Below are 57,671 nucleotides of genomic sequence, written 5' to 3' on the forward strand. Positions count from 1 at the left end.
CAAACACTTCCTCAAATCCCCCAAAACCCACGCCAGACATGGGCCACACCCGATTCCTCTCCCCCCACACAACCCAATCCAAACCAAAAAAGTCCAAAAAAAACGAAAAAACTCACACCACAGGAAACGCAGGGCTCAAATGACCCCCAACGCGAACCGCCTCAACCCTCACCGCCAACCCCGTCCTGTCATCCGTCTCGACGAAAACCCCACACACGGTCGCCTCCCCCTCGGCCGGTTGCAGGCGCTCACCCGGCAGCTTGCGCACGAAGCGATAAAGCGAGGCTTCCTTGCCCATGCCAATCACACTGTCATAGTCGCCGCACATGCCTGCATCGGTCTGATAAGCCGTCCCCTTCGAGAGGATACGATAATCAGCCGTCGGCACATGGGTATGCGTACCCACCACCAGCGAGACCTTGCCATCGAGGTAATGACCAAACGCCATTTTCTCGCTCCCTGTCTCGGCATGCAGATCCACGATGATGGCATGCGCGGTCATGCCAAGCTTGTGACGCGACAGGCACTCCGTGACGGCCCGGAAGGGATCATCGAGCGGGTCCATGAAAAGACGCCCCATGACATTGATCACGAGCACCTTGCGCCCGTTGGGGAGCACGATCACGAAGGACCCTTGCCCCGGCGTGCCCGGCGGAAAATTCAGCGGCCGAATGATACGCGGCTCCGCGTCGATCTCGCGCAGCAGCTCCTTCTTGTCCCAGGCATGGTTTCCCAGCGTGATCACATCGACCCCGGCCTTGAACAGATCGGTGGCTATGGCAGAGGAGAGCCCAAAGCCATGTGAGGCGTTTTCGCCATTCACCACCACGACATCAAGCTTCAGGGTTTCACGCCACGCTGGCAGACACGCCATAACCGCCTCACGGCCCGAACGCCCCACAATATCTCCAAGAAAAAGTAGTTTCACCCTGCTTTGCCTTCCCCGGCCTGTTGTCTGATAATTTCCCGCTCCGTCACGATCCGGTCGAGGGGCTCGTCATGCGCGCCCACGGGCACCGAAGCCACTTCCTGCCATGACTGCGCAAAGCCGAACGCCCTGCATTTCAAGGCGTCGAGAGTACGGTCGTAATATCCGCCCCCATAACCAAGGCGATTGAATGTCCGATCAAATGCCAGCAGTGGAACCAGCACGAGATCAGGACGATCGTAATCGCCATCGGGATGGTGCGTTCCAAAGCGACCCGCCATCATCTCGCAATCCGGCCTCCACCGTCGAAACAGCAGAGGCTCTCCCTTGGGCGTTGTCTCAGGCAGCAGCACATGCCGCCCGGCGTTGAAGAGCAGATGGCACAAGGCGCGCAGGTCCGCCTCACCAGGGAGGGGCCAGACGCAACCGATCTGGCCCAGATCTGGCTCAGCCAGAATCTGCATGGCGAGATTATTGTTGAGGGTCGTGTTTTCAGCGGGGGGGATGGGGCGTTCGATCCGACGCTGTCGCATGATGCGGCGCAGAGCCTGCTTTTCTTGATCGATATTCATGTGTGGAACCACCATGGCCGTCGGTCTTTCAGCCCTCCCGGACCTGCTCACGCAGGTGGGCGCCAGATATCATGACCACGATCACGACAGAGCCAGCTCCCTAAGGAAGTGCTTATCGGCCCAGGGGTTGAGTTGCCTGACGTACCGGGCAGTCCCACCCGACACTAACTAGGCACTCTCCAGCTCGGCTGCAATGCCTTCGGCCCGCTCCGCCAGCAAATTAAGCTTCTGCTCGCGCGATTCATTCTCGGCGATGATGCGCTCGGCACGCTGGACGCGCTCATTCGTGGTGGTTGGCAGAATTTCCTTGGCCAGATCATGCAATTCATCCGCCATCAACAGCGCCGCCATGACGAGCGTCCATGATTCGCCACCCTGCGTGCCAAGCCCGCGCACACGATCGATACGCCGCTCAACCTGCCGGGCCAGATCCTGAAGATAGCGCTCCTCGCCATCCTTGCAGCCAATCGTATAAGAATAGCCGTTAAGTCGAATGGAAACCTGTGCCATGATCAGACAGCCTCCTCATCAGCCAGATACTCGATCATGTCCCGCACCCGCAGCCGAAGCGCTTCAATATTGGCCGCTAGAGGCTGCCAGTCCATGGGTTCGGGCGCGTTCACCTGTGGATGATGCAGAGCATAGGCGATGCGATCGAGCGCCTGCTCGATCCGATCCTCGGGTCTTGCCTGTCCTGTGGCGCTATCGGTCTGATCCGTCAAAATGGCCTCATCATCCACACCGGGTTTCCGCTTGTGCTAGAGAAGCTCTCATAATGTCACAAGGTCAAGCATGAAGCCGGTGCAACACCTTCCTCGTAAAATTGTTGCTCTCTCGGATAACGCGCTTCTCCCGCTCCTCAGCCAGCCGGGTTCCAGCGCCCCCTACGCAGTCATATCCGGTGAGGGCCTTGGGCCCATCATGGGGTTTCCATGGTGGCGCGCCCTGACCGAAGACCTTGCTGTGCCCACGATCTTCGATGCTGGCTATGCCGCCTCGCTTGCTGCCTGCGCCCTGCGGGAGGGACAGAAATGGGTGGTATGCACGGCGGATGCCCCCGCCATAAGAACCGTGGGCGATATTGCGCGGCAGTGCGGTGGTCATATTCTGACAACGCGCCCCGCTGCACTCACTCTTGGCAGGCCGCCTTATAACGCTTACCGGATTGGACAGCTTCACCACTATCTCGCGCCAGAGTCCTGAGCGCCCTATCGGACGGATTGCCATCATGCTGCCTTGCGAACTCTATCTGGTCACAATGCCGGATTTCGACCCGTCACGTGAGCTGGCCGATCTGGCGAAAGTGCTTGAACGCTGGACCCCCGCCGCCCTGCGTCTGTCCACAACCGATGAGACCCGCGCCAGAAGCTGTGTGCATGCCATTCGCGAGACCGTGCAGGCCAGCGGCACGGCCCTGATCCTAACAGACCTCCCAGCTCTGGCGCACGAACTGGGTTGCGACGGCGTGCACCTCACCAGCAGCCCGGCCCAATGCCTGACCGCCCGTGAAGAACTGGGGCGCGACCTGCAACTTGGCGTCTATTGTGGCACAAGCCGTGACGAGGCCATGAGTGCAGGCGAACTGGGCGCTGACTATATCGCCATAGCCCCCAATGCGCCTGATCTGGCCGCATGGTGGTCACAGATGATGGAGTTGCCGGTCATCGCCGAGGACATTGAGACAAAGGAACAGGCAATCGCCATGTTCAAGGCCAATGTCGATTTTCTCGCCGTCCCCCTCAGCTTCGTCGATGCCGACGAAGCCGGGGCAAGGCTGAGCGATATCGTCAGCCGCGCGGCGGAAGAATATCCTGGGTGATATAAAGCGTCCCGTTGGACTGCGGGGCGCCATTAAGCCAGATTCTGGCGACACGACCGGTCATATTCACCAGCGTGAATTGCCCGCTCGACGCGTCGCGCTGCACGGTGAGTGCATCTCCGCCAAGTGTCTTCAGCGCAATGCGGTCGCTCTTCAGACGTTTCATCGTGGCATTCAATCTGGCTGGTGACCAGTTGCCCCGTACGATCGTATAGCCAAGTATCTGTCGCAGGGTCGCCGCATTTTGCGGGTTCATCAACCCACCCTGCACCTGCGCTGCATAGCGTTCAAAGGGCTCGTTGGGGATGGCGAACACCGTAAAGGGACCGTTCCGGCCCAATCTGGCGAACATGGCCGACTGACGCAGGGCCTTGCGGTAATCGGCCAGTTCCAGAGACGCCGATATGTTATCCAGCAGCGGCCTGTCGCTAAAGGACAAGGTTGGCGGCTCTTCATAGGCAACCGGGCTCGATGTCTCGCTCTTGGTCGAGGCATGGTACATGTGGCTACTGCTGATCGCGGGCATCTGCACAGCCGCAAGAGAGCCTTTTGTATAGATAGGGTCCTGAACGGTTCTGCTCTGACACCCGGCCAGAGCAAAAGCCATCATAACCCCGCCCATTACTCGTGTTCTTATTGTTCTTGTCTTGGTGGGCGACATAAGTTTCAGCATCCATCTCCACGCATGGTCCAACCGACCACACGGCTATTGGTCAGCTCGAAGGTCGTCTGACAGGTCGTATTATAGTAGCTGGGTGGGAAACCGCCGAAGCCACCGCCCCAGCCGCCATAACCACCCCAGCCGCCGCCCCAGCCACCATAGCCGCCATACCCGCCCCAAGGGCCGCCACCCCAGCCCCAGCCCCAACCGCCAGTCCCCGGTGAGTAGTTGGTCTCGTTGTCGATATAGGCCAGGAAGTCATGACCGCTGGCCTGATAGGTGCGCGTGGGCACACCGAAAGTCCGCAACACATCCACATCGCTCTTGCCGATCATGGAATCCAGCACCTTACGCTGCTGGACGGTCGGAACATCGCATGCCGACAGGGTCAGCAGCGCAGCAAACGACAGAAAAACTGTTTTCTTCATCATCCTGATACCCTTTCCGAAGCTGAAGCCGCCTGCCGGATCAGTTCGAAGCTGGCGCCACTGTAGGCCATGAGAACGATTTTGCCCCCTGAAAAGGTTCATGGCTATCATAAGGTTTAAGAAAACCACACAATGTCACACAAGCGCGGTGCGCCGGTTGCCAGCATCACAAGCCGGTCAAACCCCAACGCAATCCCGCTGCACGGCGGAAGATCAGCCAGATCAGCCAGAAAAGCCTCGTCGAGTGGCCAGTCCTGATCCGGCGTCAGAGCGATCCGCCGCTCCCTGTCCGCCACAAAGCGCGCGCGCTGTTCCACCGGATCGGTCAACTCCTCGAAGGCGTTGGCCAACTCGATTCCTGCGGCATAGAGCTCGAAACGCAGCGCCACACGCGGATCTTCCGGGTCACGTCGCGAAAGCGCTGCCTGCGCCGCAGGCCAATGCGTCAGGAACGTCGGTCGATCACGCCCGATATGCGGCTCGATACGCTCCAGCAGCAGCCGGAAGAAAAGATCCTCCCATGTCTCGCCGACGCGCAAGACCGTGCTGGCCTCCTGCGCCAGACGGGCGGCGTCGTTGCCAATACCCAGCAGATCGACCCCGACATAGCGCCTGAACGCCTCGGCCATCGTCAGTCGCTCGAAAGGCGCGTCAATTCTGAGCGTGGTATCGCCACAGGTCAGGGTAGGCGGCAACAAATGCTGCAATAGCGCCTCGGTCTCATCCATCAGGGCGCTGAGCCCCGCCCCAGGCCTGTACCATTCCAGCATGGTGAATTCAGGCGCATGCAGGGCACTTTGCTCGCCATTGCGCCAGACACGCGCGAGCTGAAAAACCGCGAGCCCGGTAGCCGCCACAATGCGCTTCATCGCAAATTCGGGGCTGGTGTGCAGGTAGCGCGGCTCTCTCGTGCCATCGGGTCGCTCGAGCTCGGTCCGAAAGCAGCGCAGATGCACCTCCTCACCCGGCACAGGCACCGCGCACGGTGTCTCCACCTCCAGATAATCCCGGGCGTCGAAAAAGGCACGCACGCCACGTTGCAGGAGGGCGCGACGCTGCAAAAGCGGCAGCCTGTCTGAAATTGCGTTTCGTCCCGCCATGATATGCGCTCTCCGGTTGCGAAAACAGTTGTGCCTGAAGTACAGCCCCCTGATGCCAGAAAAGGTCAATCCCCCCGCCGAACCGCGCCACGCCGGGCCACGCCCTGTCGTGCGCACACCATCGCAGCTGATTGCGCTTGGACTTGTTCCGCCGGATCAGGCGCAGGCGCTTGAGGCTCTCTCCAGCCAGTTCGCCACAGCCATCCCGCCGGCCTTTCTGGATCTGATCAACCATCCGGACGATCCGATCGGGCGGCAGGTTGTCCCGACCCCTGCCGAACTTCAGACCGCCCCATGGGAATTGCATGACCCGATTGGCGATGACGCCCTTTCTCCCGTGCCGGGTATCGTTCATCGCTATGCCGATCGCGCGCTGCTCAAGCCGTTGCTGGTCTGCCCGCTTTATTGCCGGTTCTGCTTCAGGCGCGAGCATGTGGGGCCGGACGGCGGACTCCTCTCGGACGAGGCCCTGAACACGGCACTGGGCTGGATTGCCGATCACCCCGCCATCAGCGAGATCATCCTGACGGGTGGGGACCCGCTCATGCTGAGCCCGCGCCGACTGCGCCATATCATCGAGGCGCTGTCGGCCATGCCCCATATCCAGACCATCCGCATTCATAGCCGTGTGCCTGTGGCCGACCCCGCACGGATTACATCGGCCATGCTGGACGCCCTTGAAACCGATCGCGCTCTTTGGATCGTGCTCCATGCCAACCATGCAAGCGAGATGACCCGTGAGGCTCGCGCCGCCATACGGCAGATACAGAGTCGCGCGATACCGGTGCTCAGCCAGTCGGTCCTGCTGCGCGGTGTCAATGACACCGAAGAAGCGCTGGAGGCCCTGCTTCGTGCGTTCGTTACCGCCCGCATCAAGCCCTATTACCTGCATCAGCTCGACCCTGCCCCCGGCACCTCTCATTTCCATGTGCCAATCGATGAGGGACGTGCGCTGCTGGCCCGCCTGCGTGGCCGCGTGACAGGCCTTGCCTGGCCAACCTACGTGCTCGATATCCCAGGTGGTGCGGGCAAGGTGCCGCTCGGGCCGGATTACTACCACCCCGAGACGCAGCCCGGCGCCGTGCAGGACCCGGCGGGCAACACACACACGCTCCCCGCCATCCCGTCAGAGCGGGGATGAGCCAGAGAACATCTCGCCTATCAGCCCCTTCAGCACCCGCATTGTCAGACAACGAAGTGCAGGAGAAACACGATAGGGCTGCGTCTCGGGATCGGCCATGCGGGTGATCGTCTCACGCATCGAGGCTGGCAGGGTCGGAAACGGGTCGACCCCTGTCACCCTGATCAGCGTCGCAACAGGAACCTGCGTGCAGGATGGCGAGAGAGTGTTCTTGCACACATATACCGTCACCGCTTGGCGGGACGGCAGATAGACCGCCTTCCATGTCGAGGTCGGAACGGGCAGTTCACCGGGTCCGATATGGGCAGGGGCCTGCGTACGATAGGCTGGCCCCGTCACGACATAGGCCTCGCCCTCTGAAAGCACGAGCTCGCGCACCCGCTTCTCGACCCCGGCCCAGAGGCCGCGATTGAGGTCAGGTGTCTGCGGCACCATATTCGAAAGCGAGAATGTCTCCTGCTGTGACGCCCGACTGGGGGCATCACCGCTCGGCATCATGTGCCCGCGGTCGAACCCGGACCGCTGGTAATCGACCAGACGGGCCCTGTCCGCCTCTGGCTGGCGTGTTTCCTCGTGAAATTTACCCTCGCGCAATTGATGCTGGGCATGGCGTATCTCGTCACGCGTCAGATGCTCTGCCACCCAGACAGGCTCATGCGTGACCCCGGACACGAGAACAGCGAAATCCATGTTGCACAGAAACGTATTGCGCGTTGTGGGGGCGGGTGCCGTCAGGGTCGGCGCAATTCCACCGGAGAAATCTGCCGCGCACGCAACCGTGCCTGGCGTCTGTCCAGCCGAAACCGGAGCCTCGGCATAGGCGCGCGACAGGCCCGCAAAGCCCGAGGCGCCGGAACTACCCCAGAAAACAAGACCCAGCCCGGAGAGGGCAAACACGTAAGAAGATCGAAACCGCATGGCTGCGCTCTAGCTGCCACTTTGCAAATGCACAACCAGATCACCGCCATCCTCTTCAGAGTGGCATCCCGGAGGGCAGACCATGCATCTTGCTTGCTCTTGAGCGCCCGCTTCGTTAGAACCCCGCCTTTCACGGCGGCACAGACCCGTCGTATCCACATCACGATTCCCGGGATCTTTCTTCCATGAAGCAGCAGGCAAACCTGATTCGCGCCGGACAGGTTATTGAGCATGACGGTCGTCGCTGGACGGTTCTCAAGCAGCAGATCATCACGCCGGGCAAGGGTGGCGCCTTCATCCAGGTCGAAATGCGCGATCTGAACACAGGCAACAAGACCAATGAGCGCTGGCGCACCGCCGACACCGTCGAGCGCTTGATGACGGAAGACAAGGACTACACCTATTCCTACACGGATGGTGACAACATTGTCCTGATGGACCCGGAAACCTTCGAGCAGGTGATGCTGCACAAGGACATCTTCGGCGACCAGCTGCCCTTCCTGCAGGACAACATGGAACTGAACGTGAAGCTGGTCGAAGGCGACCCGGTTGGCGTTTCCCTGCCGCCGCATGTCACGCTCGAAATCACCGAGGCCGATCCTGTGGTCAAGGGCCAGACGGCCAGCTCGTCCTACAAGCCCGCCATGCTGTCCAATGGCGTCAAGACCATGGTGCCGCCCTTCATCGAAGCCGGCGAGCGCGTGGTTGTCCGCACGGATGACGCGTCCTACGTCGAACGCGCCAAGGCCTGATCACCCTCTGAAACGGGGGCGCAGCCATGCTGTACCCCCGCAAGGCAAGGCCCGGCTGCGGGCTTTGCCCTGATACGACTACCCTGCTCTTTCACAGTTTCTCATCAGGATTATTGCCATGCGTCTCTCGCCGCATATGACCGTCATGCAGAATGCTGCGCAAAAAGCAGCCAAGCGTCTCCTTCGTGATTTCGCCGAAGTCGAGCAGCTTCAGGTCAGCATCAAGGGCCCCGGTGACTTCGTTTCGCAGGCCGATCTGCGTGCCGAGCAGACAATCCGTGAGGAACTCGCCCGCGCTCGCCCCGGCTACGCCTTCCTGATGGAAGAGAGCGGCAATTCGGGTGGCGAGAACTGGACATGGCGCTGGATCGTCGATCCGCTCGATGGCACTTCGAACTTCCTGCATGGCATTCCGCAATGGGCCATTTCCATCGCCCTGCAGCGTCGCCACCCCGATGGCTCGACCGAAATTACCGCTGCCATGGTCTATAATCCTGCCGCCAATGAGATGTTCTGGGCCGAGAAGGGCGTTGGCGCCTTTCTGAACGAGCGTCGTATTCGCGTCTCGGCACGTCGTGACCTATCCGAATCGCTCATCGCCACCGGCATCCCCTTCGCAAAGACACCGGCCGATCGCCGTCTGCCTTTCGGTCGCACACTGGCGGCACTCATGCCGCATGTCGCAGGTTTCCGTCGCTTCGGTGCCGCAGCGCTCGACCTCGCCTGGGTCGCTGCCGGTCGTTACGAAGCCTTCTGGGAAATTGGCCTCAAGCCCTGGGATTGCGCAGCCGGTTTGCTGATCGTGCGTGAGGCTGGCGGATACGTGACCGATCCGGAAGGTCTGGAGATCACCGATCTTGACAATGACGTGACGCTGGTCGCCGGTAACGGCCACCTGCATGGACCGATCCGCAAGATCGTGCTCGACGCCCTGACCCGCAAGGCCTGAGCCCCCAGCCTGCCCGCGCTCCGGCGTGGGCAGGCTACGAAAACCGGTTATTCCGCAAATAAAACCGGATAGCGTGGGAACCATCGGGATAACGAGATCTCATTCCCCATTGCTAGCGCGGGGGGAGCGCGATTAGGATCACCCCGTCATGAAACGGCCGATCCTCCTCTCCCTCCTGTTTTCGGCCGGTCTTCCGGCTGCCCTGCTGACCGCGATGCCTGTACAGGCGCAGGTCACCTCCAATGATGATGCCATCCCCGCAGCCAAGCCTGCGGCGAAATCAGCTACTCAGAAAAGCTCTTCCAGTCCTGCTAAAAGCAGAGTCGACAAGGCAGGCCACAAGGCGGATACGACTGCCGCCACCAAGGACAAATCTGCCCCGTCCCATCCGGCCACGTCCTCTGCCACCAGCCCGGCACCCAACAGCAATCTGCCCGGTAAAAGCGCGCCGTCCTCAACACCCCGCGCTCCTGCTGCACAGCGCGTCGGTGCACCGCCGGATGTTCCCGCCCAGCCCCCGCGTCCCGTCGTCATTCCGCCGCCGGGCGTGGCCGTACCGACCCACCCCCCTGTCCCGCCAGAGGAGGTCAAGCCCGACCCGGCATCGAAGGGCAAGGTCGAGAAGCAGGCAAACGGCCTGCGTGTACTGTTCGATGCCAATAGCAGCGGCATGAGCCAGGCCATGATTGATGCCGTGCGCGACGAAGCCAAGGTGCTGGCAGGCAAGCCCACCCTGCGTGTCACGCTCTGGGCCTCGGCCAGCGGTACAAATGAGGATCTTTCCACCCCCCGTCGTATCGCGCTTGCTCGCGCACTGGTTGTGCGCTCCATCCTGATACGCGAGGGCGTCGCGACCACGCGCATCTATCCGCGTGCCACCGGTCTGGCCCTGCCCGGAACCGCGCCGGCAGACCGTCTCGACATCATCGCCGAGGGTGCCGTACCGGCCCCGATTTCTGAAGCCCAGTTCGGAACCGCATCGAGGACCCCCACGCCATGACCCGCCCGACCCTTTATCTCCTGCGCATGGGGATCTTTCTCATCCTCGTCGCAGCCGTGGCCGCCCTGCTCAGCAAGACGCTCTATGCCGCCTTCTTTGCTAATCCGGCGCTGGACGGGCTGATTCTCGGCGTGCTGGTCATTGGCATCCTGTGGAATCTGCGCACGGTGCTGCGTCTGATGCCCGAGGTGAAATGGGTCGATCAGTTGCGCGTCAACCGCACCGGCCTTGCCCAGCCCCAGCCTCCTCGCCTGCTTGGCGCGCTTGCGCGCAATCTCGCGGCCCGCACGGCGACGGGTCGGCTGAGCCTGTCGCACCAGTCGGCTCAGGCCACGCTCGACAGTCTCTCAGGCCGCCTTGACGAATCCCGCGATATCTCGCGCTACATGACGAGCCTCCTCATCTATCTGGGCCTGCTTGGCACGTTTTACGGCCTGCTGCTCACGGTCAGTTCCATTGCCGGGGTGATTGGCAGCATGAGCGTGGGCGATGGCAATCTCGACGCCATGTTCGGCCAGCTCAAAACCGGCCTCGCCGAGCCGCTCAAGGGCATGTCCACCGCCTTCTCAGGCTCGATGTTCGGTCTCGCCGGAGCGCTCATCCTTGGCTTCCTCGATCTCAACGCAGGTCAGGCCCAGAACCGGTTCTTCAATGAAGTCGAGGAATGGCTTGTCGGGATCACCAAGCAGGGCGGCACCCTGATCGAAGGGGGCGATGCCTCCGTGCCCGCCTATGTGCAGGCCCTGCTGGAACAGACAGCCGAGAATCTCGAAACCCTGCAGAATGTTGTCTCACGCAGCGAGGAAAGCCGCATGCAGCAGCTTCAGGTCATGGACGGGCTGCAGGAGCGCCTCAAGGCCATGACCGACCTGCTCCAGTCGAACCAGAAGATGATGAACCGTGTCGCGGAAGGGCAGGCTCTCCTTGGTCCGTTCCTCAAGCATGTCGGCGAGGCCGCAACACCCGGCACGGCAGCCTTCAACGATGCGAAGGACAGTCGCGAGCAGTTCAGCCGAATCGAGGGCCATATGGTACGGCTGATCGACGAGCTTCACAGCGGCCGTGCCCAGATGGCTGGCGAGATCCGCAATGATCTGCGCGTTCTGGCGCGCACCATCGCTGCCACCAGCCCCGGCGGATCAACGGTCGTTCCCCCTTCGGCGCAATAAGGCGAGGCGGATCTCATGGCACGACGCTCAAGACGCAGCTCCCACGGTGGAGAACTCAATGCCTGGCCCGGCTATGTGGACGCCCTCTCCACGCTGCTCATGGTGGTCACCTTCGTTTTGCTGGTCTTTGTGCTGGGCCAGCAATTCCTGTCCGTGGCCCTGAGCAAACGCACCCACTCGCTCGATGCCCTGCGCCAGCAACTTGCTGCCCTGCAACAGACATTGTCGATGACAGAGGCCAAGAACACGCAGCTTAGCTCGATGGTAGCGAGCCTCACGACCGATCGCGACAGTGCCAAGCGTCAGGCTGATGTGCTCACACAGCAGCTTGCCACGCTGAATGGCACCATTGCCGAAAAGGAGCAGGCGCTCGCCGCTGCCGGTCAGGCCACGCAATCCGATCAGGCCACCATTGCCGAACTCAAATCACAGCTCGAACAGCTCAACCAGCAATTGCTCGCAATCGGCCAGGCGCTTGATATTGCCAAGAAAGATGTTACGGCACGCGACCAGCAGATCACGGATCTGGGCAACAAGCTCAACGTGGCGCTGGCCGACAAGGTCAATCAGCTCAAGCGCTACCGCTCGGAGTTTTTCGGTCGCCTTCGGGACGTCCTGAAAAACCAGAAAGGTGTCGAGATCGTTGGCGACCGCTTTGTTTTCCAGAGCTCCATTCTCTTCCCTCAGGGCAGCGCCGATCTGACGCCAGAGGGCGAAAAGGAAATCGCGGCGCTGGCCCATACCTTCAAGCAGGTCTCAAGCCAGATCCCCACCGATATTCCCTGGATTCTGCGCGTGGATGGCCATGCCGACAAGCAGCCCATTCATACTGCCTTCCCCAGCAACTGGGAGCTGTCGAGCGCACGTGCGATTACCGTGGTCAAGGTGCTCATCCGCGAGGGCGTGGACCCGCATCATCTCGCAGCGACCGGCTTTTCGGATTACCAGCCGCTCGATCAGGGCAATACGGCAGCCGCCTATACCCGTAACCGCCGCATCGAATTCCGCCTGACGGATCGCTGAAGCCCTCAAAGCAGCCCTGAACAGGCAATGAAACGTCAGGGAGAAATCGTATGGCGGCGGTTTCTCCCCAATGACAAGAACGGCGCAATCGCTTATGTATCGCGCCATGACCGGCACGCCCCTCTCCCAGATCCGCAATTTCTCGATCATCGCCCATATCGATCACGGCAAGTCCACGCTGGCTGACCGTCTGATCCAGGCCTGCGGTGCGCTTACGGCACGAGAAATGAAGGAGCAGGTGCTCGACAATATGGAGCTCGAGCAGGAGCGCGGCATCACCATCAAGGCGCAGACCGTGCGCCTGACCTACCCGGCCAAGGATGGCAAGACCTACATCCTGAACCTCATGGACACGCCGGGCCATGTCGATTTTGCCTATGAGGTCAGCCGCTCCCTTGCCGCCTGCGAAGGCTCCATTCTGGTCGTCGATGCCTCGCAGGGCGTCGAGGCCCAGACACTGGCCAATGTCTATCAGGCGATCGACGCCAATCACGAGATCGTCCCTGTTCTGAACAAGGTCGATCTGCCTGCCGCCGATGTCGAGCGCGTGCGCGCCCAGATCGAGGAAGTGGTCGGCATCCCGGCCGATGACGCTGTCGAGGTTTCCGCCAAGACCGGACTGAACATCGAAGGTGTGCTCGAAGCCCTCGTCAAACGCCTGCCCCCACCGAAGGGCGATGCCAGCAAGCCGCTGCAGGCCCTGCTGGTCGATAGCTGGTATGACCCGTATCTCGGCGTCATCATTCTTGTGCGTATCATGGAAGGCACGCTCAAGCGTGGGGACAAGATCCGCATGATGCAGGCTGGCTCGACCTATCACGTCGATCAGGTTGGCGTGTTCCTGCCCAAGATGACCGCGGTCGAAACCCTCGGCCCGGGCGAAATGGGCTACATCAATGCCGCCATCAAGACCGTGGCCGATGTGGCGGTGGGCGATACCGTCACCCTTGATCGCACCCCTGCCGACAAGCCTCTGGCCGGGTTCAAGCCCTCGATTCCTGTGGTGTGGTGCGGTCTCTTCCCCATCGATGCCGATGATTTCGAGAAGCTGCGCGATTCGCTCGCCAAGCTACGCCTGAACGACGCCTCGTTCCATTTCGAGGCAGAAACCTCGGCAGCCCTTGGCTTCGGCTTCCGCTGCGGCTTCCTCGGTCTGCTGCATCTGGAAATCATCCAGGAGCGTCTCTCGCGCGAGTTCAATCTCGACCTGATCGCAACCGCGCCGTCCGTGGTCTACAAGATGTATCTGACCAACGGGACGCAGGAAGATCTGCACAACCCGGCAGACATGCCCGACCCCGGCAAGATTGAGAAGATCGAGGAGCCGTGGATCAAGGCGACCATTCTGGTGCAGGACGAATATCTCGGCAGCGTGCTCACGCTCTGCAGCGAGCGTCGCGGCATCCAGATTGATCTGACCTATGTCGGCAACCGCGCCATGGCTGTCTATCGGCTGCCGCTCAACGAAGTGGTGTTCGATTTCTATGACCGCCTCAAGTCACTGACGCGCGGCTATGCCAGCTTCGACTATCAGATCGATGGCTATGAGGAGAGCGACCTCGTGCGCATCTCCATTCTGGTCAATCAGGAACCTGTCGATGCCCTCGCCTTCGTTGCTCATCGCAGCGTTGCTGAGACGCGTGGCCGTGCCATTTGCGGCAAGCTCAAGGATCTGATCCCCCGCCAGCTCTTCAAGATCGCCATCCAGGCCTCCATCGGCTCGCGCATCATCGCACGTGAGACACTGGGTGCCTTGTCGAAGGACGTGACGGCCAAGTGCTATGGCGGCGACATCTCGCGCAAGCGCAAGCTTCTGGAAAAGCAGAAGGAAGGCAAGAAGCGCATGCGTCAGTTTGGCAAGGTCGAGATTCCGCAGAGCGCCTTCCTCGCCGCGCTGAAAATGGACTGAGATTTCTCGCGCCTCCACACGACTGCTGCGGGAATAACAAGAAGAAAGAAGGATCCCCCCCCTATGGCCTCCACTGCTGCAATCGTTTTCGTCAAGAATGATGCAGACGATATCGGCTGGTGGATTGCCCATCACCTGGCTGTCGGGTTTGACAGCCTGGTTATCATAGATGACCACTCGACTGACGGCACCTGGGATGTCATCCAGAATGCAGCAGCAATTTTTCCAATCGAGGCACGACGCGCGCCCCTCGCGGTGACGTCTTCCTACGCTGAACGACGCTCCGATGCTTATGGTCTCGCTATCGACAGCTGCCGGGATCGCTTCGATTGGGTGATCTGCCTTGAAAGCGATGAGTATGTCCATCCCGAGGCAGAGTCCGATATCGCTTCATTCCTGTCGCGTTTCGATCAGGCCGATGCAATCATGCTCCATTGGTCGATTTTCGGCTCGAATGGTCATGTCACACATCCTGTGGAGGCGCCGACAGCAGCCTATACACGCCGTGCGCCCCTTGATTTCGCGGATCACGCGCTCGGCAAGACTTTCATTCGACCGGGAGTGTTTGACGGGCAGTTCATCGATGGCTGTCACTGGACGATAGCCGCCGAGCGTTATTACCGCGCCGACGGTGAACTCTTCGTTCCGGGCGCACCAGCGGCCTGGGGCGGTGCGCGCATCCTGCATTATGTCACACGCAGCCTGTCTCAGTATACCAGACGGCTTATCCAGCAGGCGCCATCGGGTCAGGCTGCACCCGATCTGTGGTCGCATTTCAACCGCAACGAGGTCGACGATCACGCGACCGGGCGTTTTCTTGCCACCTCACGCGAATGCGCTGCGCGCCTTGGCCATGCCATGCTCAATTCCCTGTACTGGCGCGTCAGACAGGACATCCAGGATAACAGCCTGCGCTTTGTTCCCGACACCGCTTTCACCGTGAGGGACCATCGCAGCGTCGCATCGCCGTCACCGCTGCGTTTTGCCTCTCTCATCACGGTCGGAAACGAGATCCTGGCCTACGATCCGGAAAAACGCCATCTGGCGTTACTGCCAGTCGAGAAGGCTCATGATGAGGCCAGACAAGTCCTTCTGGTCGTTGAAGATGTCATGGACCAGCGGGAAAGCATCCTTCCCCGTCCGCCTGGCTTCCTGTTGCTGCCTGATACGGCTCGCGGGGCGTCTGTTGTGCCCGGAGCATGCCTGACCCATTGGGTTCCGGTTCAGGTGGAAGAGAACATCGACACGACACAGCCAGGCTCAGGGACGGTCGCCCTGTTTTTTCCCGCCAATGCACAATGGCTCGCATGTGATGTAAGCGGCGAACTTACCCTCGATGTGCAGACACCACTACGCCTTGCCTTCCACCCTGTGACCCCGAGCCGGAGCGTCCTCACCCGCATCGAGCCCTACCTCGCCCTTCGCAGCCACGGTGACACCCTGCATGATTTCTGCACCGGCCTCGACATGCTTCGAGCACCTCATGCTGACGCATTGGCCTGCGCCCTGACACATCTGCCTGCACACGAACGCGACCTGCTTCGGGCCCGCTATGCGGGGCTCGTTCCCTCATGGCTTGCCTCAGCCTGAGCAATCTTCCGGTGAACAGGCTTTGTGTGCCGCGTTGTTGCGCTGGGTGTCTGTGACAGTGCCATGCTGACACGCCGCAGGAACTCCTTTGTGCCAATCTCGTAATCAAGAGATCACCCCAGACAGGGGCGGCGTCCAGGAAAGATCACCCCATGTGATCCAGCCTATAAACCCTGACCCTGCCCTGTCTGCACCCACGTCCCGAGGCAGCAGAAAGGCACATATCGTGGCAGAAACCGGAAACACCCCGAAAACGCCACGACGGCATCCTGTGCGCAGAACTCTTGCCATCATATCGGGCGCGCTGGCAGTTATCCTCATATTGCTCATTCTGTTATGGAACTGGGACTGGTTCGTACCCCTGGTCAACCGACGTGCCAGTGCGGCCCTGCACCGCCCCGTCACCATTGCCCACTTGCATGTCCGACTTGGCCTGACGACAACAGTCGCGGTCGATGACCTTCAGATCCATCAACCCGAAGGCTTCGAGTCGGAGAAAGAGCTGTTTGCCAGCGCCAAAAAAGCGACGGTAGCCGTCAATGTCTGGCATTACATCACCCACAAAGGGCTTGAGGTGCCGCTGATTGCTCTCGACACGCCCAAGGGCGATATCGTCGCTCTGGCCAACGGGCGCAACAACTATACGTTCACCGATCCGAACGCCAAGCCCGAGCCCGCATCGCCGCAGCAATCCACCCCTCTGCCCAAAATCGGCACGGTAACGATCACCGATGGTGATATCCGCGTCGCCATGGCCAAGCTGAAGACGGATATGCATGTCCTGCTTCATACGACGCCGGCCAAGGACGATCAGGATGGTACCATCGTCGTCGATCTGAAGGGGCGCTATGCGCAGGCACCGATCTCAGGCCATATTGTGGGTGGCTCGCTCCTGACGCTCACCAATTCCACCCGTCCCTATCCGATCGATGCCCGACTGGAAAACGGACCCACCTACGTCACGCTTCGTGGCTCGGTTGATGATCCCCTGCATTTCAAAGGCACAAAGCTTGTCCTGCATTTCGCAGGTCCCGACATGTCGCTGCTTTACGCCCTGACGGGGATTCCCATCCCGCAGACGCCGTCTTACAGCATCTCCGGAAATCTCGATTACACGGCGGCCCATATCCGCTTCACCAATTTTGCCGGCAAGATGGGTTCATCGGATATCGGCGGCACGATCGCTGTCGATCCTCAGACCAAGCCTATCACGGTTGACGCCAATCTGCATTCGCATCATGTGGATCTGAAAGATCTCGGCGGGTTCATCGGGGCCAAACCCGGTCATGAAGAGAGCAAGAAGGCCGCGACGAGCGACCGTATCCTTCCCTCCACGCCCATCAACGTCCCCAAGCTGAACGCGGTCAATGCTCATCTCGTCTATAAGGGCGACCATATCGAGAACAAGGACATGCCGCTTGACAATATCATAGCTGATATTGCCGTGCAGGATGGTGCCATAGCGATCAACAAGCTCGCTTTCGCCGTTGGTAACGGCACGCTGGGTCTATCCGGTGCGCTCGATCCCGCCGCGAATGGCCAGTTCAAGACCCATTTCAAGGTGGACGTGTCACGCCTGTCGATCCAGCGCCTGATGAAGGCTACAGAAACCTTCAAGGGTGAGGGCACGCTTGGTGGCCATATCACCCTTGCCGCAACCGGCAACTCTATCGCCTCGCTTCTGGGCAATGGTGATGGTGGCGTCACGCTGGTGGTCGATCATGGTGGTGATGTCTCCGCACTTCTACCCGACCTCATGGGGCTCAAGGTGGGCAGCGCTATTCTTTCAGCACTCGGCATCCCCCAGCGCTCCGACCTGAAATGCTTCATTGCTGACATGCCGCTGCGTCAGGGTATCCTGAGCACCAACTCCCTGTTGCTCATGACAAACAATACCCGCACGCTGGGTGGCGGAACCGTCAATCTGCGTAACGAGACGCTGGACTATCACGTCACCACCCGCTCGACCTCGTTCAACATCCTCTCGTTCCCCGGACGCGTGAATATCAGCGGCCCGCTCAAGAGCCCGACCATCATGCCGGGGGCCGAAATCATCGGTCGTGCTGCTGCCACGGCTGGGCTGGCCATCGCCTTTCCTCCGGCTGCCCTGCTGCCCACTATCCAGTTCGGTGTCGGCAAGGGCAGTGCATGTGAGGATGCACTGGGTCAGGCCAACGCCAACCCGGCTGCCGGGATCAAGCCGGGAAGCACGACCGGTGCTGGTGCTTCAACCGTCCAGCCCAATGCCCACGCATCACAGCCCCAGGGCAAGAAGCTGAGCCGCAAGCAGATCCATTCTGTCTGGAAGGAACGCCTGAAGCAGAACTGAGACAGGAGCGTGATATCGGGCGTCACCCGCATCATCACGATTGATCAACAAGCGCCATCCTGCCAGTCTGCTCGGATGGCGCGCAAATCCCTGTTCCTCACCGCTCTGTTCTGTCTGGCTGGCTGCGAGGCTCCCGCCACACCTGCCAAGACAGACACCCAGAGCGGCCTGCCACCCGTTATCCTGGTCTCAATCGACGGCTTCAGGCCCGATTATCTTCATCATGGCGACACGCCGGTGCTGGACAGTCTGACCGGTGAGGGGGTGTTCGCGCCCATGCGCCCCTCTTTCCCGTCAATCACCTTCCCCAATCACTATACGCTGGTCACTGGATTGCGCCCGGATCATCACGGCGTGGTTGGCAACACCATGACCGACCCGGATATCCCCGGCGAGACCTTCAGTGTGGGGCATCATACCGGCGTCGATGATCCACGATGGTGGAATAACGGCATACCGGCCTGGGTCACCGCCCAGATGCATGGTCTGATGAGTGCCTCTGTTTTCTGGCCGGGCTCAGATGTCCCCATTCTCAACACGCGCCCCGAAATCTGGTACCATTTCGACCACAAGATCACACCGGCAGAGCGCGTCGGGACAGTCCTTTCATGGTTCGACCGCCCGGCTGAAAAGCGCCCGACCCTGTCTTTGCTCTATTTCGACGGGGTCGATCATCACGGCCATGTGGATGGCCCCTTTGCGCCCGAAACGAGACAGGCCATTCATGAAGTCGATGACGCGCTTGGAGTCCTGATCGCAGGCCTGAAACAACGTCACGTCCAGGCCAATCTCATTATCGTTTCCGATCACGGCATGACGGCGCTCAGCCCCCAACGCGTCATTTCCCTTGCCTCCCTTGCGCCGGCACAGGCCATGAACGTGGTGACGGCAGGCCCTTATGCCGGCATCAATCCTGTACCGGGGCATGAACGCGAGCTTGCCCGCGCCCTGTCCGCGCCCCATGAGCATGTAACCTGCTGGCCCAAGGCCCAGATCCCACCCCGGCTGCATTACGGCGCCAATCCACGCGTACCTGCCTGGCTCTGCCTGGCTGAAAATGGCTGGACGCTTGCCCGCGATGCCCATGATCATATTTCAAAGGGCGGGCACGGCTACGACAACCAGGCCCCGGACATGCTGGCCACCTTCATCGCGTCAGGCCCCGCCTTCGTTTCGCACAAGACCCTGCCCACCATCGACAATGTCGATGTCTATCCACTGGTTATGATGCTTCTCGGGCTGCTGCCCGAAAACAATGATGGCACGCTCACACCCCTGCAGAGCGGTCTGCGGGACAGTTATCGCGCCATTCAATAACGCCGCCCATCAACCCGCTTTGCGGGTGAGCTACCGGTCTGTTGGCCTACCTGCCTAGATGGCATCCCGGCCGTGCGATAAAACAGGACGCTCCGGTTGTAATGCAGGAACCGGCGGGAGACGCCTCATACCCCTTGTCGTCAAGCCCCCTGCCCACCTAGAAGAACGCGACGCCCCTTTCCTGCCCGGAGCCCGCCCTACGTGTCTGCCTCTCCCTTTTCCTCCTGGCTGGAACGTCGCTTCAGTATCGGCCAGCGCGGCTCGACCATTCAGCGCGAAGTACTGGCTGGCCTCACGACATTCGGTGCCATGGCCTATATCATGGCGGTCAACCCCGCCATCATGGCCAATGCCGGGCTTGCCCAGCATGACATGATCATGACCACCATTGCCGCCGCCATCTGCGGCACGCTGCTCATGGCCCTGTTTGCCAATATGCCCATTGCGCTGGCCCCCGCCATGAGCAGCAATGCGATCTTTGCCCAGATCGTGGTCAGACAGATGCACGTTGATGTGCGCACGGCGTTCACCATCGTGCTGCTCGGAGGCGTAGCGTTTACCGCGCTATCCGTCACAAAACTCCGACATCGCATCATTCAGGCTTTTCCCGAACCGATCGTGCTCGGCATTCAGGTCGCTATCGGGATCTTCATTGCCCGCATCGGCATGGTCACGGGTGGGCTTGCTGTCCCGGCAGGCGATGGATTCCATTTTGGCGCCCTCAGCGACCCTTCAGTGCTGCTGACACTGTTCGGCGTGTTCCTGGCTGGTGTCTTCATGGTAATGCGCGTCCCCGCCGGCATGCTCATCACCATTCTGGCTGTCACCTTTGTCAGCCTGTTCGTGCACAAGAACGGCCATCCTATGGCCAGCCTGCCAGGCCAGGTGGTCGAGTGGCCGCATTATCCCACCCACCTGCTTTTCCCGTTCAACTTCGGGGATTTCTTCTCCCATCTCGAATTGCTGCTGCCCATCACGCTCTATTTCCTGATCAGCGATTTCTTTGACGCGACAGGCACCATGTACAGTGTCGCCAACAGGGCACGTCTGACAAAGCCTGATGGCAGCACCCTGCTGGGACGCGCCGCTTTTGCGGCTGACGGCTCTGCCAGCATCATTGGTTCGGCACTCGGCACCAGCACAGTCTCGGCCTATGTGGAGAGCCTTGTGGGGGTCGAGGCTGGCGGTCGGACGGGGCTGACAGCGCTGGTCGTGGCGCTGCTTTTCGCTGCCTCTTCTGTGCTGTGGCCTCTCATCGTCATGATTCCCCCCGAGGCTACCGCACCGGTGCTCATCCTCGTCGGCCTTTCGATGCTCTCTGCTCTGGGGCAGGCCGCCAACCATTCACAGGAGGCCTTGCTGACACCGGCCTTCATGCTGCTCATTGCCGTGCTCACCGGTAATTTCATGATCAGCCTTGCGCTCGGGTTGCTGTTCTATTCCCTCATGCTCGTCGTCACGCGCCAGTTTGTCCGCCTCACCCCAATGGTGCTCGGACTCGATGCCGTATTCCTGTTCTATCTCGTCCTGATCAGCCGAACGGGGCTTGGGCAGGGCTGAATACCTGACCCGACGAGCCACCAGCCGTCACCATCACACGGCTCATCCTCAGGGTGTGCTGTGTGTTCCATGCGCCGTGCCGTTGGCACGGTAGATCGGCTCTGACTTTGCGGATCGTCATCTTGTGATGTCCCGCCAGCTCCAACCCTCCCGCCTCGAAAATCGTTGGTTCAGCCAAGCAGGGCCCTATCGCCAAAGGCCCGCATAAACGAAAGAGGCTGTCACCGTGTCTACCCTTCTCAAGGATCTTGCATCGTTCAAGGATGAGTTCGTTGCCCTGAGGCATGATCTGCATACCCATCCCGAACTCGGCTTTGATGAAAAACGCACCAGCGATATCGTCGCTGAAAAGCTTCAGTCATGGGGCTACACGATCGAACGCGGCTTTGCAGGGACGGGTCTTGTCGCCACGCTGCGCAATGGAACCAGCAACAAGGTGATAGGGCTGCGTGCCGAGATGGATGCGCTCCCCATTCTCGAAAAGACCGGCCTGCCCTGGCAGAGCGCCCAGTCAGGCGTTTCCCATATGTGCGGCCATGATGGCCACACCACGATGCTGCTTTGCGCCGCACGCTATCTTGCCGAGAAAAAGCCCTTCGATGGTATTCTCCATCTGATATTCCAGCCTGCCGAAGAACTTCTATATGGTGGAAGCCGCATGATCGATGACGGACTGTTCAAGAAATACCCCTGCGATATCCTGTTCGCCCAGCACAACATGCCTGGCTTCCCCAGTGGTAATTTCTATTTCCACAAGAATGCCAGCATGGCGTCGTCAGATACCGTTCGCATTACGATCAAGGGTACGGGCGGTCATGGTGCCTTCCCCCAGAAGTCGCATGATCCGGTTGTCGCCTCTGCCCAGCTCGTGCTGGCCCTGCAAAGCATCGTCGCACGCAATGTCGATCCCTTCGCGCCTGCCGTGGTGACGATTGGTGCGTTTAATTCCGGCAGTGCGGCCAATGTCATCCCTGACAAGGCCGAGCTGCTTCTGAGCATTCGCACCATGACCGATGAAGTTCGTCAGCTGGTTCTCAAACGCGTTACCGACATTGCCGCCAACACGGTCGCCGCCAATGACTGCGCGGCCGTGATCGAGCATCTGAATGGCAGCCCTGTGCTGGTCAATGACGGCAAGGCCATCGACTTTGCCCGCGGCACCGCCGCCGCGTTGTTCGGTGCAGATAACTGCCATGACAGCCCGCCCTTCATGGGGAGCGAGGATTTTGCCTTCATGCTGCAGGCGCATCCCAACGGCTGCTACTGGTTTATCGGCAACGGTACCGAGGGTTGCAACGGCACGCCGCTCCATAATGGCGGGTTCGACTTCAACGACGACAACATCCTTCCCGGCGCAGCACTCTTTATCGGCCTCGTGGAACGTTATCTCGCTCCGGTCGCCTGAGGCACAGAGCGAGGTATTCGCGCTTTTCAGAAGGCCTGACGATACAGCCCGATCATCTCATTCTCGGTGATCGGGGCAGGGTTGTTCACGAGAACACGGGGCTGGGTTATCGCATCCTCTGCCTGGGAGGGCAGCGAGTCCTCGGTGACCCCGACATCGCGCAGACGACGCGGCAGACCACTCTCATCCATCAGATTTTCCATGAAGCGAATGAATGTCTCTGCCTTTTCGGCGGATGTCCCGCCCTGCGTCACGCCAAGATCATCGCCAAGTTCAGCGTAGAGCCCAGCCGCTTCACGCATGTTGAACCTGAGAACATGAGCAAGCATCAGGGCGTTGGACAAACCATGCGGCACATGGAAATACCCGCCAAGCGGATAAGCCATGCCATGAACGAGACCAACCGGTAAATTGGCAAAGGCCTGACCGGCCAGCATTGCGCCGAGCAACATCGCCTCGCGCGCAGGGCGATTATCGGGTTCCCGACAGGCTGTAACCAGATTCCTGCCCAGCAATCGCAGGGCCAATCGCGCGAGGTGATCCGACACAGGATTCTTGCGTCGTTTGCCTGTATAGGCCTCTATGGCGTGGACCATCGCATCCAGCCCGGTCGCTGCGGTCTGGAGAGGCGGCAAACCGCGTGTCAGCTCGGCATCCAGCAGCACATAATCGGCAAAAAGCTGCGAGGCGACCACACCGCTCTTTCTCGTTCCATCAAGGGTGATGACTGCCACATTCGTCACCTCTGACCCCGTCCCGGAAGTGGTGGGCACCTGGACGAGAGGCAGCCGCCTGCCCTCGACACGATCCACACCGTACATGGCTGCAAGAGGCTGATGGGTTGTGCCGAGCAACACTGCAGCCATCTTGGCAACGTCGAGCGATGGCCCGCCGCCCAACCCCAACACCAGTTCCACGGCGGCCTTCCGACCGACGGCCACACATTCCAGCAATACGGACCCGGGAGGATCAGCAACGACACCATCAAACAGCGTGATCTTCAGACCGGCAGCAGAAAGAGAGATGATGACAGGCTCCAGCAAGCCCGAACGAGACAGCCCGCGATCCGTCACCAGGAGCACAGAGGTGACAGAAAACCGGCCTCTGAGATCCTGCCCGAGGCCAGAGATCCCACTCCATCCTGATTGTCGGTACGGTCTGAAAGCAGAAAGCAGGCATATTCATCAGAGATTTCTCCCTTTTTGAAAGCGGCCCTGGACTGTCCCGACTGTTCTGCACGACGCGCTTGACAGCCTTCCCGAGAAGCTGTCGGCCTCAACCGGCGCCCGGGGACATTACACCGCCAGACTTTCATCGGCATATTGGGTCAAAGGCCGGGATGACCTGTGACGTTAAAGCAGCCGTGGGACAACCCGATCACTGCGAGCCTGGGCGCCGGATCATCCCTCCATGAGAGAACCATGACACGTGTGACGAGCGGGGGGGGGCAGACGAAACAGACATATCTCATCTTTTTGTCATCTATAACACGGCACGTTCGTGACGAGACTTGACGAGCGTCCAGAATGCCACAGGCGACCCAAAGGATGCCATGAGCATGGCCTGCTGAAGCTGATGCATGAGAAACCGCTCCAGACTTGCTCTTCAGCGCCGGTGGGAGACGATGCAGGGGCATCGGCAATCCAGGTGCAGTCTTCTGACCGATATTATCGCAATCTGATTTTTTCAGGATAGGGCGCTCTAATGAAACCACACCTAAAGACAGAAAAAGGCGCCTCTACAAATCAGTGCCTATTTTCGGCCATAGTATTATCGTTCATAACGGTGGCGATACCGGGAGCGTGATGCAAAACTTCCCCGGTATCGCCACCTTTAACATTTGTTTCCAATTATTTCACACTCATAAACTATAAAATTATTTAGCGTATGGACATATCCCATACATTGAGCCCCAATAAATCAACGCGGCTTATCCAACATTCGATGCGGATCGCGATGTTTCGCGACGAGATCGGCTCAGGACAGGCCAGACAGAAATCCTGCCATGGCCCGCCGCGCTTTCGCCGCGTCACGACCGAGCGCCATCAGGGCCGGTATCTGTCCGGGCTGTCGCCCCAGACTGGCAAGCAGCCGCAAGGGAGAGATACGCCCTCCATCAAGCACATCCAGCGCTGCAGGCGGCAGATCACGCCGGGAATCATCACAGATCACGCGCAGCACGGCAAAAGGCAGGCCGGTGCGCGCCACAAGACCGCTCTCCATATCAACGGCCAGGCATCCTGTCTGGGCATGGTAGCTGTTTTTCTCGGTCGCCGTCGCAACAATCGTGTCGCTGTGCAGGATACCGCCATGCAGTACCCCGTCTCGCCCCACGCCAAATTGTCGTGAAAGCCCGGAATCGGTCTTGAGGCGCTGCCCGTCGACCATCACCCATTGCGGGATGATAATCGCTCCCGGCATCAGATCGGGCGCCAGACCCGCCGCGCAACCGAAAGACAGCAATTCCGTCGCCCCTGCGGCCAGCAGCCGCTCGATCCCGCGCAGGGCACCATCACGCGTTGCCCCGCTCAGCGCAACGGGTGACTGCGGCACATGGGGCCTGATCAGGCGTGCTTCAGCCTCCAGCCCGGCCAACACACCCAGCATGTCAGAAACCGTGCTCGACGCGGCCTGAATTGCTCAGACCGAGATTGCGGAAACGCGAAAGCGCCATGAGCGGGAAGAACTGCTTGTACCCGTGGTAACGCAGATAGAACACCTTGGGGAAACCGACCGCATTATAGGGCTGCTCTTCCCACTCACCCTGACCGTTCTGCTGGGCAACAAGATACGAAATCCCGCGCTTGACCGCCGGTGTCTCACGACGTCCGACAGCCATGAGCCCCAGAATGGCCCAGGCTGTCTGGGTCGGCAGGCTCTTGTCATACTCTCCCGGTGTCGCACCCTCGTATGAGGCGCAATCCTCACCCCAGCCGCCATCCTCACGCTGCACGCTCTCAAGCCAGGCAACAGCGCGTTCGACCGCAGGGTCGTCATGCGGCACACCTGCAATATTGAACGCACACAGGGTCGACCATGTGCCGTAGATGTAATTCGTGCCCCAGCGGCCAAACCAGCAACCCTCCGGTTCCTGCTCGCGACGCAGATAGGCCAGACCCCGCTCGATCACCGGCCGGTCTTCCGGGAAACCCAGTTCACAGAGGAAAGAAACGCATCGCGCCGAGACATCTGCTGTCGGTGGGTCGAGGAGAGCCCCGTGATCGGCGAAGGGAATATGATTGAGCGCATCGAGATCGTTGTCGATATCGAACGCACCCCACCCCCCATTGGTGCTCTGCATACCCACGATCCACTCGCGGGCACGCGAGATGGCCTCCTGGTTTCCCTCGGGGTCCTCGCGGTTCAGCAGCATGCCGACAACGGCTGTGTCGTCCACATCGGGATAATAGTCGTTTTCGTACTGAAACGCCCAGCCGCCGGGGCGTACATCCGGGCAGTTGATGGCCCAGTCACCCTTGACGTTCAGAATCTGGCGCTCGCGAAGCCAGTCCATGCTGCGCCTGAGCGCTTCACGCGTTTCCTTGGGGCGTGTCGCATCGGGACCCGATGATGCCTCGGCCAGCGCAAGACCCGAAAGCCCTGTATCCCACACAGGAGAGACGCAGGGCTGGCAATAGGTCTCATCGCCATTGCTGACCAGCAATTCCTGGATACCCTTCCAGGCCAGTTCCACGCGCGGGTCGTTATCGGGCACGCCCATGCCGCGATACATCATCACCACATTGGCCATGGCCGGGTAGATCGCGCCCAGACCACCTTCACCGAGGCGGGGCTCGATAAAGTCGAGTGCGACCTTGATAGCCTTCTTGCGCAAGGCAGCAGGAAAACGGGGCTCGATCGGACGAAGCATGGTGTCCACTTTCTTGAACACATGCCCCCAGATCGAGCGGTAAGGCCCACGGATCCAGTCCTTCACCTCTTCGGGCGGGGTGATGAAAAGCTCCTGGATGTGGATATTGCGCGGGTTGATCGCACGCGGCTCGAGCGTGCGCAGAACGAGCATGGGCGCCACCACGCTGCGGGACCAGTACGACATGTTCCACATTGAGAAGAGCGCCGCCTTGGGCATCAGCATCAGCTCGACCGGCATGACCGGCGTAGCGCGCCAGGGCACTTCCCCGAACAGCGCCATCTGGATACGGGTAAACACGTTGGCGCGCGCAGCGCCACCCCGGTCGAGAATGGCTTCGCGGGCGCGCTTCATGTGCGGCGCCTCGATATCGTCACCAACCGCCTTGAGGGCAAAATAGGCTTTCACGGAAGCAGAGAGGTCAAATCCGCCATCGTGATAAAGCGCCCAGCCACCATGTGAGCCCTGGGTGCGCCGCAGGTAATTTCCGATACGGGCCTGCTTCTCATCATCGATACGATCGAGATAATGCTCAAGCAGCACATACTCAGCCGGGATCGTGGCATCGGCTTCCAGCTCGAACACCCAGTGGCCGTCATCGTTCTGGCGGTTCGATAAGGCGGCGTGGGCTGAATCGATAGCCTGACGCACCTGGCCCATATCCGCCTCGGCCGGAATTTCGGCTTCGTGACGCTCCAGAACGTCGGAATAGATCAACATTGTCCGCCCTTGTCCTTTTCCCAGCTTGAATGTGTCGTTGATATGACAGATGCCCGTATCACAGTTTTCCGCGCAACAGACAGCATTGTCTGCATACAGGTGATCAGAGATCCAGAACCCTGATCGCCTCGACGCCTGAACGGATCGCCCCTTCAATGGTCGAAGGAAACCCTGTCTGTGTCCAGTCTCCGGCCAGAGCCAGATTGCCCAGTGCAGTACGGGCAACCGGCCGCATGCGGTCCTGCGCCGGTGTTGCGGCAAAAGTCGCCCGCTTCTCACAGACCATCCGCACAGGCGGCACGGCCTCGGGTAGTCCACCCGCCACAACGGGCCCGACAGACTGGCGGATCTCCGACCAGATTGTCGCAATCAGCGCCTCATTATCATGGGTCGCATAGCGATTCGCGGCACTGACGGTGACGGAGAGTATCTCGCCCTTGAGATAGATCCACTCCGCAATACCACCCACCAGCCCGACGAAACCGACCTTGCCCAGCATCCCTCGTGCCTGAACAGGCGCGGGCAGCCGGTAATGCACGTTGATGATGCTTTCATAGGCATCGGGCGCCGTGAAACCGGGCAGATGCGGCCCGAGCAGCGTGCGTGCGACGGGTGAAGGGGCCGCAAATACCACCTTGTCTTCCGGCCCAAGCGCTACCGTCTCGCTACCAATACGCAGCGCGGCGACACGGCCCTGTGCCACGTCGAGGCCAGAAACACGCGCGCCACACCGGACCTCGCCCTGCAGGCGGATCAGATGGGCGATGGCAGGATCAACAAAACTCTCGGAAAGCCCCTCGGCCGGATACCAGGGGCAACAGGCCTCGCCACCAAGAGCGAGCGTTTCGCGCACGATTGCGGCCAGCAGCGACGCGCTGGCGGTCTCCAGAGATGTGTTCAGGGCCGAAATGGCGAAGGGCTCGACAAGCCGATGAGTCAGCATACCCGTACCCATGAAGGCACTGACCGTCTCATCCGGACCCGCCTTGAGAATACGGGCCAGCATGGACAGTTCGCCAAGCTTCATGCCCGGCACCCGACGCGCCTTGGAGAACGCCCAGAACGGAAACCGGCCACGCGACAGGCGTAGTGTCCAGCCAAGACCCGCCTCGAGATCAAACCACGGGAATATCGGGGCTCCGGGTCCGGCAAGGGTCTTCTCTGCCCCGATCAGCCCGAGATAACGAAAACTCGCCTTGTTGGCGGACAGCAGCAGGTGATTGCCATTGTCGATACGCGCATCGAGCGCCTTGTCGTGATAGGAGCGTGCCCGCCCGCCACAGGCTGGCCCCGCCTCGTATACCGTCACGCCGGCACGACCGATCACATCGACTGCGGCAGAGAGACCGGCAAGCCCGCCTCCGATGATATGCACATGCGTCATGGATCAGCGATAATAGGCAATGAGGGAGCGCAGGATACGGGCTGCCTTGCTGGTTTTCACAGGCTGGTCCGGATGACGCCATCCGCGGCGCAGCAAGGCCGTCAGAATGGGGCGATAGGAGGCTGCCATGATACGCGCAGGGCGCATGGCAACACCATCGCATCGCTTCATCGCGCGTGTTGCTTCGCGGAAATGATCCTTGGCACGCACGGCCAGGATACGGGCCAGCGGGTCGAGTCCTACGGCATACACCGCTTCCTGCGGGTCGGTGGGCACGTTGTAACGCACGAGCAGTTCGCGCGGCAGGTAAAGGCGACCGCGATCGGCATCTTCCTGAATATCACGCAGGATATTCGTCAGTTGCAGGGCACGCCCCAGATGATACGCCACGCGATCCGCCTCAGGCGAGGAATCACCAAAGACCCGAACGGACAAACGCCCGACGGCAGAGGCAACACGATCGCAGTAAAGATCAAGCGTTGCCTCATCGGGGGCGACGATCGGGCCTGAAGCATCCATGGCCATGCCATCGATCACCGCGGCAAAATCTTCCTTGCGCAGTCCAAAGCGGGTAATTGTCGCAACCAGAGCCCTGTCCAGGGCATCGCGCGTCTCGCTCCCATACAGGCGATCGATACGGGCATGCCATTCCTTCAGGGCCAGTGCGCGATCGGGGACTTGCACATCACCATCGGCAATGTCATCAACCTCGCGGCAGAAGGCATAGACCGTGAACATGCCAAAACGCCTCTCGGCAGGCAGGATCTTCATGCCCTTGGCAAAAGATGTGCCAGCCCGGGTTACAATGGCACGGACGTGCTCAAGATCGGCCGTGGAACAGCCCAGCACCGCTTCCTGTTGAAACCCGCTCACCGCTTCATCCCTGTATCATCAAAGTGCAGCGCCTTTTACCTGCAAAAGGTCAAACAGCAAAATCCGCGCGACCTGGGAGACGTTCAGTTCGCGTCCCTTATCCCATCCTCCGGAGCCCCGCCCCATGTCCTTCTCCATCGCCAGACCACCCATCCGCCGACGCGCAAGCGCCATGCTCGGGTTCACCCTTGTCGTCTTCTCGACCGCGCTGTTCGCGGCAGGACAGTCCCACGCGCAGGAAACAGCTTCAGCCCACGCTGATCACCTGCTCAAGGCCGACCGCTCATGGAACGGCAAGCCCTACACAGCCTATCCCCCCGGTGCGCCGACGCTGAGCATGATACGCCTGACCATACCGCCCCATACGGCTCTGCCCTGGCATACTCATCCGGTGCCCAATGCAGGCTATGTGCTGCAGGGCCAACTCACGATCCAGGACAAGGCCAGCGGCGCCAGCCATGTGTTCCATCAGGGCGAGGCTTTTGCAGAAAGCATGAATGACACCCATCGTGGCGTCTCGGGCGACACACCAACAGTCTTGATCCTCACCTACGCAGGCGGCAATAATCTTCCGACTTCCGTCCCCCTGAAGGGGGAAAAGAACGAATACTGACCGGCAGGACGCAATTCCGTGTCGAAAATGATTTGACAATCGAAACGAATAGCCGTCACCTTGCCGGTATCAAAGCCACCGGAGACACGCTCATGACCGCGCCCCTCACCCAGGAAGCCAAGGAAGATTTGCTCGAACGTGGATATTCACGTCGTCATTTTGGCCGCCTGACAAGCCTGCTCGGCATGAGCGCCGCCCTGACCCAGTTCGGCTCATCCGCCTTCGCCGCCATCAAGGCGCCAGGTGATGACCCGTTCGTGGGCCACCCCGACATGATCCGCATCGGCAGCAATGAGTGCTGGACCGGCCCGTTCCCAAGCGCCGTCACCGCCGGTCAGGCCCAGGTGCCTTTCGGCAACCGCTATGAGCCCGATCACCTGCGCTCCACCCTGCTGCGTACAGCCTCCTCCGTCGAGAACATTTCCGAAGAGCACATCCTGCCCTGGCCCGGGTCAAGCGATCCGCTCTGTCGATCGGTCGTGACCTTCTGCTCACCCGAACGCGGACTGGTCACGGCCAACCCGACCTATGAAGCCGCCTGGCGTACCGCCGACTGGATGAAAATCAAGCTGACACGCGTGCCACTCTCGGCCCATAACGGCTACGCCACCGATGTCCGCGCCATGCTCAAGGCTGACCCCAACGCGGGCGCCTATTACATCTGCTCGCCCAACAACCCGACCGGCACTGTCACCCCGCTGGAAGACATCGCCTGGCTGGCCGATAACAAGCCTGCTGGCTCCGTTATCATTGTCGACGAGGCCTATATCCATTTCTCGGGTGCGCCGAGCGCGATTTCTCTGGTGAAGCAGGGCAAGGACGTGATCGTTCTGCGCACCTTCTCCAAGATGTTTGCCATGGCTGGCCTGCGTCTTGGTCTCTCCTTCGCCCGTCCGGACCTGCACAAGCGCATGATGCGCTATGACGGCCCGAACATGATCTCCATGTTGAACATCGTGGCCCTCGCCGCTGGTGCTGTCAGCCTGACCCAGGCCGACGCCATCAAGGCGCGACGCGAAGAAATGATCGCTGCCCGCAGCATGACCTTCGACCATCTGGCCAAGCGCAATATCCGTATCGTGCCCGGCAGCCAGGCCAACATGTTCCTCGTGGACTGGAAGAAGCCCGCCTCTCAGATGAAGACGGCCTTCGCCGCCAGGAAGGTTGAAATCGGCCGTAACTGGGACATCTGGCCCACCATGTCGCGCGTCAGCGTCGGCTCCATGAAGGACATGGAAGCGTTCTGCGCCGCGCTCGACCAGATCCTGGCCTGAAGCGTTTCCTCATGGGGCCCTGCCCCATGAGCCTTGAGGGAAACTATGCCCCAAACGCGCCTAGTCGAAAGAGCGGGATGAAAAGGGCAAGCCCCTTTCCGGGACACGGGGCAGAGCCCCGCCTCACCACAGAAGAAACTTCCCTTTCAAAAGCTGCACCCCTGCCCTCTTCGAAGGACAGGCGTCATGTGCAGCGCCGCTTGATAAAGCCAGAACGACTCGCTCCCCAGCAAGTCGCATCGGCATGATACCATTTAGCGAATCAGGGCCAGCACCCCACGCAAAAGCGCCTGCAAGGCATCAATACGGCCCAGCTTGACACGCCCTGCGACCGGATCTTCACGGCGCAGACGTGCCGCGAGACAATGCGAGAGCGCGACGACCACAGCGCAATACGCCCGCATGCGACGATCGCGCACCAGTCCGGGCAGAGCCGCCGCCTGACGATTGAGATGATCAACCTCATCAAGCAGATGATCGAACACACGACGCAGCCCCGGCTTGCTGCGCGCCAGCAGAACATCCTCCACCTTGGCACCCTCCGCCGCCAGCATGTCCTGCGGCAGATAGGAGCGGTCGAGCGTCTTCAGATCCGCCGTTACATCCTGCAGATGATTGATCACCTGAAGGGCGCTGCACAGGGCATCCGACAAAGGCAGCGTTTCTGCCCGCTCGCCATGCAGCAGCAACAGGAACCGTCCGACCGGATTGGCCGAGAACCGGCAGTAACCGAGTAGCTCATCCCAGCTCTGATAGCGGTTCTTCACGGCATCCTGGCAGAATGCGGTAATCAGGTCCGTAGCAGTCTCGAATGGCACGCCGGTCTGAAGCAGATGACGACGCAGGATAACCGCCGTCTGGGCATCTGCCCGCTGGGGCGCCTCACGCTCGCCACGGACCACCTCTTCCATACCACGCAGACGCGCGATCTTGGCTTCGGGAGAGAGCTGCTCGTTATCGACCATATCGTCGATAACCCGTGCGAAATTATAGTAGGCCGTGACATGCGCCCTGTTGCCCTTGGCAAACAGCAGCGACCCGACAGGAAAATTCTCGTCGGCAGCGCCCTTGGCCGAGGTCACATCGGCTTCACCCCAGACGGGATCAACCTGTTTGCCGATCGCATTCATCAGACGTGCGTCTCCTCGGTATAAAAACGACTTTTCCATTGCACGCCTCGACCACGGTGATGGTCGACGGCCGATCCAAGGGTCGCGGCCATGTAAAAGGCAGCAATGACCGGCAAGGCCAGTGCACGGACCGGCGAGAGCTTGAAGCGCGACAATGTGGGCAGGAAGGAGATCACGGCCAGAAAGAGCGACGCGCCCCCCATGACCCTGACACGTCCGCGACCAAACAGGGCGAAATAGACAGGCGCCAGCCAGACCAGCATCATCCCCAGCATGGTGCAAAGCAGAATGACCGGGGAATAGCGCAATTGCACATAGGCCGTACGGGCAATCATGCGCCAGATATCACCAGCCCCCCGATAGGGCCGGATGGACCATGCCAGCATGCTGTGACCCAGATACAGCTTGCCACCCGCCTTCTTGATATCAGCAGCCAGTGAGCAGTCATCGATCAGTGCGCCACGTACCGACTCGACCCCGCCAATACGCTCGAGCATGGACCGACGCACGAGTATCGTCCCACCCGCAGCCCCCGCGACCGGCGAGGCAGGGTCGTTCACCTTCTCGAACGGATAGAGCATTGCAAAAAAATAGACGAAGGCTGGCACAAGCAGTCGTTCTGCTGCGCTTTCACAGTTCAGCACGACCATCTCAGACACCATGTCGAGTCCGTCACGCTCTGCCTTTTCCACCAGCGTCTCAAGATGAAGGGCAGAATGGAGGATATCGGCATCGGTCAGCAGCACGAAGCCATCAGCGTCGATTTTTTCACGCGCCAGACATTCCCCCTGATGCACGGCCCAAAGCTTGCCACTCCATCCCTCGGGGCGCGCCCCGCCCGTGAGCACGGTGAGACGGGCGTGAGGATCAGCGACCTGACGGGCCAGATCACCCGTGCCATCGGTACTGCCGTCATCCACGACAATCACGCTCAGTTTGCCACGATAATCCTGCTGCACCAGCGTTGCCACACAGGCCTGGATCGACTCAGCTTCATCACGGGCCGGCACGACAATGGCCACATCGGGCCAGATCTTTTCACCAGAGTTCAGTGCCGTCGCTCCGGCACCTGGCGCAAGACGCTCGCCTGTGCGCCAGAAACGCCCGTGTCCAAAAAGCAGTTTCCCCCATGCTGCCAGAGCCGAGGCCGCCATGAAATGCCTGATCATTTGGTGGCGATCCGTCCGTGTTCACGAAACCACGTGACGGCATCGGCCACTGCCTCTCGCGCCGGACGTGGCGCATAGCCAAGCGTTTCCTGCGCCTTGAGCGAGGTGAAGAACATCATCTTCTTCGACATGGCCAGGGTCTCTCGTGTCACACGGGGTTCGATGCCAAAACCTCGCGCCATCCATTCGGATACGACAGCGACCGGCTGCAGCCATGACTGCTTGAGCTTGATCCGGGGCGGTTTGACACAGGCGACCTCGCCAATCAGGGCAAAAAGATCGCCCAGCATATAGTTTTCGCCGCCGAGGATATATTTCTCGCCAATCACGCCCTTTTCGAGCGCCAGCGCGTGCCCCTCGGCCACGTCATCCACATGCACGATATTCAGGCCACTATCGACATAGGCCGGCATGTTGCCCGACGCGACATCCACGATCATCTGTCCGGTGGGCGTGGGCTTGATGTCACGCGGTCCAACCGGGGTGGAAGGATTCACGATCACGGCAGGCAGACCGCGCTCGCGCACAAGCTTAAGCACCTCCTGCTCGGCGCGATATTTGGAGAGCTTGTACACGCCAATCACATCATGCTCGGTCACCGGCGTCAGTTCATTGGCTGGGCTGCCATCCTTGGTCAGCCCCAGCGCCGCCACGGATGAGCAATAGACCACACGCTCGATCCCGGCATCGAGCGCCGCCATCATGAGCCGCCTTGTGCCCTCGACATTGGCCCGCATCATCACAGCCGGATCCGGCACCCAAAGGCGATAATCCGCCGCTACATGAAAGAGATAGCGGCAGTTTTCCAGCGCCGGTCCGAAGCTTTCAGGGGCCGTCAGGTCGCCAATCACCAGATCGGCATCGAGCCCCTCAAGGTTGGAAAGATCGGCCCCGGCACGGACCATCAATCTGATACGATGGCCCCGTTGCTTGAGAATACGCGCCACTGCCGAGCCAACAAAACCGGTCGCGCCGGTAATCAGCGTGTATTCACCCATGATAGGCCCTGATGCTCTCATTTATTGCAAATCGATACCGCACCATACCGTTCGCTCAAGGACAAGCAACCTGCACCTGATGGCTTTTTCGTCATATTGAGCCACGCAGTAGCGAAAGCTGACTGTCTGGTGTAGACAGCCGCGAGCACTCGACAGCGTACATACTCGCAAATTGCCGCAGGAGCTTTGTCCAACCTCCCGCATTGCCGGGCCTGTTCCTGGCCAGACAATGCGCCTCCGCAACCCTGCGACGTTCGGAACCGACTGGCCTTGAAAACACTCACCCTTGTTCTCGCCCTTATGGGCCTTGCCCTTCTTACGGGAATCATGGCCTGGCTTGGCATCGGTCATGTTTTCAGCGCCATGCAGCGTATCGGTATCGGGGGCTTTGCGTCCATCGTCGGCGGTCAGGCGCTGGTCGATATCGGTCTCGGCATAGCCTGGTTCAGTGCCTGTCCCGAGCTCGGACTCTTTCGGGCCATTGCCTCACGCGCCGTGCGTGACGCCGCCGGGAACTGCCTGCCCTTCTCCCAGCTTGGCGGCATGGTGATCGGCATACGCGCCACATGTAGCATCCCTACCCTCACCCGCAAGCTCGGCCCGTTCCAGTGGCCTGCTGCTGTCGCCACCAATATCGTGGATATCACGACCGAGGTGCTGGGTCAGATCGTGTTCGTCATCATTGCCCTCGCCTGCCTGTTCGACCATGCGGGCACCAACAGGTTCACCTGGCCTGTTCTGGGCGGCATGGCGCTTCTCGCGCTTGGTATCGCCGGCTTCATCTGGACGCAGCAGCGTGGCGGGGCCGCCATCCATTATGCCGCCCGCTTTCTGGGCCACCATATTGCCGATGGCTGGCGCACCTCGCTGATCGACAACATGGACAATTTCCAGGCCGAACTCGATCAGCTCTGGTCACGCCCCGGTCGCATCGCCCTGGGTGCCACCATCCACCTTCTTTGCTGGCTCGGCGGCGCTGCCATCACCTGGCTCTCGCTCGAATTGCTGGGCGCCCATATTGGCATCATGGGAGCTATCGCCATTGAGGGCGTCGTTTGCGGCCTCATGTCCGCCTCGTTCCTCGTGCCAGCCGCTCTCGGCGTTCAGGAAGCCGCCTATGTCGCGCTTGGCTATTTCTTCGGCGTGGACGCTGAAATCTCGCTGGGTCTGTCGCTGCTGCGTCGTGGCCGTGACATCGCCATCGGTATCCCTGTCATGGCCCTGTGGCAGCTTTCCGAAATGCGCCGCCTGCGTCAGCCCAAACGCCCGACATCCGCCGACGCAACCCTCGATTATGCTGACACATCCTCACGGAGCGAAGCCTCATGACCACGCCCTTGTTCGAGACGCTCTGCGTCATCGGTCCCGGTCTGATCGGCTCCTCCGTCCTGCGTCGGCTGCGCGAGCGTCCCGGTCTGGTCAACCGCCTCGTCGTCGCCGATCGTGACCCCGCAGTGCTCGATCGGGTACGCGCCCTCGATCTCGGCGACGAGATCACAGCCGATCTCGCCAAAGCTGTCGCCGATGCCGATTGCGTCATGCTCTGCGTGCCCGTCGGGGCTATCGTCCCGGTGGCCGAGGCCATCATGCCTCACCTCAAGGCGGGCGCGACCCTGACCGATGTCGGCTCGACGCGCCGTAGCGTGGTTGACGCCCTGACACCCCATCTGCGCAACGATATTGCCTATATCCCGGCCCACCCCATGGCCGGTACCGAACATTCAGGCCCGGATGCCGGCTTTGCCAGCCTGTTCGAGGATCGCTGGTGCCTCCTGACGCCGGCCCCCCACGCCCCGCAGACCGATATCGACCGTCTCGCGGCTTTCTGGCGTGAAATGGGGGCCCGTATCCGGATCATGGATGTCGATCATCACGACACGATCTGCGCGATGGTCAGCCACCTGCCCCATCTGATTGCCTTCACCATCTGCGGCACTGCCGATACGCTGGCAGAAGACATGCGTGCCGAAGTGCTGGACTTCGCCGCCTCGGGCTTTCGCGATTTCACCCGTATCGCCGCCTCAGACCCGACCATGTGGCGTGACATCTTCCTGAACAACAGCGACGCCCTGCTGAGCGTTCTGGACCGTTTCAGTCAGGACGCCGCCGCCATGGCCAAGGCCATTCGCGAGGGTGACGAGAAAACCATCGTCGACACGATTTCACGCGGTCGACGCATCCGCCGTTCCCTGCTCGAAAATCGTCAGGCCTGAGCCTCTGCCTGCTGGCAAGTGTAGGGGATGGTGGGTCGTAATCATGGGGCGTTGCCCCATACCCCACCAAAGGACGGTCGTCCCTTGGAAACCTGTTTGAATAAATCAGGTCCTGCGGGGAGTAGCTCTTATTGGAGTGCGGGACGATGCCACCGCAGGCACATTGGGCTCGTACGCCTGGCAGTCGTGGGGCCTTGCCCCACACGCCACCGACGGACACTCATCCTTCAAGAACCTGCCTATGCCAATCGGGATACAGGAACTGCGCCCTGTCCCGGGCGCGGGGCAGAGCCCCGCACCTGACCCTGATCAGATCGTGACAACACGCAGGGTGTTGGTCGAACCCTGCTGCCCGAAGGGAAGGCCGACGAGCAGAACCAGCTTGTCGCCCTTCTCGGCATAGCCTTCGGAAACGGCCAGACCGACCGCCTGATCGACCACGCCTTCAACACCGTAAACCGGCGTTTCCTGACCCACGGACATGGCGCGTACGCCCCAGACCATATTCAGACGACGTGCGGTTTCATCATCCGGCGTCAGCGCCAGAACCGGGCAATCGGCGCGCTCACGAGCAATCTGCAGGGCGCCACGGCCGCTCTGCGTATAAACCACGATCACGGCAGCCGAAACCGACTGGGCAACATGCCAGGCGGCTTCAGCAATAGCACCACCGGTCGTGCCATCGCTGTCAGGGCGAAGGGCCTCTTCCTGCATGCGCCATTCGAGATCGTTCTCGACGCGACGCGTCACACGGGCCATCACCTCGACGGCTTCGCGCGGATACTTGCCCGCAGCGCTCTCGGCCGAAAGCATCACGGCATCGGTGCCGTCGAACACGGCATTCGAGACGTCAGAGACCTCAGCGCGCGTCGGCGTGGGCGAAGTGATCATGCTCTCCAGCATCTGCGTGGCCACGATCACCGGCTTGCCCTGGAAGCGCGCTTCACGAATGGCACGCTTCTGCTCGATCGGCACTTCCTCGGCGGGGAGTTCGACACCGAGGTCGCCACGCGCCACCATCACAGCGTCAGAAAGTGCGATGATGTCGCTCAGACGCTCCATGGCCTGCGGCTTTTCGAGCTTGGTCATGATCCAGGCGCGACCCTTGGCAATGTCCTTGGCTTCCTGCACGTCCTCGGGGCGCTGCACGAAAGAAAGGGCCACGTATTCGACACCAAGGTCGAGCGCGAAAGTGAAATCCTTGTGGTCCTTCTCGGTCAGGGCCGGGATAGGCAGCACAACGTCAGGCACGTTCACGCCCTTGCGCTCCGACAGCCAGCCACCGACTTCGACTTCGGTCTCCATATGCGTTTCGTCGCAGGAGATCACACGCAGTCGCATCTTGCCGTCATCGAGCAGCAGGCGGCTGCCGGGCTCAGCGGCGCGCATGATCTCGGGATGCGGCAGACAGGCGCGACGGGCATCACCCGGCGTACGATCTAGATCCAGACGGAAGCGGGCACCTTCAATCAGTTCCACCTTGCCATCGGCAAAGGTGCCAACGCGCAGCTTGGGGCCCTGCATGTCGGCCAGAATGGCCAGCGGGCGGCCAAGCTCGGCTTCAACATCACGGATGGTGGCGTGACGCTTGGCATGATCCTCATGCGAACCATGCGAGAAGTTCAGGCGAAACACGTCAGCCCCGGCCAGCGCCAGGGTACGGATCATCTCATGCGTGGAGGAGGCCGGGCCGAGGGTCGCAACGATCTTCGTGCGGCGCTGTTCGGCCTCTTTCTTCACTCCCGTACCCTGGGCTGCCGTATCATGGGCCGAAGCTGCTTGAGGTGAGGACGTCATACTGATTTCCGATCCATTTGCTGCACGTTGCATATCATAGCTTCAGCTAGGCTGAAGCGTCTCTCCTGGCAACAACCCCCAGAACACACGTCTGGGAAGCCATCCCGTATAGCCCTTGACCACCACCTTGCACCATGTTGACCCCTGGGGGCACAGCTTGAGCGTGCCCACTGTCCCGGGTTGCAACACGGCCACGACAGCGCTGTTTTCATCCGACTGGCTGTAAAGCAGCGTATCGCCCTGGCGCTGGCGTGCCTCGGTCTCGTTCGGCACATAACCCAGCACGCGGGCATCGGCCTTGCCAATCACGTCGCCCGATTTGGCCGAGGCCTCACCCACGGCAGCAGCGTGACCCTCGGGTGGTTGCCCCGGAATCACGAAAGTGCGTTGTCCGACGAGCGTCGCCTGATGGACCCAGCCCTTCATACCGTCCGAATCCTCGATCAGACGCCAGACATCGAACTCGCGCTCGACCTCAACGGGCAGACCACGGCGATGATAGACCCATTCGATCGGATAGCGCTGACCCGGCCCCTTGCGCATGAACACCTTGTCTGCACGCATTGCGGCAAAGCGCGGCAAGGGCAGGCCCGTATTGGTTCCCTTGTCCTGCGGCGCTGCATCGGGCGCAGCGGCAGCCGCATCGTCACCGGCAGGTGGCGTGGCAGGTTGAGCCGTGGCCGCCGTTGCGGCACTCGCCGCCGCTGCGCCTGCTGCAACACCAGCCGCCGTGCGCACATGATGTTTGCGCGCATGGGCTGCGCGGGCTTCCTCTGACGCTCGTGCAGCCTTGCGCTTTTTCTTGTTGCTGGCGGACGTTTTCCCGGTTGCGCCCGATGCTGTCGCCCCAGTCCCTTTCGTCCCGGCGCCTCTCACCTTCTTGTGGTGCGCCGAGGCCTCATGCGCTGCACTCTTGCTACTGGCAGACGCCGCCGCCGTGCCATGTTTGTGATGGTGAGTCGCGTGTTTGGTCGTCTGGGGCGCGGCTTCTGCCTGTGCGCCAAGCGGCAGCAGAATCGCCAGCCCAATGCCGTAGACGATGCGGAATGTCTTCATGCGTGCATGGGTGCCAAGTTGTGACGTTCGGGGCAAGAGGGGGGCCGCTTCACAGGCTCAAAATCTGGGCATCGATCGTGCGTTCCAGAAACGTCGTCACACCGCAGATACGCACACTGGGGCACAGATCGGCCTGTGTCAGACCTGACGCTTTCATACCGGCCTCGCAGGCCAGCACCTCGCCGCCCAGCTCGAAAATGGCGGAACGCAGCGTTTCGAAGCCAGCAACCCCGCGCGACTGAAACATCTGATCGAGCCCCACGTCGTCGAGCAAGGACCAGTCCCGGCACAATGCCGCAACACTCAGTCCCCCACCGAAGAGGACGACTTCACGCCCCAGAGCCAGAGCCCCTGCTGCGAGCACAAAAGCGTGATGAGCCCGTTCGAACGAGCGATCCGCAAGAGTAATGCCCATGACACGCATCATATGCCCTTACTCCCACTCTCGGCCCTTGCCACTCGGCCACAGCACGGACAGTCGGGATCGGCTGGGAGATCGAAACTGCGGAAACTCGCCTCCAGCGCGTGCCAGATGAGAACACGACCGCTCATGCTGCGCCCAAGATTCAGGATTTCCTTGAGGGCCTCGGTCGCCATCAGCGTGCCAATCACCCCCGTAACCGCGCCGAAAATGCCCGCCTGACCGCAGCTCAGCGCCGCGTTTTCATTGGCATCGGGGTAAAGACAGCGATAGCAGGGGCCACCACGTTGGGGCGCAAAGGTGGAAAGGCTGCCCTCAAAGCGCTGCACAGCACCTGAAACGAGCGTTTTGCCCAGGGCATGACAGCAATCAGCTACCGCGTATCGGGTTGTGAAATTGTCACTGCCGTCACAAACAAGGTCGTACTGGCTGACAAGTGAGCGCAGATTATCGATATCCACGCGCAGGTCGTGCGGCACGACCTCGATACCCGGATTGAGTCCGCCGAGCCTTCCAGCCGCGCGCTCGGCCTTCCCGCCCCCGATATCCTGCGTGGAAAAAAGGATCTGCCGTTGCAGATTGCTCAGCTCCACCCTGTCATCATCGACCAGTCCGATACGACCGACACCCGCCGCGGCGAGATAAAGAGACAATGGGCTGCCGAGCCCTCCTGCACCAATAACAAGGATGGACGAGTCGCGCAGCCTGCCCTGCCCCACTGCACCCACTTCGGGCAGCAGGATATGGCGTGAATAGCGGTGCAGTTCCTCGTCGGTGAAGGTCAGATCGGGCAGAATGGACGACATTATGCAAAGGGATTCCGGCCTGGAAAGAAAACTTCATCGGCTTTCAGGATTTAGATGACAAGAGCCTGTCCGATCCCATAGCATAGTGATGTTCAGTGAAGAAAACAGAGGCATCTGCCATTCGGAACCAGGCTTGTTACCGGCTTGATCGATAAAGGCACGCATAGGCTGCGTGTTCACGTCCCTTTCGCCAGTCGCAGAGAAAAGAAATGAGAGACCCCGCAGGATTGCCCCCGGCAGGAATGCCCGTAGAACTCGCAACGTTCCCGGACAGGCTGTCATGGCCATCCAGCAGGAAGCTGCCTCATATTGCTGGCGCCCTGATGGTTGCCGCTATCTGCATTTATGCGCTTTCGCCCTATCTGGCACTTTGGTCGCTTTCCTCTGCCCTGCGCACACATGACACGACGACCCTTGCCCAGCACATCGACTGGAGTGCGCTGACAACCAGCCTGAAATCCGAGGCGATCGATGCGCTGATCGGACCACCGCCAGCGTCTGACGATCTACCGGATTTCGGATCATCCTTCGCGACCAGCGCGGTCTCGCACGCGATTGACACGCGCCTGACGCCTGAGTTGCTCATGACCTTCGCCTCCCAGATGGTCACAGGACACCAGCCTGCGGCTTCCCTGAGCATGAGCGAGCTCTACAGCAGACTTTCAGCTCATTTCGTATCACCTCTGCGCTTTGAGGCCGGGCTCGTTACAGCCCCCGGTCAGAAACCGGCCATTGTACACATGAAATTCGAGCAGTGGCATTGGAAGATCACGCAACTGGATCTTCCCAAGGCAGCCTGATCTGCGCTGAGGCGCTGTACTTGTCTCCTCTCTCCAGCCCTGTCTCTCTACCAACCTGTGACGAAAGACGGGGCCAAAGCGGCCCGTGTACCGACAGAATCAGCGTCTGGCCCGAAAACCCAAACCGAGACGGCGCAGCAGACGCGCGATCGTGTAAGGCACGACCAGCATACGGCGTGACCTTTGCTTCAGACAGAGCTGGTAGAGCCGTAACTTCAAACGATCCTCAAGGCGCAATCGGGTATTGGCCGCCACCAGGGATGCGAAGGTGTCCAGCATCCCAACCAGTTCGTCACTATGCTGCGCCATACGCTTTTCATGCTCGTACCGCGAAAAGTAGATTGATTTGAAAGCCTCGCCGGCGATCAGATTGCAGAAGCGCGGGAAGATCAGATCACGCACATAAACACTGCGTCGCTCAGGGTCTGAGTCGAACATGTGGCAGAGCTTGCTTATATACCGCATCCGGCTGCGGCTCATGCGAATGCTGTAGGACGTGCTGTTCTTGTTAATGCACCAGACAGTCACGGCGTGAGGAAAGAAATAATTCGTATAACCTTCACGGAAAATCCTGAGGAAAAGATCATCGTCCTCATAACCCGTGAACTGAGGGTCAAAGCCACCCACCGCCTCGAACGCTGTCCGGCTGATGATCGAGGCTGAAGGCAGGACATGCATATCCTGCTCGAGGAGATCCTCGATCGAAATCTTCGGATGTTTGCTGTAACGCGCGGCAATCGACGTGGCGACAATATGCCCGTCCTCGTCACCCTCCATCAACTCGCCATAGGCCCAGCCAAAATGCGGATCTTCTACCCGCACCTGCTCCAGAAGAAGCTCGATATGGTTTTTGAGAAAAAAATCATCCTGGTCGAGAAAGCAGATATAGGCCGAGTTCGTCAGGGAAACGCCAAGGTTGCGCGCGCTGCCCTGTCCACCATTTCCCTTGCGGTGCACAATAACACCGGATCGTTCGGCAATTTCAGCCAGAGCCGTGCTTTCGGCTTCGCTTGATCCATCATCAATGATCAGAAACTCGTCGGCCCGAATGGTCTGGGAGAGAACACTCTCTATGGCGCGCTCGATATATCTTGAGCCATTGTAAAAAGGGATAATAACGGCAACAGAACTCGGCCTTGAATCGACCATGGGTAAAACAATCCTCTTACGCCAGGCTTGCACATGGGAAAGGCGACGCGATGACCGGCGTAAGCCGCGGTGCCGTTTTCCGGATGCAGACACTTCACCCAGGCCTGAGCATCTCGGGCATATAAGGTGTGAAGGTGCCACCTTCGCCGGGAGCCCTGCTCCCGCTGATTAAAACACTGCCAGCAGCATGATTGAGGACAGAGGCCAAACTGAGGCAGCAAGCCAGGCCCCGTGACATCCGGCCGGTCGTCCGGCCCGCACCTTGGATGGCCGGGAGGCTCATCAATACCTGTCACGGCCATGGAATGGACAGTCACCCTGGCAAGCGCCTGCCGATGCCAGATCCCAACTGTATCACGGGTTTGAACACCTGTGACACAGGGGACCAGCCGGCAAGCCGTGGCAGCTCAGGCCGGGGGAAGATCTTCTTCAAGAACGGTGATGTGGATCGCGTAGGAGACCTCACCCTCATCGTCATCCCGGTGCACCGTACCGATTACTTCGCCATTCACAGCCAGCTCGACCGTGTGGCCAGCCCGTGCCGGAGGATTGATCGTCAGTTGTGATGCGCCAAGCAGACGGCGCAATGTCGTTTGCAGGCGAGATAACTCAGAGGCGGAAATAGCAGACATGTTAGCTCCTGGGGGGTTACAGGTTGAGCGATCTGTAGAGCATCCAGCCCCCCTGTGAAACCATCTTTCACGTATCGCACAATTTCCTCCTCAGGCCACGATACTGCCATGATTGACCTGCAGGCTTCACGCCATCGTCATCGACAAGAGGCCATATTATTAAGGGAAAGCCATGCATCGCGTCCTCTTTGCCCTTGCGATTTTTGCAGTCGCGCCCCTTAGCGCTGCCCATGCCGCGGGGATCCCCGCCCATTTTGGCTCAGCTCTCTCCAGGCAAATTTCCAGTGACGGTCCGAGAGCCGCAGCATGGTCTCTTACACTCAATCATAACTGGACCAGCGTAGAACGCGATGTCGCAGCGAATGATCCTGCCCTGAGCGCCGGGACATTACGTGCCCTGCTTGACTACACGCCGCGGTCGGAGAAAGCCGCCATGCAGCGGGCACTTCGCACCCGCCTGCAAGTCGATGCCCTTTCGGGTCTCGCTGTTCTCTCTCCCATTTCGCACAGCCCCTACTCAGGGCTGGCCGTATGCGGCGGGGGCGAAGCACGATGGAAACATCAGATCCATTCAGCGGTCACTGCCACGCATGACGTCATGTATGCCTTGCAACGCGAGTCGTGTGTAAATGCGTTAAGGTTACATTCCGCCCGTTGAATCTCTCGTTGCGAGCGGGCAGACAGAACTTGTTCAATCAAATTTTGTTGTTCTGAGGAAGCGCTCCGCGTTTTCTCAAACCCTTTCGCATCGAGGAAAATCTTTGATCTCCACCCTGCGTCTCACCCTGAGCGTTCTGCCGCTTATGGGCCTAACCGGCTGCGGCTATTTTGACTCTCGTGAAGCCCACAGGGCACAGCTCGCGATGATCGGCATGACATCAAATGATCTGCAGGCATGCGCCGGGATTCCGGCGTCGACAAAGACGCTTAATGATACGACTCAGATCTATCAGTATGTTGGAACAATGAACCTGCCTACGGCCAGTGATTCAACCCTCATTCCAATCCAGCAGATCCTTAATATCACCCAGGTTACGCTCGGAGGCGCAGGCACAAGTTGCAAGGCAGTCATTCGCCTCGACCATGATCGCGTTTCCGAAGTGCATTATACGGGAGATGACGACGAGATTATCGGCTCAGACGGTATCTGCTCGATCATCACTCGTGGATGCGCCAGACAGCCTGAGGCCAGCATGCGCAAGGTCAGCGGTAGCCCGTTAGGACCAGTCTCCGCTTTCCATTCACCCGCAGCACCCAATCAGAGCACGTCTGCGACCTACAACAAGCAGTCCGGTGAGACCGTGCCGAACTACACCGACAAATCGAAGCCGGTTATCGTACCACGGCCCTGAACAGCGCTCCGGTCGCGATTTCCTGCTTCATGCGGGCAATCGCAGCGGGCAAGCCGCTGAAGATTGCCTCCCCAATCAGGAAATGTCCGATGTTGAGCTCTTTCAGCCCGGGCAGGCCCGCCACCCGTCCCACATTGGCGTAAGTAAGCCCATGACCGGCATGAAGCTCCAGCCCGTTTGCCGTGGCGGCCTGCGCACCTGCAAAAAGCCTCCGGAACTCTGCCTCGCCGTCGTCATGGGCATAAGCGCCGGTATGGAGTTCCACCACCTGTCCACCAATTGCGGCGGCAGCCTCGATCTGGGCAGGGTCAGGGTCCACGAAAAGCGAAACACGGATACCGGCGTCTTTGAGCCTCGCCACCTTGCCGCGTAGATCATTCATCTGGCCTGCCACGTCGAGGCCGCCTTCGGTCGTCACTTCCTCGCGTCGCTCGGGCACAAGACAACAGGCATGAGGGCGCAAGGCGCAGGCCATACCAACCATTTCTTCCGTCGCGCCCATCTCGAAATTGAGCGGCACAGTCAGTTCACGACGTAGCCTCTGCATATCGTCATCACGTATGTGGCGCCGGTCCTCGCGCAGATGCGCCGTAATGCCGTCAGCGCCATGCATGGCTGCCAGCAGAGCCGCCCCGACCGGATCGGGATGCGTGCCACCCCGTGCATTACGAACGGTCGCCACGTGATCGATATTCACGCCAAGTCGGATCATGGTCTTTTTTCCTTGCCTGAGGCACGTCTCGCGCCAAGGTCGCGCGCAAGACGCAAGGCTGAAAGCAGGCTCGTCGGATCGGCCCTGTTTTTACCTGCAATCGCAAAGGCTGTCCCGTGGTCGGGCGATGTCCTGACAATGGGCAGGCCCAGGGTCACATTTACACCGCTGGCCATGTCGAGCGTCTTGAGCGGTATCAGGGCCTGATCGTGATACATGCACAGCGCCGCATCATAGAGCGGTCGCGCAAGATTCGTGAAAAGCGTATCGGGCGGATACGGGCCGCTGGCATCTATGCCAGCTTCGCGCAGAATCCTGATGGCCGGTTCGATCATCACCCGCTCTTCCAGGCCCATCACCCCGCCCTCGCCCGCATGAGGGTTCAGTCCAGCCACGGCAATACGTGGCGCTTCGATCCCGAAGTCACGGCGCAAAGCCTGGGCAAGTGCCTTGCCAACCTGCACGATCTTATCCGTCGCCAGACTGTCGAGCGCCTCGCGCAGGCTGACATGCACCGTGACCGGCACGACACGCAGCTGTGGTGAGGCCAGCATCATGATTTCCTCACCCGGCACGCCGCAGAGCGAGGCCAGAAATTCGGTATGACCCGGAAAACCGAAACCAGCGGCTTTCAGCACCGCCTTGCTGATCGGGTTGGTCACGACGGCACTGACACGTCCCTCAAGCGCCAGCCGGGTTGCGCGCTCGATCGAGGCGATCACCTGACCTGCCATGGCTGAATCGGGCTGACCCAACACAACAGGGCCGGGAAGATACACGGGCAGAACAGGCAGGGCATGGGCAAATACCGCCCCTGCCTGCTCGGGTTCGTTCACGATCTGCGTGGGGATCCCCTCGATCAGAGCCGGATCACCGATCCACACAAACCCTTCGCCCTGTGTCCTGAGCTGCTCCCAGGCCTTGACGGTCAGTTCTGGGCCGATCCCGGCGGGATCGCCCATCGTGAGTGCAGGCAGCATCATGCCCCCCTCAAGGGTCACTTGGTGGAAAAGGCATCCAGGATACGAACCCAGGAACGAATCCCCTTATGAAAGGATTCGACGCCATATTGTTCGTTAGGCGAGTGGATACGATCGTCATCTTGGGCAAACCCGACAAGAAGCGAGTCCATGTCGAGAGCTTCCTTGACTTCGGCAACGACAGGAATCGATCCACCGCAACCGATCGACACGGCAGGAACGCCCCACTCCTCGCCCAGCGCGGCCAGGGCAGTTTTCAGAAACGGCCCCTCTTCCGGCACGGCAAAGCCGCTCGATGCACCATGCTCGGCAAAGCTGACCTTGGCATCCACCGGCAGGACGGATCGGATATGGGCGCGGAATGCCTCACGCACGCGCTCCGGGTTCTGCCCCGGTACCAGACGGAACGAAACCTTGGCCATTGCACGGGCAGGAAGCACGGTCTTGAAACCATCGCCCTCATACCCGCCCGAAATGCCGTTGATCTCGTAGCTTGGCCGGGCCCAGATCTGCTCGATGGCCGTAAAGCCATCCTCACCAGCAGCGCTCGACAGCCCCACCGGGCCAAGTGTCACCGCGTCATCCGGGAAAATAGCCCGCCACTGCGCGCGAACCGTGTCGGACGGCGCAACCACCCCATCATAAAACCCGGGAAGCGTCACACGACCCTTGTCGTCACGCACACTGCCAAGCGCCTTGCAGAGCAGTTCGATAGGATTGCGCGCTGCATTACCAAACATGCCTGAATGCAGGTCATGCGTGGCGCAGTCGATGACTACTTCCTCACCGACCAGACCGCGCAGACCCGTCGTGATCGCCGGTGTGCGCCGATCGGGCATGCCGGTGTCGCAAATCAGCGCCACATCGGCTTTGAGCTCCGCAGCATTGGCCTTGAGGAACGGCATCAGATTGGCCCCGCCGCTTTCTTCCTCACCCTCGATCAGGATCGAGATCTGCAACGGCAGATCGCCCTTGATGGCTTTCCAGGCGCGGCAGGCCTCGATGAAGGTAAGCAGCTGTCCCTTGTCGTCCGATGCACCACGCGCCACGATGATCTTTCGGCCATCGGCCTCTGTCACAATGGCGGGGTCAAAGGGATCGCTCTTCCACAGATTGAGCGGGTCCGTAGGCTGGACGTCATAATGGCCATAAAACAGCACATGCGGGCCAGATGACGCTGTCTGGTCATGCCCCACAACCATCGGGTGCCCGGCTGTTTCACGCACGCTGGCATCGAACCCGAGGGCTGAAAGCTCCTCACGCAGCCATTCGGCGGCGGCCCTGCAATCGGCAGCATGTTTCGGCTGGGCCGAAACGCTCGGTATGCGCAGGAAGGTAAAAAGACGATCCAGACTTTTCTCCAGATCCCGATCGACCTGCTGCAATACCGCTGCCGTGCTGTCAGTCACGCATCTCTTCCTTTACCAAGCTCTGCCCCAACAAGGAGGCAAGCGTGTCGCGATAGACGGTCGTCATCGCTTGTGCCTGCTGCCTCGCCTCGTCGGACAGACGCTGCCATGTCTCCCGATCCTGATAAAGGGTGATGATCGCCTCTGCAAATGCGTCCAGATCGAGCGCCACTGTCTGCGCTCCTGGAACTGGCTGGTCGCCCACCGTTACGGCAGGCAGCCCGCAGGCTCCGGCGCTCAGGCGCTCGAAAGCCACCGACCCATCGCAAGTATCGGGCGCAATCATGAGACGGCAGTGCGCCGCGAGAGCCTGGAAATCTCCCTGCCCCTCAAGAAGCGGGGCCACGTTCTGATAATGCGTGATCATGGCCAGTTCGTAAGACTGCGTCGTCTCACAGGCGAGGATAAGCCTGACGGGCTCTGACAGTCGATCATGGAGGCGCATCATCACGCCGCGTACGAACCATTTCAGAAATGCAGCGCTATAACCCGCTACCAGAGCCGGCTGCGCCGCAAATAGCAGGTCGCACCGCTCATCAAAACCGGGGCTTTCCCGACAGGTCAGATCGTCACCCAGGATTGTCACGACTGTCACGCCGATCGCGCCCAGAATATCCCGCTGGCTTGCATCCGCAACGACGATCTGATGACAGAACCAGGCATTGCCTACTTCCTCGGCCAAGGCCTCTGCAAATCCTGCTTCATCCGTCTCGTGACGTGCCACCTGCACCTTGCGGGCATTGGAACGACGTTCTGCCGCTTCAAGCCAGCGGAGATCGAGGATCAATCCCTCTTCAGGCAGCAGCGCTGCCTTCTCGTTGCACAGATCGATCACCGCATTGAGCGTATGGCCGCCCATGATCCAGACCTTGTCGAAACCACGCGGCCGCTGCTCGAAAAGCTGCGCCAGATCATCCACGCCACCGCGCCGATATTCCACATCCTCGGGCAGAGCCGCCCTGGCCCTGCCCGTACAGGCTTCGTGTTCGTCGAGTACAAAAACCGTTACCTGTCGGCCGAGGCGCACAAGAGTCCCGCACAACGATGCAAGACGTGTCCGCTGCGCGTCTTGCTCTGCGGGGATCGCCCGCTTGATGACAAGAACACGCTGCCCCCATCGGGCCGGCTTGTGCAAGACATCGGAGTCAATCGGACGATGCGCCAGATTGCCACGCAGCACCTCGGCAAAATACCGTCGCAGGACAAGGGTTTCCCGTGCGATCAAAGCCATCGCTCCGGGCTCGCGCTGTGCTACACACACCATGAAATTGGGATCGTATCGGATTTGCCCTGTGCGCGTGACCTGACGCAGGGAGAGACACAACCCGGCCCATACGTGAGTTGCGATACGAAGCCCTGCAAGCACCTCATCCGGCTCCGGAATGGAGCGCAGGGCGCTTGTCCGACACAGCAAGGCACCCCCTCCCGTACCATCACAGGACCGCACAAAATCCACCGCTGGCGCGAAGGCCACGGCACCCTCGCCATAAGCCATGCAGCTTCCATCCCGGGCGACCGAAAGCCCTGCTTCAATGACGCGTAGGTCGAGCCCCAATGACTGGGGCGCAACGGCCACAACTTCCGGCATTTCGAAATGCAGCAGCGCCGCTTGCAGGGCCCCCGCAAACAGCGTGGTGCCCGGATCAATCAGCAATACCCTGCGCGCAGCAATTGCGGCGGCGGCCTTTCGCCACCCTGATTGCAAGGTCAACTGCTGGGAGGCAATCACTTCGATACCATAGGCATAGCGGGTGATATCAGCTGTTTCATCACGGGCGTGCCCGCCAAGCAGGATCACCTGCATTGCGCCGCAATTAGCCTCATGCAGTGAGGCCAGGGTCTGTATCAGATCAAGAAATGTGGCCGGTGCATTGATGATAACGCTCAGATCGGGCCGCCCGACATAGCGGAAATCAAGCGGGGATCGTGCGACAAGCGGCACAAGCGTCTCTCCGCGCAGGGCCTGCAAAGATGCCAGCGCACGCATCGAAGGCGGATCAGATACAACGCACGCCTCTTCTTCCCCCGCCCTTTTGATCAGTTGCACATAAGGGTTATCGCCTATGACCTTCCAGCCCGGCATATCGCCTTCAAGAGATACAGGCGCGAAATTGATGCCCTCATCGGGGCTGCGCCCCTCGAAAACACCGTGATGAACGAAGTGCTCATACCCATTCCGCAGAGCGCGTGCGCGCACCTGCTGGCTCACATCCTCGTAGCGCGCAAGATAGAAACTCTCATTAAACCAGGGGTTGGGGCAGAAGGCAGTAGGATTCTCGTTCGAAAGATAGTGATGCAGCGGAGAGGCATATTCTCCCTGCGTGATCAATGTGCTGACATCCGGATACTGCTCCAGATACCAGACCGGATCGAAGTACCAGGAGGTCCGCAATGAAGCGCTATCGGCACCAAGTAGCACCCTTGAAAACTCGCCAGTCCCTGGGTCATAGGGCAGACGCCTCTGAAGAATTTCGGCACGCACGACGTCAGGCGCGAAGAACGCCGAACTGACACGCCGCTCCTTCTGACCGATCGACAGATAATGATCATAGCCGTTAGCAAAACCCATCTGCCGCACAAGCGCAGGAGTCAGATCGGGGTTAAGGCCAAAATAGCCACTTTCCGAAAATAGCCAGTGGCAGGACCGCCCACGATGCCCGGTCTCGCAATAGTGCTGAAAGCCGGAATCAAAAACACCCATCCTGATACCGTTTTCGACATCGAAATGTGCCCTGCGGTACCATATCTCGTCAAAGAACCGGTTGGGCGAATGCGCATAACGTGCACCGTCGCGCAGCCAGAATTCGTAAAGCCCGCGATCGTCCGGCAGCCCACCGGTCATGCGGATTACAGCATCGCGATAACGCGCGCGGTACCATTGAGGGTCGAAAACAGCCCAGAGTGGGACGTGGGATTGCGGCTCGTCACCAGGTCCGATCGCGGCGAGAATATTGAGGGTCTGGGTCATCATACCGGTCCGGTCTTTTCAAGGCGTGGGTAGCTCAGGACTGGGCACGGCGGCTCAGCATAAGCGCATGAAAATCCACCGGCTGGATATTGGCGACCGGGAAACCGGCTTCACGAATCAGGCTCAGCAGAACATGACGGGCAGACGGGAACAGCCGGCGCGGTGCCTCGACCAGAAGAAGCGCCTCAAGAAGATCGGGGCGAGCATTCTGCACCGTAAATAGCCCGGAATAAACCAGTTCAATCTTGTAGAGTGCGTCGGGCTCAGGCGCCTCAGGGGTTGGTGCCGTACGATACCCCATCCCCTGAAGTGCCAGACTGACCTCGAAATTCGGCTGATCCTCAGCGAGTTGACGTGCGTTTACATCAATGCGCAAACCGATATGCGGCCTTGCTGGCAGACTGAAGAACACCTCCGGAGCGCCAATCGACGCAATTGTGGAGGACTTGAGATATTGCGTGCCAGAGACGAGCAATGTCTCAAGGGCGGCCTGATCGGTACGCCCGGATGTTTCCTTGCTTTCGCTGTTCGACATGACGTCCCGCTCCTCTTGTATCTTTCCATGTCTATGCTTGCCAACGACAAGCATAGCGCGCCAGTGCTTCTGTCATGACTTGGCGATCAAGACCAGACGAAGCCTGCCAGACTCAAGCGCTGGTCACGTTTTAAAACAGACCGTCCATTCAACGTTTCAGCCCTGCCCCGGCTGACATTTCCTCGGCACCCTGCTCAGAATGAACGGCGTTGCTCAAAAAACTTCACCGCGCAGAAAACCCAGCGCAGGCAGAGGCGACCAGCGTCGGGGCAGCTCTGCCCGGCCGATCTGCCTGACATCATAACGTAGCGGCGCTTTCTGCTCGGCTGCAAGGAACTGCCGATATTCGTGCACCTGACGACTACGCCACTCACAATCCGCCTGGGCAGCCTCACGCGTGGGATGCACACTGGCAATACGACTGCGTCGCCCCTGCCAGGCCATGACGGCCCACAACCGATCCGCGTTCGGCAAGGGCGGGCGGAACATGATAAGCTGAGACATGATGGTGCAAAGCCTCCCTCAGGACCATGAGCGGCTCGCCACGGCACCATGTCATTTGGCTCCAGGTCAAGAAAAAGCAACAAACCTTGCCGCTGACAGGAACCCGGGCTAAGGCGATACGATGAATGCGCGGCACGAAATTCTTGCGCCGATAACCCGGAAATAAGGGATCTTTGTGATGGTTCGCCTGCTCGTTATCGTCGTTTTTCTTGTCATTCTCATCACTTTTGCTTTGAGCAACCCCGATGCGCAGCCTTTATGGATCGTTTCCTATGGCTGGCAGTTCTCAGTGGGCATGCTGGTTCTGGGTGTGGGAGCTGCCAGCTTTCTCATTGGTGGTTTCGTGATGTTCATCGGCGAGATCAAGCAGCGCTCACGAGCCCGCAAGGCCGAACAGCAGGTGCGTGCCCTTGAAACGCAGGTGCTCGACCTTCATCAGCGTATCGACCGCCTGACAATCGCAACCGACCCGAGCCGTGCTCCCTATGAAACACAAACAGTCACAGGCTCAGCCGCTCCCTGATCTGTCGAGCGAACCGACACACGCACACATTCCTTCTACAAGACCCTCGTCGAGACAGTTTTCATGAAACGTACCCGCCTGATCGCCGCCCTTGACACACAAAGCCTGGACCAGGCGCGTCAGTGGGCCAAGGTGCTCGACGGACATGTCGATGCCATCAAGCTCGGTATGGAGTTCACTTATGCTCAGGGCTTTGCCGCCCTGCGTGAGGTCGCGGGAAGGAACCCGCTTTTTCTCGATCTCAAGCTGCATGATATTCCCAATACGGTCGCAAAGGGCCTGAGCAGCCTTGCGCCGATCGGAGCCTCGCTCCTGACCGTCCATGCCAGCGGCGGCGCAGCCATGATCGCAGCAGCAAGACAGGCGATCGATGCCGGCTACCCCCCCCTCCATCGACCGACCCTGCTAGCCGTGACCGTTCTGACGAGCATCGACGAGACAGCACTGCGTGAGAGCGGTGTACCGGCCACGCCACGCGAGCAGGTTGTGCGCCTTGGCCGTCTGGCCATGACCGCAGGAGCTGACGGGCTTGTCTGCTCGGCTGAAGAAATTTCCCCCCTGCGTGATGCGCTAGGCGACGCGCCCGTTCTGGTCGTCCCTGGCATTCGTCCTGCCGGAGCCGATGCCAACGACCAGAAACGCATCATGACGCCCCGACAAGCCGCGCAGGCCGGCGCGGATTGGATTGTAGTCGGTCGCCCCATCACTCAGGCTCCCGATCCGGGTGCCGCAGCGGCAGCTATTCAGGCCGAACTGGCCTCGACATGAAACCCCTCCCGCCGCGACGAGGAACACCTGAGGCAAAAGGCGCAGTCGGGGTCAAGATATGTGGCATCAGGGAGGCGCGATCCCTCAAAGCCGCTTGCGAGGCTGGCGCGGACTGGATCGGCCTCGTGTTTTTTGATCGGTCCCCTCGCCATATCACTCCGGCCCAGGCCGCATCTCTCATTGCGCAACGGCCCGAAACAGGGCCGCAGATCGTTGGCCTCTTCGTCAAGGCCAGCGACGAGATCATTGCCGAAGCACTGGCGACCTGCACTCTCGATGTGCTCCAGATTTATGACACACCGGAGCGGGCACGTGCCATACGTCAAAAATTCGGGCGACCTGTCTGGCTTTCGTGCCCTGTCAGCACACGCACAGACCTCCCCTCGTGCGACGATCTCGACGGATTTGTCATCGAGCCTCGCGCCCCTGCTTCTGCCGCAAACCCTGGCGGGAACGGCTTGCGGCTCGACTGGAATGTTCTGCGGGACTGGCAAGCACCCTTGCCGTGGATGCTGGCCGGCGGCCTGACGCCGGACAATGTCGGACCGGCGATTGCAGAGAGTGGCGCAGCTTTCGTTGATGTCTCATCCGGCGTTGAGACAGCACCTGGAGAAAAATCGACGACACTGATACGAAACTTCATTGAAAATGCTCGCGCCGCGTATCGGAGCCCTTGCGCACCCCATAAAAACTGATATGGTCCGCCCGCGTTGGAGAGATGGCCGAGCGGCTTAAGGCGCACGCTTGGAAAGCGTGTGTACGTTAATAGCGTACCGTGGGTTCGAATCCCACTCTCTCCGCCACCAACCCCTTGATATTTCACAAAGGTGCGCTGCACCCTCAGGCAGCAACGCGTCATTTGTCGGGTTTAAACGGCGCACGAGCATCAGGCCCGGTATCCACCATGCATGCGGCCACGCAAAAGGAATCGATTGCTTTCCCGAGCGCCCTGTCCGAACGCCAACTGAGTCCTCCTCCAAAGCGGTGAAGGGAGGAGGACAAAAGACGGTAGTCGATCAGCTGATTGTAAAATCGCTGGTCTTGAGGTCAGTAACGCCCATGAATGTAATCTTGGCATTGCCGTCAATCATGACCGAAGTATTACCCCCCGACACTGTTGCAGTATTCAAAATGCTCTGCGCCACAGCCGTGGATGAGGATGGCTTGTAATTATAGAGGAAAAACTTGTTATCCGCAGCGCGGAAATCGGTAATCGTGAAATTACCTGCCGTGTGATTATTCAACATACCGAAAAGATTACCCGCGCCCGAGCCTCCTGTAACCGTAGCAGATGCCGAACTGTCAGAGGTTCCTGTAAAAGCCGTGCCAAAATAGATCTGGTCAGACGCTGTTCCTCCAATGACGGTTTGCTGACCGGCGCCAGTCCATGCCGACAATCCTCCTGCCACATTGCGACCGTCAATGGTCTGTGTTCCAGTGGTATAGGGCTGATTGGCTGTGAACAGCAGACGCGATGTCGAACTGAGCGTCGCAGTGAGGCCATCAGCGCCGAAGATCGTGCCGCTACCGGCGGAGATAGCTGTGTTGCCCGTGCCAGAGATGAAATTGAGAGCACCGCTCACGCTGATCGATTGATCACTGCCATGCACAACCTGCAAATTCCCGGCAGCCGAAATCGTATCACCCTGAGTACCCGTGACCGTGGCAGAGCCCGCGCTCACATTAACCACCGATGAGGTACCACCATAGACCGTGCTGTTATCACCCACGGTAATTTTGTTTTTGCTGGAAAAATCCATCACAGCCGCATTGGTCTTGAGCGCGGCCGTCGAATTCCCCCCCTGCAATGACACGGTATCAATGGCCCCTGCGGCACCATAAATCGTGTCCTGCCCGATGGAATTGACGAAATTGTTTGACCCGCCAAGATAGATCAGGTTGTTGCCCGTACCACCGGTTATGGTGTTGGTTCCCTGTGCGCCATAGATGGTGTCATTACCGGCACCCGTCGCAATGTTCCACTTGCCCTTCGAGCCAGAGGCATTGAATACGTTATTGCCCTGAGTGGCGGCAAAACTGCCGGAATTGTTGCCAACCTTCACGGTCGAACCAAACTGGTTGGCAGAGACAATATTCAGATAGCTGGCTGAGTTCTGCGTCGTGTCGAGCGTGGTGCTGCCATTCAGCGTTTCAGTATCCGTGGAAGCCACAACGATATTGGAATAGTTACCCGATACGCCATAAGTGCCCGCACTATCCACAATGGCCTGCGATGCCTTCTGTGACGATATATAGTTGTTCGAGCCAGTCGACAGAATGCTGTTATCGAGCGTGCCCGCTGCGAGCAAGGTCTGGATGCTTGATGCATAAGACTTGGCCATGGTGCCAGCGGTATCGCCGGAGGTGTAAGGCACATAAACAGTATTGTTGACACCATTGACGACAAGATTGGGCATGGAAACCTCGCTGACTGTCTTTGTTGATCCATCGTCCTCTGGCACGATCGATACGACCTTGGCCGAAGTCGATCGGTCCGCATAGGAGACATTTTTGCTTGTATCGTAAGTAATGAACGGATCTTCTACATTGTAGTTTCCAGTTACATCTGTGGACTGACCTGTACCTATTGTCTCGACACCAATGTAGCAGCCGCTCAGATACCAGTTACTCAAATTCTCAAGGTCGCTGGCAAGATCGGGACGGGCGCCAACCAGCGATTTGATTGCCGCCATCAATCCCTGATTTACATCGACAGTCGTCTGATACATGACATTGTTATTGGCGGTGAGCGTGGGGTTGATATAGTCAGCCTGCGTGCCTGTGAAGTTGAAGATCGAGCCGCCAAGCGATGGCGTGATCGCAACATAGGTCTGAGGCACACCCTTGTAATCGACTGTCTCGAACTGAAGGAACAGACCAAAGCTCATGTTTGGGCCATGATAATTGATCGTAAAGTTGATACCGGCCTGATAAGAGCCCGTGGTGCCGGAATAATTGCTTATACCTTGCGTCATAGACGCCGTGATCTGATGATTAAATGAATACTGTCCATCAACTGCTTTCACCGCAGCAAGCTGTACATCGAGCAGATGGCCACCCTGAGCCGCCATCTGATAGACGTAATGACCATTATCCGGATCTTTATAGACGTTGTAGCTCGTCTTGCCTTGAGCAGACGTGGCAGATCCCTGCGTCCAGTGACCGACAGAGTAGCCGAAATTGCTATCCCATACGCGGGAGTCATCACCGCTGAGAGGATTGAAGGCAGTCGCCTGGTTCCACTGGATGATTGCCCAGTCAGGTGACTGGCCGCCATCGAGCTCGGAAAGGCTCTTATTGTAAATGATCTGCCCATTAACGACTTGCTGAGTGTTCATCGGCAGATTGGGACCACTTACACTAGGGTCAGTGTAAATATTGGCATTGGTTCCAGAATTACTAGTCCCCATCGTAAATCATACCCTTTCTTTTCGTTAAATAGAGTGCACGCCCTGTATCCCTTACAGTCTGCACTGCGATCATTTAAATTGTCTTAATTCCAAGGCAAATTTCTCACCGAATTGTGAGCTTAATATACATCGCGATAGAAGAACGACACTTGGAATTTAGTTGTAATTTTTGGATTACTTTTTATGTTTATAGATCCAGATCGATGGCGCCAATCTAGAAAAAATGAAGCAATCTGTATTCCCAACATATTGGCATGTTATCGATGTCAAATTCCGTTAAGCGCCTCCGCACCATTCGTTATCGACTATCAATAGTCTTGCGGTATGAGTCGGCCTGCCCCGGTACGAACGTAAAATAATTATGTTACGTTTTGAATCTTTACTATGGGTTCGTTAGCTAACCAGGGACCCGAGATCATTGGCCTACGCCCTATCCACCCACCCGGGTAGCTCACCAGAAACGTGCGCTGTGCCAGACACTCGCCCGCAAAGACTCTCTGGAAAGGGCACTATTTCAGGCAATACACTGCTGGCGATGGCATGCAGCCTTTCATGCGCATAGGCAAGGCACCCGACCCGGCCTCAGGCCAAAAAAAACCCCGGCCTGAGCCGGGGTTCTGGTATTCTTCAAGGACTCGCTACGCAAGCATCTCAGCGCGGCGCAAGCACCATGATCATCTGACGATTCTCGAGCTTGGGCATCTGCTCGACCTTGGCCTTGTCTTCCATCTCGATGCGAATGCGCTCAAGCATCTTGATACCAAGCTCCTGATGGGCCATTTCACGCCCCTTGAAGCGCAGCGAAACCTTGACCTTATCGCCTTCGGCAAGGAAGGAGTTCATGGCGCGCAGCTTCACCTGGTAGTCATTTTCATTGGTGCTGGGGCGCACCTTGACTTCCTTGATCTCGATGACCTTCTGCTTTTTACGCGCTTCGTTCTTCTTCTTCTGCTGTTCGTATTTGAACTTGCCGTAGTCAAGAATCTTGACGACCGGCGGCTCAGCCGTCGGGCTGATTTCCAGAAGGTCGAGTC

The 57,671-nt window shown here is 59.7% G+C and carries 54 protein-coding genes, 1 tRNA gene and 1 other RNA gene (1 of these 56 running past the window's edge); 25 read left to right on the plus strand and 31 right to left on the minus strand.

The features are described 5' to 3' along the window. Positions 1 to 112: 112 nt before the first annotated feature. The 5 genes from ACWNRM_RS10995 to ACWNRM_RS11015 all read right to left on the minus strand — a co-directional run bounded on the left by ACWNRM_RS10995 (position 113) and on the right by ACWNRM_RS11015 (position 2,240). Complete coding sequence (locus ACWNRM_RS10995; protein ID WP_485170820.1) at positions 113 to 928, minus strand: TIGR00282 family metallophosphoesterase; 816 nt, start codon at positions 926 to 928, stop codon at positions 113 to 115. Then, the gene (locus ACWNRM_RS11000) at positions 925 to 1,500 is read right to left on the minus strand and encodes a 5-formyltetrahydrofolate cyclo-ligase (protein ID WP_485170821.1); all 576 of its coding nucleotides are present in this window, start codon (positions 1,498 to 1,500) and stop codon (positions 925 to 927) included. Before ACWNRM_RS11000 ends, ACWNRM_RS10995 begins: the two co-directional genes overlap by 4 nt. 1 nt (position 1,501) lies before the next feature. Beyond that, positions 1,502 to 1,658, minus strand: a non-coding RNA gene (ssrS, locus tag ACWNRM_RS11005) — 6S RNA. 10 nt (positions 1,659 to 1,668) lie between these two features. Then, entirely contained in the window at positions 1,669 to 2,010 is a 342-nt protein-coding gene (locus tag ACWNRM_RS11010) for a cell division protein ZapA (protein ID WP_485170822.1), read from the minus strand. A 2-nt stretch (positions 2,011 to 2,012) separates the two neighbouring features. Continuing rightward, complete coding sequence (locus tag ACWNRM_RS11015; protein WP_485170823.1) at positions 2,013 to 2,240, minus strand: hypothetical protein; 228 nt, start codon at positions 2,238 to 2,240, stop codon at positions 2,013 to 2,015. A gap of 61 nt (positions 2,241 to 2,301) precedes the next feature. Here ACWNRM_RS11015 and ACWNRM_RS11020 point away from each other — a divergent pair, with 61 nt between their 5' ends. Both ACWNRM_RS11020 and ACWNRM_RS11025 read left to right on the plus strand, forming a co-directional pair. After that, a complete protein-coding gene (locus ACWNRM_RS11020; protein WP_485170824.1) occupies positions 2,302 to 2,703 on the plus strand; it encodes a hypothetical protein in 402 nt (133 codons plus the stop codon). A 25-nt stretch (positions 2,704 to 2,728) separates the two neighbouring features. Further along, entirely contained in the window at positions 2,729 to 3,319 is a 591-nt protein-coding gene (locus ACWNRM_RS11025) for a thiamine phosphate synthase (protein ID WP_023979297.1), read from the plus strand. On the opposite strand, the gene ACWNRM_RS11030 is transcribed toward ACWNRM_RS11025, so the two are convergent. The 3 genes from ACWNRM_RS11030 to epmA form a co-directional block, all read right to left on the minus strand. Further along, entirely contained in the window at positions 3,288 to 3,941 is a 654-nt protein-coding gene (locus tag ACWNRM_RS11030; protein ID WP_485172212.1) for a fasciclin domain-containing protein, read from the minus strand. The genes ACWNRM_RS11025 and ACWNRM_RS11030 overlap by 32 nt on opposite strands. A 44-nt stretch (positions 3,942 to 3,985) precedes the next feature. After that, positions 3,986 to 4,411, minus strand: a complete 426-nt coding sequence (locus ACWNRM_RS11035) for a hypothetical protein (RefSeq protein ID WP_485170826.1) — start codon at positions 4,409 to 4,411, stop codon at positions 3,986 to 3,988. 113 nt (positions 4,412 to 4,524) lie between these two features. Then, positions 4,525 to 5,508, minus strand: coding sequence for an EF-P lysine aminoacylase EpmA (gene epmA, locus ACWNRM_RS11040; RefSeq protein WP_485170827.1), 984 nt, complete (start codon positions 5,506 to 5,508; stop codon positions 4,525 to 4,527). A gap of 52 nt (positions 5,509 to 5,560) precedes the next feature. On the opposite strand from epmA, the gene ACWNRM_RS11045 reads away from it, so the two are divergent. Next, positions 5,561 to 6,649 (plus strand): lysine-2,3-aminomutase-like protein, encoded by a 1,089-nt coding sequence (locus ACWNRM_RS11045; protein WP_485170828.1) that lies wholly within the window; start codon positions 5,561 to 5,563, stop codon positions 6,647 to 6,649. Here ACWNRM_RS11045 and ACWNRM_RS11050 read toward each other — a convergent pair. Next, complete coding sequence (locus ACWNRM_RS11050; RefSeq protein WP_485170829.1) at positions 6,635 to 7,567, minus strand: DNA/RNA non-specific endonuclease; 933 nt, start codon at positions 7,565 to 7,567, stop codon at positions 6,635 to 6,637. The two genes, ACWNRM_RS11045 and ACWNRM_RS11050, sit on opposite strands and share 15 nt — an antisense overlap. 185 nt (positions 7,568 to 7,752) lie before the next feature. Between ACWNRM_RS11050 and efp the strand changes: the two genes are divergently transcribed. From efp to ACWNRM_RS11105, 11 genes are all read left to right on the plus strand, one after another. Beyond that, positions 7,753 to 8,319, plus strand: a complete 567-nt coding sequence (gene efp, locus ACWNRM_RS11055; RefSeq protein ID WP_023979275.1) for an elongation factor P — start codon at positions 7,753 to 7,755, stop codon at positions 8,317 to 8,319. 118 nt (positions 8,320 to 8,437) lie between these two features. After that, positions 8,438 to 9,268 (plus strand): inositol monophosphatase family protein, encoded by an 831-nt coding sequence (locus ACWNRM_RS11060; RefSeq protein WP_485170830.1) that lies wholly within the window; start codon positions 8,438 to 8,440, stop codon positions 9,266 to 9,268. Between the two features lie 148 nt (positions 9,269 to 9,416). Next, entirely contained in the window at positions 9,417 to 10,268 is an 852-nt protein-coding gene (locus ACWNRM_RS11065) for an OmpA family protein (protein ID WP_485170831.1), read from the plus strand. Then, positions 10,265 to 11,437 carry a flagellar motor protein MotA gene (locus tag ACWNRM_RS11070; RefSeq protein WP_485170832.1) on the plus strand — a complete coding sequence of 391 codons (1,173 nt, stop codon included), beginning with the start codon at positions 10,265 to 10,267 and terminating at the stop codon, positions 11,435 to 11,437. The genes ACWNRM_RS11065 and ACWNRM_RS11070 overlap by 4 nt, the downstream gene beginning before the upstream one ends. 15 nt (positions 11,438 to 11,452) lie before the next feature. Further along, the gene (locus tag ACWNRM_RS11075; protein ID WP_485170833.1) at positions 11,453 to 12,460 is read left to right on the plus strand and encodes a peptidoglycan -binding protein; all 1,008 of its coding nucleotides are present in this window, start codon (positions 11,453 to 11,455) and stop codon (positions 12,458 to 12,460) included. 106 nt (positions 12,461 to 12,566) lie between these two features. Further along, positions 12,567 to 14,369 (plus strand): translation elongation factor 4, encoded by a 1,803-nt coding sequence (lepA, locus tag ACWNRM_RS11080; protein ID WP_485170834.1) that lies wholly within the window; start codon positions 12,567 to 12,569, stop codon positions 14,367 to 14,369. Between the two features lie 63 nt (positions 14,370 to 14,432). Beyond that, a complete protein-coding gene (locus ACWNRM_RS11085; protein ID WP_485170835.1) occupies positions 14,433 to 15,959 on the plus strand; it encodes a glycosyltransferase family 2 protein in 1,527 nt (508 codons plus the stop codon). Positions 15,960 to 16,230: 271 nt separating this feature from the next. Beyond that, positions 16,231 to 18,288: an AsmA family protein gene (locus tag ACWNRM_RS11090; RefSeq protein ID WP_485170836.1), complete on the plus strand. Its 2,058-nt coding sequence runs from the start codon at positions 16,231 to 16,233 to the stop codon at positions 18,286 to 18,288. Positions 18,289 to 18,297: 9 nt separating this feature from the next. Beyond that, on the plus strand, positions 18,298 to 19,605 hold the full coding sequence (locus ACWNRM_RS11095) for an alkaline phosphatase family protein (protein ID WP_485172213.1): 1,308 nt from the start codon (positions 18,298 to 18,300) through the stop codon (positions 19,603 to 19,605). 201 nt (positions 19,606 to 19,806) lie between these two features. Continuing rightward, positions 19,807 to 21,165 (plus strand): NCS2 family permease, encoded by a 1,359-nt coding sequence (locus ACWNRM_RS11100; RefSeq protein ID WP_485170838.1) that lies wholly within the window; start codon positions 19,807 to 19,809, stop codon positions 21,163 to 21,165. Between the two features lie 226 nt (positions 21,166 to 21,391). Next, positions 21,392 to 22,570, plus strand: coding sequence for a M20 aminoacylase family protein (locus ACWNRM_RS11105; RefSeq protein ID WP_485170839.1), 1,179 nt, complete (start codon positions 21,392 to 21,394; stop codon positions 22,568 to 22,570). Positions 22,571 to 22,596: 26 nt separating this feature from the next. Here ACWNRM_RS11105 and ACWNRM_RS11110 read toward each other — a convergent pair whose 3' ends face one another. The 5 genes from ACWNRM_RS11110 to hpnD all read right to left on the minus strand — a co-directional run bounded on the left by ACWNRM_RS11110 (position 22,597) and on the right by hpnD (position 29,418). After that, complete coding sequence (locus ACWNRM_RS11110; RefSeq protein WP_485170840.1) at positions 22,597 to 23,652, minus strand: iron-containing alcohol dehydrogenase; 1,056 nt, start codon at positions 23,650 to 23,652, stop codon at positions 22,597 to 22,599. An 895-nt stretch (positions 23,653 to 24,547) separates the two neighbouring features. Continuing rightward, on the minus strand, positions 24,548 to 25,177 hold the full coding sequence (locus ACWNRM_RS11115) for a nucleoside phosphorylase-I family protein (protein ID WP_122040489.1): 630 nt from the start codon (positions 25,175 to 25,177) through the stop codon (positions 24,548 to 24,550). Between the two features lies 1 nt (position 25,178). Next, a complete protein-coding gene (gene shc, locus ACWNRM_RS11120; RefSeq protein WP_485170890.1) occupies positions 25,179 to 27,101 on the minus strand; it encodes a squalene--hopene cyclase in 1,923 nt (640 codons plus the stop codon). Positions 27,102 to 27,264: 163 nt separating this feature from the next. Continuing rightward, a complete protein-coding gene (hpnE, locus tag ACWNRM_RS11125; protein WP_485170841.1) occupies positions 27,265 to 28,545 on the minus strand; it encodes a hydroxysqualene dehydroxylase HpnE in 1,281 nt (426 codons plus the stop codon). Between the two features lie 3 nt (positions 28,546 to 28,548). Beyond that, positions 28,549 to 29,418, minus strand: coding sequence for a presqualene diphosphate synthase HpnD (hpnD, locus tag ACWNRM_RS11130; RefSeq protein WP_485170842.1), 870 nt, complete (start codon positions 29,416 to 29,418; stop codon positions 28,549 to 28,551). A 172-nt stretch (positions 29,419 to 29,590) separates the two neighbouring features. On the opposite strand from hpnD, the gene ACWNRM_RS11135 reads away from it, so the two are divergent. Further along, positions 29,591 to 30,031: a cupin domain-containing protein gene (locus ACWNRM_RS11135; protein WP_485170891.1), complete on the plus strand. Its 441-nt coding sequence runs from the start codon at positions 29,591 to 29,593 to the stop codon at positions 30,029 to 30,031. A 92-nt stretch (positions 30,032 to 30,123) separates the two neighbouring features. Next, the gene (locus ACWNRM_RS11140; RefSeq protein ID WP_485170843.1) at positions 30,124 to 31,305 is read left to right on the plus strand and encodes a pyridoxal phosphate-dependent aminotransferase; all 1,182 of its coding nucleotides are present in this window, start codon (positions 30,124 to 30,126) and stop codon (positions 31,303 to 31,305) included. Between the two features lie 254 nt (positions 31,306 to 31,559). Here ACWNRM_RS11140 and hpnC read toward each other — a convergent pair whose 3' ends face one another. Genes hpnC through hpnA form a run of 3 tightly spaced genes read right to left on the minus strand, consistent with a single transcriptional unit; the run spans position 31,560 to position 34,602 of the window. Continuing rightward, a complete protein-coding gene (gene hpnC / locus ACWNRM_RS11145) occupies positions 31,560 to 32,435 on the minus strand; it encodes a squalene synthase HpnC (protein WP_485170844.1) in 876 nt (291 codons plus the stop codon). Continuing rightward, entirely contained in the window at positions 32,435 to 33,604 is a 1,170-nt protein-coding gene (locus ACWNRM_RS11150) for a glycosyltransferase (protein WP_485170845.1), read from the minus strand. The genes hpnC and ACWNRM_RS11150 overlap by 1 nt, the downstream gene beginning before the upstream one ends. After that, positions 33,601 to 34,602 (minus strand): hopanoid-associated sugar epimerase, encoded by a 1,002-nt coding sequence (gene hpnA, locus ACWNRM_RS11155; RefSeq protein ID WP_023979839.1) that lies wholly within the window; start codon positions 34,600 to 34,602, stop codon positions 33,601 to 33,603. Before hpnA ends, ACWNRM_RS11150 begins: the two co-directional genes overlap by 4 nt. 270 nt (positions 34,603 to 34,872) lie before the next feature. Between hpnA and ACWNRM_RS11160 the strand changes: the two genes are divergently transcribed. Together ACWNRM_RS11160 and ACWNRM_RS11165 are read left to right on the plus strand one after the other, a co-directional pair. After that, positions 34,873 to 35,931, plus strand: coding sequence for a lysylphosphatidylglycerol synthase domain-containing protein (locus tag ACWNRM_RS11160; protein WP_485170846.1), 1,059 nt, complete (start codon positions 34,873 to 34,875; stop codon positions 35,929 to 35,931). Further along, positions 35,928 to 36,815 carry a prephenate dehydrogenase/arogenate dehydrogenase family protein gene (locus ACWNRM_RS11165; protein WP_485170847.1) on the plus strand — a complete coding sequence of 296 codons (888 nt, stop codon included), beginning with the start codon at positions 35,928 to 35,930 and terminating at the stop codon, positions 36,813 to 36,815. The genes ACWNRM_RS11160 and ACWNRM_RS11165 overlap by 4 nt, the downstream gene beginning before the upstream one ends. 309 nt (positions 36,816 to 37,124) lie before the next feature. Here ACWNRM_RS11165 and pyk read toward each other — a convergent pair whose 3' ends face one another. From pyk to ACWNRM_RS11185, 4 genes are read right to left on the minus strand one after another with little or no spacing between them, the layout of a single operon-like run. Next, the gene (pyk, locus tag ACWNRM_RS11170) at positions 37,125 to 38,612 is read right to left on the minus strand and encodes a pyruvate kinase (RefSeq protein WP_485170848.1); all 1,488 of its coding nucleotides are present in this window, start codon (positions 38,610 to 38,612) and stop codon (positions 37,125 to 37,127) included. 42 nt (positions 38,613 to 38,654) lie between these two features. After that, positions 38,655 to 39,668, minus strand: a complete 1,014-nt coding sequence (locus tag ACWNRM_RS11175) for an SH3 domain-containing protein (protein ID WP_485170849.1) — start codon at positions 39,666 to 39,668, stop codon at positions 38,655 to 38,657. Between the two features lie 49 nt (positions 39,669 to 39,717). After that, positions 39,718 to 40,095 (minus strand): DsrE family protein, encoded by a 378-nt coding sequence (locus tag ACWNRM_RS11180; RefSeq protein ID WP_485170850.1) that lies wholly within the window; start codon positions 40,093 to 40,095, stop codon positions 39,718 to 39,720. Continuing rightward, positions 40,092 to 40,895, minus strand: a complete 804-nt coding sequence (locus ACWNRM_RS11185) for a HesA/MoeB/ThiF family protein (protein WP_485170851.1) — start codon at positions 40,893 to 40,895, stop codon at positions 40,092 to 40,094. The genes ACWNRM_RS11180 and ACWNRM_RS11185 overlap by 4 nt, the downstream gene beginning before the upstream one ends. A 242-nt stretch (positions 40,896 to 41,137) precedes the next feature. On the opposite strand from ACWNRM_RS11185, the gene ACWNRM_RS11190 reads away from it, so the two are divergent. Next, positions 41,138 to 41,695, plus strand: coding sequence for a DUF2939 domain-containing protein (locus tag ACWNRM_RS11190; RefSeq protein WP_485170852.1), 558 nt, complete (start codon positions 41,138 to 41,140; stop codon positions 41,693 to 41,695). Between the two features lie 99 nt (positions 41,696 to 41,794). Here ACWNRM_RS11190 and ACWNRM_RS11195 read toward each other — a convergent pair whose 3' ends face one another. Then, a complete protein-coding gene (locus ACWNRM_RS11195) occupies positions 41,795 to 42,844 on the minus strand; it encodes a glycosyltransferase family 2 protein (RefSeq protein ID WP_485170853.1) in 1,050 nt (349 codons plus the stop codon). Between the two features lie 407 nt (positions 42,845 to 43,251). Continuing rightward, entirely contained in the window at positions 43,252 to 43,476 is a 225-nt protein-coding gene (locus tag ACWNRM_RS11200) for a DUF3126 family protein (protein WP_485170854.1), read from the minus strand. Between the two features lie 172 nt (positions 43,477 to 43,648). Between ACWNRM_RS11200 and ACWNRM_RS11205 the strand changes: the two genes are divergently transcribed. Continuing rightward, positions 43,649 to 44,134 carry a hypothetical protein gene (locus tag ACWNRM_RS11205; RefSeq protein ID WP_485170855.1) on the plus strand — a complete coding sequence of 162 codons (486 nt, stop codon included), beginning with the start codon at positions 43,649 to 43,651 and terminating at the stop codon, positions 44,132 to 44,134. 145 nt (positions 44,135 to 44,279) lie between these two features. Next, a complete protein-coding gene (locus tag ACWNRM_RS11210) occupies positions 44,280 to 44,828 on the plus strand; it encodes a hypothetical protein (RefSeq protein ID WP_485170892.1) in 549 nt (182 codons plus the stop codon). Here ACWNRM_RS11210 and ACWNRM_RS11215 read toward each other — a convergent pair. The 6 genes from ACWNRM_RS11215 to ACWNRM_RS11240 form a co-directional block, all read right to left on the minus strand. Continuing rightward, positions 44,809 to 45,540 (minus strand): pyridoxine 5'-phosphate synthase, encoded by a 732-nt coding sequence (locus tag ACWNRM_RS11215; RefSeq protein ID WP_485170856.1) that lies wholly within the window; start codon positions 45,538 to 45,540, stop codon positions 44,809 to 44,811. The genes ACWNRM_RS11210 and ACWNRM_RS11215 overlap by 20 nt on opposite strands. After that, positions 45,537 to 46,523, minus strand: coding sequence for a 4-hydroxythreonine-4-phosphate dehydrogenase PdxA (pdxA, locus tag ACWNRM_RS11220; RefSeq protein ID WP_485170857.1), 987 nt, complete (start codon positions 46,521 to 46,523; stop codon positions 45,537 to 45,539). Before pdxA ends, ACWNRM_RS11215 begins: the two co-directional genes overlap by 4 nt. 14 nt (positions 46,524 to 46,537) lie before the next feature. Then, positions 46,538 to 47,929, minus strand: a complete 1,392-nt coding sequence (locus ACWNRM_RS11225) for a M20/M25/M40 family metallo-hydrolase (protein ID WP_485170858.1) — start codon at positions 47,927 to 47,929, stop codon at positions 46,538 to 46,540. Beyond that, complete coding sequence (locus ACWNRM_RS11230; RefSeq protein ID WP_485170859.1) at positions 47,922 to 50,900, minus strand: glycosyltransferase; 2,979 nt, start codon at positions 50,898 to 50,900, stop codon at positions 47,922 to 47,924. Before ACWNRM_RS11230 ends, ACWNRM_RS11225 begins: the two co-directional genes overlap by 8 nt. Positions 50,901 to 50,931: 31 nt before the next feature. Continuing rightward, positions 50,932 to 51,432, minus strand: a complete 501-nt coding sequence (locus ACWNRM_RS11235) for a protein-export chaperone SecB (RefSeq protein ID WP_485170860.1) — start codon at positions 51,430 to 51,432, stop codon at positions 50,932 to 50,934. A 213-nt stretch (positions 51,433 to 51,645) separates the two neighbouring features. Beyond that, entirely contained in the window at positions 51,646 to 51,936 is a 291-nt protein-coding gene (locus ACWNRM_RS11240; RefSeq protein WP_485170861.1) for a hypothetical protein, read from the minus strand. A gap of 178 nt (positions 51,937 to 52,114) precedes the next feature. On the opposite strand from ACWNRM_RS11240, the gene ACWNRM_RS11245 reads away from it, so the two are divergent. The 4 genes from ACWNRM_RS11245 to ACWNRM_RS11260 all read left to right on the plus strand — a co-directional run bounded on the left by ACWNRM_RS11245 (position 52,115) and on the right by ACWNRM_RS11260 (position 54,030). Beyond that, positions 52,115 to 52,459 (plus strand): LapA family protein, encoded by a 345-nt coding sequence (locus ACWNRM_RS11245; protein WP_485170862.1) that lies wholly within the window; start codon positions 52,115 to 52,117, stop codon positions 52,457 to 52,459. A gap of 63 nt (positions 52,460 to 52,522) precedes the next feature. Further along, positions 52,523 to 53,227 carry an orotidine-5'-phosphate decarboxylase gene (pyrF, locus tag ACWNRM_RS11250; protein ID WP_485170863.1) on the plus strand — a complete coding sequence of 235 codons (705 nt, stop codon included), beginning with the start codon at positions 52,523 to 52,525 and terminating at the stop codon, positions 53,225 to 53,227. Beyond that, positions 53,224 to 53,922 carry a phosphoribosylanthranilate isomerase gene (locus ACWNRM_RS11255; RefSeq protein WP_485170864.1) on the plus strand — a complete coding sequence of 233 codons (699 nt, stop codon included), beginning with the start codon at positions 53,224 to 53,226 and terminating at the stop codon, positions 53,920 to 53,922. The genes pyrF and ACWNRM_RS11255 overlap by 4 nt, the downstream gene beginning before the upstream one ends. A 17-nt stretch (positions 53,923 to 53,939) precedes the next feature. After that, positions 53,940 to 54,030: transfer RNA gene (locus tag ACWNRM_RS11260), tRNA-Ser, on the plus strand. A 213-nt stretch (positions 54,031 to 54,243) separates the two neighbouring features. Here the strand turns inward: ACWNRM_RS11260 and ACWNRM_RS11265 are convergent. Together ACWNRM_RS11265 and infC are read right to left on the minus strand one after the other, a co-directional pair. Next, positions 54,244 to 56,565: a beta strand repeat-containing protein gene (locus ACWNRM_RS11265; protein ID WP_485170865.1), complete on the minus strand. Its 2,322-nt coding sequence runs from the start codon at positions 56,563 to 56,565 to the stop codon at positions 54,244 to 54,246. A 723-nt stretch (positions 56,566 to 57,288) separates the two neighbouring features. Next, positions 57,289 to 57,671, minus strand: the 3' portion of a protein-coding gene (gene infC, locus ACWNRM_RS11270) for a translation initiation factor IF-3 (protein WP_485170866.1). Its footprint extends 139 nt past the window's final position; 383 of the gene's 522 nt are visible here — the last part of the coding sequence; the start codon falls outside the window, past its right edge; the stop codon is at positions 57,289 to 57,291.

It is taken from the genome of Asaia sp. A2, from assembly GCF_057319415.1.

Coding starts and splice junctions, on each gene's coding strand:
- ACWNRM_RS11000 (WP_485170821.1), bottom strand. CDS start 1,500: ATGAATATCGATCAAGAAAAGCAGGCTCTGCGCCGCATCATGCGACAG.
- ACWNRM_RS11010 (WP_485170822.1), bottom strand. CDS start 2,010: ATGGCACAGGTTTCCATTCGACTTAACGGCTATTCTTATACGATTGGC.
- ACWNRM_RS11025 (WP_023979297.1), top strand. CDS start 2,729: ATGCTGCCTTGCGAACTCTATCTGGTCACAATGCCGGATTTCGACCCG.
- ACWNRM_RS11030 (WP_485172212.1), bottom strand. CDS start 3,941: ATGGGCGGGGTTATGATGGCTTTTGCTCTGGCCGGGTGTCAGAGCAGA.
- ACWNRM_RS11035 (WP_485170826.1), bottom strand. CDS start 4,411: ATGATGAAGAAAACAGTTTTTCTGTCGTTTGCTGCGCTGCTGACCCTG.
- epmA (WP_485170827.1), bottom strand. CDS start 5,508: ATGGCGGGACGAAACGCAATTTCAGACAGGCTGCCGCTTTTGCAGCGT.
- ACWNRM_RS11045 (WP_485170828.1), top strand. CDS start 5,561: ATGCCAGAAAAGGTCAATCCCCCCGCCGAACCGCGCCACGCCGGGCCA.
- ACWNRM_RS11050 (WP_485170829.1), bottom strand. CDS start 7,567: ATGCGGTTTCGATCTTCTTACGTGTTTGCCCTCTCCGGGCTGGGTCTT.
- efp (WP_023979275.1), top strand. CDS start 7,753: ATGAAGCAGCAGGCAAACCTGATTCGCGCCGGACAGGTTATTGAGCAT.
- ACWNRM_RS11060 (WP_485170830.1), top strand. CDS start 8,438: ATGCGTCTCTCGCCGCATATGACCGTCATGCAGAATGCTGCGCAAAAA.
- ACWNRM_RS11065 (WP_485170831.1), top strand. CDS start 9,417: ATGAAACGGCCGATCCTCCTCTCCCTCCTGTTTTCGGCCGGTCTTCCG.
- ACWNRM_RS11070 (WP_485170832.1), top strand. CDS start 10,265: ATGACCCGCCCGACCCTTTATCTCCTGCGCATGGGGATCTTTCTCATC.
- ACWNRM_RS11075 (WP_485170833.1), top strand. CDS start 11,453: ATGGCACGACGCTCAAGACGCAGCTCCCACGGTGGAGAACTCAATGCC.
- lepA (WP_485170834.1), top strand. CDS start 12,567: ATGACCGGCACGCCCCTCTCCCAGATCCGCAATTTCTCGATCATCGCC.
- ACWNRM_RS11085 (WP_485170835.1), top strand. CDS start 14,433: ATGGCCTCCACTGCTGCAATCGTTTTCGTCAAGAATGATGCAGACGAT.
- ACWNRM_RS11115 (WP_122040489.1), bottom strand. CDS start 25,177: ATGCTGGGTGTGTTGGCCGGGCTGGAGGCTGAAGCACGCCTGATCAGG.
- shc (WP_485170890.1), bottom strand. CDS start 27,101: ATGGGCCAGGTGCGTCAGGCTATCGATTCAGCCCACGCCGCCTTATCG.
- hpnE (WP_485170841.1), bottom strand. CDS start 28,545: ATGACGCATGTGCATATCATCGGAGGCGGGCTTGCCGGTCTCTCTGCC.
- ACWNRM_RS11135 (WP_485170891.1), top strand. CDS start 29,591: ATGCTCGGGTTCACCCTTGTCGTCTTCTCGACCGCGCTGTTCGCGGCA.
- ACWNRM_RS11140 (WP_485170843.1), top strand. CDS start 30,124: ATGACCGCGCCCCTCACCCAGGAAGCCAAGGAAGATTTGCTCGAACGT.
- hpnC (WP_485170844.1), bottom strand. CDS start 32,435: ATGAATGCGATCGGCAAACAGGTTGATCCCGTCTGGGGTGAAGCCGAT.
- ACWNRM_RS11150 (WP_485170845.1), bottom strand. CDS start 33,604: ATGATCAGGCATTTCATGGCGGCCTCGGCTCTGGCAGCATGGGGGAAA.
- hpnA (WP_023979839.1), bottom strand. CDS start 34,602: ATGGGTGAATACACGCTGATTACCGGCGCGACCGGTTTTGTTGGCTCG.
- ACWNRM_RS11165 (WP_485170847.1), top strand. CDS start 35,928: ATGACCACGCCCTTGTTCGAGACGCTCTGCGTCATCGGTCCCGGTCTG.
- pyk (WP_485170848.1), bottom strand. CDS start 38,612: ATGACGTCCTCACCTCAAGCAGCTTCGGCCCATGATACGGCAGCCCAG.
- ACWNRM_RS11175 (WP_485170849.1), bottom strand. CDS start 39,668: ATGAAGACATTCCGCATCGTCTACGGCATTGGGCTGGCGATTCTGCTG.
- ACWNRM_RS11180 (WP_485170850.1), bottom strand. CDS start 40,095: ATGATGCGTGTCATGGGCATTACTCTTGCGGATCGCTCGTTCGAACGG.
- ACWNRM_RS11185 (WP_485170851.1), bottom strand. CDS start 40,895: ATGTCGTCCATTCTGCCCGATCTGACCTTCACCGACGAGGAACTGCAC.
- ACWNRM_RS11190 (WP_485170852.1), top strand. CDS start 41,138: ATGCCCGTAGAACTCGCAACGTTCCCGGACAGGCTGTCATGGCCATCC.
- ACWNRM_RS11195 (WP_485170853.1), bottom strand. CDS start 42,844: ATGGTCGATTCAAGGCCGAGTTCTGTTGCCGTTATTATCCCTTTTTAC.
- ACWNRM_RS11200 (WP_485170854.1), bottom strand. CDS start 43,476: ATGTCTGCTATTTCCGCCTCTGAGTTATCTCGCCTGCAAACGACATTG.
- ACWNRM_RS11205 (WP_485170855.1), top strand. CDS start 43,649: ATGCATCGCGTCCTCTTTGCCCTTGCGATTTTTGCAGTCGCGCCCCTT.
- ACWNRM_RS11210 (WP_485170892.1), top strand. CDS start 44,280: ATGGGCCTAACCGGCTGCGGCTATTTTGACTCTCGTGAAGCCCACAGG.
- ACWNRM_RS11215 (WP_485170856.1), bottom strand. CDS start 45,540: ATGATCCGACTTGGCGTGAATATCGATCACGTGGCGACCGTTCGTAAT.
- pdxA (WP_485170857.1), bottom strand. CDS start 46,523: ATGATGCTGCCTGCACTCACGATGGGCGATCCCGCCGGGATCGGCCCA.
- ACWNRM_RS11230 (WP_485170859.1), bottom strand. CDS start 50,900: ATGATGACCCAGACCCTCAATATTCTCGCCGCGATCGGACCTGGTGAC.
- ACWNRM_RS11235 (WP_485170860.1), bottom strand. CDS start 51,432: ATGTCGAACAGCGAAAGCAAGGAAACATCCGGGCGTACCGATCAGGCC.
- ACWNRM_RS11240 (WP_485170861.1), bottom strand. CDS start 51,936: ATGTCTCAGCTTATCATGTTCCGCCCGCCCTTGCCGAACGCGGATCGG.
- ACWNRM_RS11245 (WP_485170862.1), top strand. CDS start 52,115: ATGGTTCGCCTGCTCGTTATCGTCGTTTTTCTTGTCATTCTCATCACT.
- pyrF (WP_485170863.1), top strand. CDS start 52,523: ATGAAACGTACCCGCCTGATCGCCGCCCTTGACACACAAAGCCTGGAC.
- ACWNRM_RS11255 (WP_485170864.1), top strand. CDS start 53,224: ATGAAACCCCTCCCGCCGCGACGAGGAACACCTGAGGCAAAAGGCGCA.
- ACWNRM_RS11265 (WP_485170865.1), bottom strand. CDS start 56,565: ATGAACACTCAGCAAGTCGTTAATGGGCAGATCATTTACAATAAGAGC.